The 57,671-nt window shown below is 49.7% G+C and carries 40 protein-coding genes and 2 pseudogenes (2 of these 42 running past the window's edge); 11 read left to right on the top strand and 31 right to left on the bottom strand.

Going from position 1 to position 57,671, the window contains the following annotated elements; all coding sequences use genetic code 11:
• Both xylB and xylA read right to left on the bottom strand, forming a co-directional pair.
• On the bottom strand, positions 1–824 hold the 5' portion of the coding sequence (xylB, locus tag A7K91_RS16955) for a xylulokinase (protein ID WP_068684841.1). Its footprint begins 670 nt before the window's first position; 824 of the gene's 1,494 nt are visible here — the first part of the coding sequence; its start codon is at positions 822–824; the stop codon falls past the left edge of the window.
• A gap of 31 nt (positions 825–855) precedes the next feature.
• Positions 856–2,169 (bottom strand): xylose isomerase, encoded by a 1,314-nt coding sequence (gene xylA, locus A7K91_RS16950; RefSeq protein ID WP_068684839.1) that lies wholly within the window; start codon positions 2,167–2,169, stop codon positions 856–858.
• A 175-nt stretch (positions 2,170–2,344) separates the two neighbouring features.
• Here xylA and A7K91_RS16945 point away from each other — a divergent pair, with 175 nt between their 5' ends.
• Positions 2,345–3,505, top strand: coding sequence for an ROK family protein (locus A7K91_RS16945; RefSeq protein ID WP_068684837.1), 1,161 nt, complete (start codon positions 2,345–2,347; stop codon positions 3,503–3,505).
• A gap of 150 nt (positions 3,506–3,655) precedes the next feature.
• Here the strand turns inward: A7K91_RS16945 and A7K91_RS16940 are convergent, their stop codons facing one another.
• The 6 genes from A7K91_RS16940 to A7K91_RS16915 form a co-directional block, all read right to left on the bottom strand.
• Positions 3,656–9,829, bottom strand: a complete 6,174-nt coding sequence (locus tag A7K91_RS16940; RefSeq protein WP_156739606.1) for a glycoside hydrolase family 78 protein — start codon at positions 9,827–9,829, stop codon at positions 3,656–3,658.
• Between the two features lie 537 nt (positions 9,830–10,366).
• Positions 10,367–11,698 (bottom strand): S-layer homology domain-containing protein, encoded by a 1,332-nt coding sequence (locus A7K91_RS16935; protein WP_068684833.1) that lies wholly within the window; start codon positions 11,696–11,698, stop codon positions 10,367–10,369.
• 521 nt (positions 11,699–12,219) lie between these two features.
• Positions 12,220–13,497: an MFS transporter gene (locus A7K91_RS16930; protein ID WP_068684830.1), complete on the bottom strand. Its 1,278-nt coding sequence runs from the start codon at positions 13,495–13,497 to the stop codon at positions 12,220–12,222.
• 101 nt (positions 13,498–13,598) lie between these two features.
• Positions 13,599–14,756 carry a DUF2087 domain-containing protein gene (locus tag A7K91_RS16925; RefSeq protein ID WP_245697592.1) on the bottom strand — a complete coding sequence of 386 codons (1,158 nt, stop codon included), beginning with the start codon at positions 14,754–14,756 and terminating at the stop codon, positions 13,599–13,601.
• A 324-nt stretch (positions 14,757–15,080) separates the two neighbouring features.
• Entirely contained in the window at positions 15,081–16,286 is a 1,206-nt protein-coding gene (locus tag A7K91_RS16920) for an MFS transporter (protein WP_068685213.1), read from the bottom strand.
• Positions 16,287–16,384: 98 nt separating this feature from the next.
• Positions 16,385–17,482: a lactonase family protein gene (locus A7K91_RS16915; protein WP_169833423.1), complete on the bottom strand. Its 1,098-nt coding sequence runs from the start codon at positions 17,480–17,482 to the stop codon at positions 16,385–16,387.
• Between the two features lie 242 nt (positions 17,483–17,724).
• Here A7K91_RS16915 and A7K91_RS16910 point away from each other — a divergent pair, with 242 nt between their 5' ends.
• Positions 17,725–18,063, top strand: coding sequence for a LytTR family transcriptional regulator DNA-binding domain-containing protein (locus A7K91_RS16910; protein WP_068684827.1), 339 nt, complete (start codon positions 17,725–17,727; stop codon positions 18,061–18,063).
• Positions 18,064–18,204: 141 nt separating this feature from the next.
• Positions 18,205–19,206, top strand: coding sequence for an aldose 1-epimerase (locus tag A7K91_RS16905; RefSeq protein WP_068684825.1), 1,002 nt, complete (start codon positions 18,205–18,207; stop codon positions 19,204–19,206).
• A 473-nt stretch (positions 19,207–19,679) separates the two neighbouring features.
• Here A7K91_RS16905 and A7K91_RS16900 read toward each other — a convergent pair whose 3' ends face one another.
• The 5 genes from A7K91_RS16900 to A7K91_RS16880 form a co-directional block, all read right to left on the bottom strand.
• The gene (locus A7K91_RS16900; protein WP_082967551.1) at positions 19,680–21,479 is read right to left on the bottom strand and encodes an ABC transporter ATP-binding protein; all 1,800 of its coding nucleotides are present in this window, start codon (positions 21,477–21,479) and stop codon (positions 19,680–19,682) included.
• A 233-nt stretch (positions 21,480–21,712) separates the two neighbouring features.
• Positions 21,713–22,660, bottom strand: a complete 948-nt coding sequence (locus tag A7K91_RS16895; protein ID WP_068684822.1) for a response regulator transcription factor — start codon at positions 22,658–22,660, stop codon at positions 21,713–21,715.
• Between the two features lie 131 nt (positions 22,661–22,791).
• Complete coding sequence (locus A7K91_RS16890) at positions 22,792–23,622, bottom strand: carbohydrate ABC transporter permease (protein ID WP_068684820.1); 831 nt, start codon at positions 23,620–23,622, stop codon at positions 22,792–22,794.
• Between the two features lie 3 nt (positions 23,623–23,625).
• A complete protein-coding gene (locus A7K91_RS16885) occupies positions 23,626–24,516 on the bottom strand; it encodes a carbohydrate ABC transporter permease (RefSeq protein ID WP_068684818.1) in 891 nt (296 codons plus the stop codon).
• A gap of 99 nt (positions 24,517–24,615) precedes the next feature.
• Positions 24,616–25,929, bottom strand: a complete 1,314-nt coding sequence (locus A7K91_RS16880; RefSeq protein WP_068684816.1) for an ABC transporter substrate-binding protein — start codon at positions 25,927–25,929, stop codon at positions 24,616–24,618.
• Positions 25,930–26,236: 307 nt separating this feature from the next.
• Between A7K91_RS16880 and A7K91_RS16875 the strand changes: the two are divergent.
• From A7K91_RS16875 to A7K91_RS27115, 5 genes and pseudogenes are all read left to right on the top strand, one after another.
• Positions 26,237–27,214: pseudogene (locus tag A7K91_RS16875) on the top strand (glycoside hydrolase family 113).
• Positions 27,204–28,406: an AGE family epimerase/isomerase gene (locus A7K91_RS16870; protein WP_082967550.1), complete on the top strand. Its 1,203-nt coding sequence runs from the start codon at positions 27,204–27,206 to the stop codon at positions 28,404–28,406. The pseudogene A7K91_RS16875 and the gene A7K91_RS16870 overlap by 11 nt, the downstream one beginning before the upstream one ends.
• Positions 28,407–28,514: 108 nt before the next feature.
• Positions 28,515–29,684 (top strand): glycoside hydrolase family 130 protein, encoded by a 1,170-nt coding sequence (locus A7K91_RS16865; RefSeq protein ID WP_068684813.1) that lies wholly within the window; start codon positions 28,515–28,517, stop codon positions 29,682–29,684.
• Positions 29,685–29,777: 93 nt separating this feature from the next.
• Positions 29,778–30,182: pseudogene (locus A7K91_RS27120) on the top strand (helix-turn-helix domain-containing protein); the annotation flags it as partial.
• A gap of 48 nt (positions 30,183–30,230) precedes the next feature.
• Positions 30,231–30,758: a hypothetical protein gene (locus A7K91_RS27115; protein ID WP_245697621.1), complete on the top strand. Its 528-nt coding sequence runs from the start codon at positions 30,231–30,233 to the stop codon at positions 30,756–30,758.
• Between the two features lie 269 nt (positions 30,759–31,027).
• Here A7K91_RS27115 and A7K91_RS16855 read toward each other — a convergent pair whose 3' ends face one another.
• The 12 genes from A7K91_RS16855 to A7K91_RS16805 form a co-directional block, all read right to left on the bottom strand.
• Positions 31,028–32,113, bottom strand: coding sequence for a LacI family DNA-binding transcriptional regulator (locus A7K91_RS16855; protein WP_068684811.1), 1,086 nt, complete (start codon positions 32,111–32,113; stop codon positions 31,028–31,030).
• Between the two features lie 17 nt (positions 32,114–32,130).
• The gene (locus tag A7K91_RS16850) at positions 32,131–33,411 is read right to left on the bottom strand and encodes an ABC transporter substrate-binding protein (RefSeq protein ID WP_068684808.1); all 1,281 of its coding nucleotides are present in this window, start codon (positions 33,409–33,411) and stop codon (positions 32,131–32,133) included.
• Entirely contained in the window at positions 33,408–35,282 is a 1,875-nt protein-coding gene (locus tag A7K91_RS16845; RefSeq protein ID WP_068684806.1) for a sensor histidine kinase, read from the bottom strand. The genes A7K91_RS16850 and A7K91_RS16845 overlap by 4 nt, the downstream gene beginning before the upstream one ends.
• Positions 35,279–35,410, bottom strand: a complete 132-nt coding sequence (locus tag A7K91_RS27290; protein ID WP_281198640.1) for a hypothetical protein — start codon at positions 35,408–35,410, stop codon at positions 35,279–35,281. The genes A7K91_RS16845 and A7K91_RS27290 overlap by 4 nt, the downstream gene beginning before the upstream one ends.
• Before the next feature lie 584 nt (positions 35,411–35,994).
• Positions 35,995–36,879, bottom strand: coding sequence for an ABC transporter ATP-binding protein (locus A7K91_RS16840; protein WP_068685204.1), 885 nt, complete (start codon positions 36,877–36,879; stop codon positions 35,995–35,997).
• 9 nt (positions 36,880–36,888) lie between these two features.
• The gene (locus tag A7K91_RS16835) at positions 36,889–39,753 is read right to left on the bottom strand and encodes an ABC transporter permease (protein ID WP_068684805.1); all 2,865 of its coding nucleotides are present in this window, start codon (positions 39,751–39,753) and stop codon (positions 36,889–36,891) included.
• Between the two features lie 21 nt (positions 39,754–39,774).
• Complete coding sequence (locus tag A7K91_RS16830) at positions 39,775–40,809, bottom strand: efflux RND transporter periplasmic adaptor subunit (RefSeq protein WP_169833422.1); 1,035 nt, start codon at positions 40,807–40,809, stop codon at positions 39,775–39,777.
• Positions 40,790–41,497 (bottom strand): ABC transporter ATP-binding protein, encoded by a 708-nt coding sequence (locus A7K91_RS16825; RefSeq protein WP_068684801.1) that lies wholly within the window; start codon positions 41,495–41,497, stop codon positions 40,790–40,792. The genes A7K91_RS16830 and A7K91_RS16825 overlap by 20 nt, the downstream gene beginning before the upstream one ends.
• A gap of 161 nt (positions 41,498–41,658) precedes the next feature.
• On the bottom strand, positions 41,659–42,585 hold the full coding sequence (locus A7K91_RS16820) for an AEC family transporter (protein ID WP_068684799.1): 927 nt from the start codon (positions 42,583–42,585) through the stop codon (positions 41,659–41,661).
• 63 nt (positions 42,586–42,648) lie between these two features.
• The gene (locus A7K91_RS16815; RefSeq protein ID WP_068684798.1) at positions 42,649–44,517 is read right to left on the bottom strand and encodes an ABC transporter ATP-binding protein; all 1,869 of its coding nucleotides are present in this window, start codon (positions 44,515–44,517) and stop codon (positions 42,649–42,651) included.
• Entirely contained in the window at positions 44,483–46,264 is a 1,782-nt protein-coding gene (locus A7K91_RS16810) for an ABC transporter ATP-binding protein (RefSeq protein WP_245697590.1), read from the bottom strand. Before A7K91_RS16810 ends, A7K91_RS16815 begins: the two co-directional genes overlap by 35 nt.
• On the bottom strand, positions 46,248–47,012 hold the full coding sequence (locus tag A7K91_RS16805) for a PadR family transcriptional regulator (protein WP_068684794.1): 765 nt from the start codon (positions 47,010–47,012) through the stop codon (positions 46,248–46,250). Before A7K91_RS16805 ends, A7K91_RS16810 begins: the two co-directional genes overlap by 17 nt.
• Positions 47,013–47,464: 452 nt before the next feature.
• Here A7K91_RS16805 and A7K91_RS16800 point away from each other — a divergent pair, with 452 nt between their 5' ends.
• Positions 47,465–48,793, top strand: coding sequence for an ISNCY family transposase (locus A7K91_RS16800; RefSeq protein ID WP_068684792.1), 1,329 nt, complete (start codon positions 47,465–47,467; stop codon positions 48,791–48,793).
• A 529-nt stretch (positions 48,794–49,322) separates the two neighbouring features.
• On the opposite strand, the gene A7K91_RS16795 is transcribed toward A7K91_RS16800, so the two are convergent.
• Both A7K91_RS16795 and A7K91_RS16790 read right to left on the bottom strand, forming a co-directional pair.
• Positions 49,323–50,813, bottom strand: a complete 1,491-nt coding sequence (locus tag A7K91_RS16795) for a methyl-accepting chemotaxis protein (RefSeq protein ID WP_068684790.1) — start codon at positions 50,811–50,813, stop codon at positions 49,323–49,325.
• Positions 50,810–51,382 carry a hypothetical protein gene (locus A7K91_RS16790; protein WP_068684788.1) on the bottom strand — a complete coding sequence of 191 codons (573 nt, stop codon included), beginning with the start codon at positions 51,380–51,382 and terminating at the stop codon, positions 50,810–50,812. The genes A7K91_RS16795 and A7K91_RS16790 overlap by 4 nt, the downstream gene beginning before the upstream one ends.
• 264 nt (positions 51,383–51,646) lie before the next feature.
• On the opposite strand from A7K91_RS16790, the gene A7K91_RS16785 reads away from it, so the two are divergent.
• Both A7K91_RS16785 and A7K91_RS16780 read left to right on the top strand, forming a co-directional pair.
• Positions 51,647–52,576 (top strand): ABC transporter ATP-binding protein, encoded by a 930-nt coding sequence (locus A7K91_RS16785; RefSeq protein WP_068684786.1) that lies wholly within the window; start codon positions 51,647–51,649, stop codon positions 52,574–52,576.
• A gap of 4 nt (positions 52,577–52,580) precedes the next feature.
• Entirely contained in the window at positions 52,581–53,702 is a 1,122-nt protein-coding gene (locus A7K91_RS16780; RefSeq protein ID WP_245697588.1) for an ABC transporter permease, read from the top strand.
• 130 nt (positions 53,703–53,832) lie between these two features.
• Here the strand turns inward: A7K91_RS16780 and A7K91_RS16775 are convergent, their stop codons facing one another.
• The 4 genes from A7K91_RS16775 to A7K91_RS16760 all read right to left on the bottom strand — a co-directional run.
• Positions 53,833–54,201 (bottom strand): ArsR/SmtB family transcription factor, encoded by a 369-nt coding sequence (locus A7K91_RS16775; protein ID WP_068684784.1) that lies wholly within the window; start codon positions 54,199–54,201, stop codon positions 53,833–53,835.
• A 476-nt stretch (positions 54,202–54,677) separates the two neighbouring features.
• Positions 54,678–54,983: a DUF6509 family protein gene (locus A7K91_RS16770; protein WP_068684782.1), complete on the bottom strand. Its 306-nt coding sequence runs from the start codon at positions 54,981–54,983 to the stop codon at positions 54,678–54,680.
• Between the two features lie 192 nt (positions 54,984–55,175).
• The gene (locus A7K91_RS16765; protein ID WP_068684780.1) at positions 55,176–56,108 is read right to left on the bottom strand and encodes a manganese-dependent inorganic pyrophosphatase; all 933 of its coding nucleotides are present in this window, start codon (positions 56,106–56,108) and stop codon (positions 55,176–55,178) included.
• A 349-nt stretch (positions 56,109–56,457) separates the two neighbouring features.
• Positions 56,458–57,671 carry the 3' portion of a methyl-accepting chemotaxis protein gene (locus A7K91_RS16760; RefSeq protein ID WP_068685200.1) on the bottom strand. It continues 505 nt past the right edge of the window, so 1,214 of the gene's 1,719 nt are visible here — the last part of the coding sequence; its start codon lies off the right edge, out of view — the gene reads right to left on this strand; its stop codon occupies positions 56,458–56,460.

The raw sequence follows: 57,671 nt of genomic DNA, 5'->3' as shown, positions 1-57,671 counted from the left end.
TCCTTGGTTTTATCATTTTCATAGGACAAAATAACGCCGGAGGTTCCAATGCTGCACAAAGTCAGCCCTTCCTCCAAAATACCGGAGCCGATAGCTCCGCAAGCATTATCCGCGCCGCCTGCAAATACTTTAACAGAGGCCGGAAGGCCCGTGCGCTCTGCAGCATCCGGCAACAGCGTACCCGTCAAGTCATGCGAATCAACAAGCGGAGGACAAAAGCTTTCCGGCAATTGGAAAGCCTTCAGCAACTCAACGCTCCACACTTTTGCAGCTACATCCAGCATAAGCGTTCCCGCAGCATCGGAGTAATCCATATGAAGATTTCCTGTCAGCTTGTAGCGGACATAATCCTTGGGCAGCACAAAAAGCTCAGCCTCAGCGAATGCTTCCGGCTCATGCTTGCGCACCCATAATATTTTGGGCAGCGTAAAGCCTTCCAGTGCCGGATTGCGTGTAATCGCCAGCAAATCCTCGCCTAATACCGCTTCAATCTCGCGGCATTCAGCCGTCGTTCTTGTATCATTCCACAAAATAGCGTTGCGTACGGGACGGCCTTCTCCATTCAGCAGCACAAGACCGTGCATTTGCCCAGAGAAGCTGATTCCTTCAATCGCCTTTGGGTCAATGCCTTGGGCAGTTGACAGCTCCTTCAGCGCTTCGATCGTCGCTTCAACCCAATCGTCGGGACGTTGCTCGCTCCAGCCGGAATGCTCGTGAAACAGCGGGTAGGCGCGGCTTGCTTCAGCCGCTACCTCTCCGCTTTTAGTAACGAGCAATGCCTTAACCGCGCTTGTCCCCAGATCTATACCTATTACATAGCTCATCCGGGTTTCCTCCGTTTTCCGTTATTAACGCTTAAACGCTGAAAATAACTTCGCTAAGCATCAGACGAATGCGCTCTTGACGGCCGGATTCGTTAACGATCGGATTATTTTGCAATGCGTATTGCTCCAACGATTTCAGCGTGGCTTTGCCGGACACGATGTCGGCGCCAATGCCTTCTTTGAAGCTGCGGTAGCGGTTGTCAACAATGCTATCCAGAATTTTTTCGTCGATCAGCTTGGCAGCGGCTTTCAGACCCCATGCAAAGCTGTCCATTCCCGCGATATGAGCCAGGAACAAATCTTCGGCGTCAAACGAGCCGCGACGAACCTTGGCGTCGAAGTTTACGCCGCCACGGCCGATGCCGCCAGCCTTCAACACTTCAAACATGGTCAGGGTTGTGGAATACAGATCAGTCGGGAACTCGTCGGTATCCCAGCCCAGCAGCAAGTCGCCTTGGTTGGCGTCAAGCGATCCAAGCATGCCGTTAATAGCCGCAGTGCGGATTTCATGCTCAAATGTATGTCCGGCCAATGTAGCATGGTTTGCTTCCAGGTTAAGCTTGAAGTGATCCTTCAGGCCGTATTTTTGCAGGAATGCAATTGTAGTTGCAGCGTCAAAGTCGTATTGGTGCTTGGTAGGCTCTTTTGGCTTAGGCTCGATCAGGAATTGGGCGTCAAAGCCGATTTCCTTCGCATAAGCAATCGCCATATGATACAAGCGGGCCAGATTATCCAGCTCAAAGCCCATATCGGTGTTAAGCAGCGTTTCGTAGCCTTCGCGGCCGCCCCAAAATACATAGTTTTCCGCGCCAAGCTCTTTGCCCACCTCAAGGCCTTTTTTCAGCTGTGCGCCGGCATAGGCGTAAACATCCGCATTGCAGGTTGTGCCTGCGCCATGCACATAACGAGGATTGGAGAACATGTTAACCGTGTTCCACAGCAATTTTTTGCCGGAATGCTGCATTTGCTCCTTCAACAGGGCAACGATGACATCCAGGTTTTTATTGGATTCCTGCAGAGTTGCGCCTTCTGGCGCGATGTCCACGTCGTGGAAGCAGTAGTAAGGGATGTTCAATTTGTTCATAAATTCAAAGTTAGCTTCTACGCGAGCCTTGGAACGGTCAAGACCGTCGTATTTATCCCACTCGCGAACCATTGTGCCTACGCCAAACGGGTCTGTGCCGTTTGCATTGAATGTATGCCAATAAGCAACAGCAAAGCGAAGATGCTCCTCCATCGTTTTGCCCAAAACCACTTGCTTCGGATCATAATGCTTAAACGCTAGCGGATTGTCGGAACCTTTACCTTCGAATTCAATATTGCCAATACCTTTAAAAATGGACATGTAAACTACCTCCCCATAAGGTTGAATGCGTTTTCTTAAAACTTCTCAAACAAAGAATAACACACTTCGACTTAGTTTGTCTATTAAACAAAGTAAGTTTTATGTTATACTGTTTTCAGCTAAAATAACACGAACGGCATATCGCCCATCTAATCTACAAAAAGGAGAATTCACTTTGCCATCGAAACCTACGGGCGACCTTGCGCTTGTCAAAAAATTGAATACCGCAATTGTGCTTGATGCGATTATTGCGCATGCGCCGCTATCGCGCGCAGCCATTTCGGAATTAACCGGACTCAACAAGGCGACCGTATCAAGCCTTGTCCAAGGGTTGATTGACAGCCATTTGGTGCTGGAAATCGGGCCGGGCGAATCCAGCGGCGGACGCAAGCCCTTGATGCTGCTTTTTAATGAAAAAGCGGGTTACGCCGTTGGAGTGGATTTTGGAGTCAACTATATACGCGGCGTATTGGCCGATTTGCAAGGGCAGGTCATTGCCGAAAGCTACAGCCAGCTTGGCAGGAAGCAAGCCGAGCAACCGCTAAATCCGTTAACGGACTGCATTCAGGAGCTGATCGGGCAAGCGCCGGACAGTCCTTATGGTATTGTGGGCATTGGGATTGGAGCCCCCGGCATCGTGGACGCCGAAGGCACCATATTATTTGCCCCTAATTTGAAGCTCAAGCAATTTGAGCTGAGAGCTCAGCTGGAGCTACGCTTTGGTTTGCCGGTTACTGTTGATAATGAAGCCAACGCCGGAGCTCAGGGCGAGCAGCGATACGGCGCAGGACGCAACATCCCCAACCAGATCTATGTAAGCGTCGGGATGGGGATTGGCACAGGCATTATTTTGAACAACAAATTGTTTAAAGGCAGCTCCGGCTTTTCCGGTGAAATGGGCCATCTGTCCATTCAATATGACGGCAAGCCCTGCAGCTGCGGCAATCAGGGGTGCTGGGAGCTGTATGCCTCGGAAAACGCTTTGCTGGAGCAGGCGTCGCCGCTTGGCTTTGAAAGCCTTGAGGAGCTGCTTGCGGCATGCGAAGAAGGCAACTTGGAAGTACAGAAGCTTTTTTCCGTCATTGGAGCGTATATCGGCATCGGCATTGCAGGGATCGTCAACGCATTAAATCCCGATGTTGTCATTTTAGGCAACCGGATGAGCAGAGGCGCCAAGTGGCTCGCACCCGCGCTTGAGGAAGCCGTCCTTAAACGCACCTTGCCGTACAACCGCGAAGGGCTTCAGCTGCTTTTTGCCGAGCTGCAGGAGCATTCCGCCGTACGGGGCGCCGCCTATTACGCTATCAGCCAGTTTTTCTCCAAAATTAAGCGTTAAACTTCCACTATTGAAGGTAAAAGTTCAAATTAACGAAACAACAGCTGACAGCACACATCCAATACGAGATTTACTTAGGATGTGTACTGTCCGTTTTTTTGCCTAGCCAGCAACCAGCCCGCTAATCATTCTTTATATCAACTGCACTTCTTACTGCACTCGATGAACGCCTGCAATCCCGGAGGCATTTCCTTGTATTCTGATTTCGGCTGAGTCGGTTTTGACGATCCCATTGCTATAAAAAACGGTAAAGTCAAACCTGTATTCTCCATTTTTCAGCCCTTTGAAGGAACTATCCCACAGCTCGCCCTGCCAGCTCGATCCTCCGCTTTGAAGACTCTTGAGCTCCGTTTTATACTTTCCGAATGTTACCTCAACCTTTTCGGCTTTTGTATTAGTTCCGGTTGCTGTCGTCGCAGCCTTCAAAATAAACTTTTCTCCGGCCCAAAACACCTCGTAACCTCTTGGTGTTTCAGCGTTGCCGCTTTTCTTTTTATTGTAGTTTTGTCGATGCTCGTTCCAAAGCTCGGTGTGATGGACTGTGCCGGTCAAGCTCAATGGCAAAACCTTAACGATTTTTGAACGGGTAACCGCCTCCGCCTTGCCATCGCTGACTGTCATTTTCATCAGCCAATCACCGATTTGAGCCATTGCAACATTAGGAGCATTGTCAGGATATGCCGTCCCGTTTGGCTGAAAGCTGTAATTATAGGCCGATTTTTTCCCAGCCGGGTCGGTCAGCTCATAAGAAACGCTAAGCGTATCTCGATCCGGATCGGATACGATAGAGCGAAACTGTACCGTATCACCTTCGTAAACCGGCTGCGGTGACCAAGTAAAGTCGGCCGTTGGCGGCTGGTTGGTCTCAATATAGAAGTACCTTACCGTACTCCAATCGCTCCAATCAAACCCGTCATGCACCCGCACTTGCACATACATGTTCGTTTTCTCCGGCAGATCGGCACTGGCCGTCCATGTTTTATCCGCTCCATCCTTACTGCCGGAATCCAGAAGCAGCACGCCGCCGTAGCGGTAAATTTGTACCTGATACCGTGTCTGTGCGTCATTGTCCGCATCGCTGTACGTCCATGTAAACGCTGGCCGCGGCACCGTCACCTTGGTTGGATTGTTTTGATCCGTGCTTGTTGGATACGTCACGTTGGCAACCGGCTTGCGGTTCACAATGCTGATCTCTTGCTCAGCCTGCGCCGTAGCTCCATGCGAATCTGATACCAGCTGCCGGATATTGTACGTCCCCAGCTTATCAAAGCTAATGGTCCAATCGGTACGTGAGCTGCTGCGAATCGCTTCGGCTCCGTTGGCTGTTTTATTACGCACATAATACGTATGCGGCAGCTTCGTCCGATCTCCATCCTCCAAGTCGCTTGCGGTAGAATCAATCGTGACCGTTACACCGCGATACGTGGTCGTATGCGTTTTGGTAAAGCCCGGCGTTGGCGGCGTGTTTGGCGGCGGCAGCTTGTCGATATCCAGCATTCGTACTGTCCAGTTGCTCCATGCTCCGTATTCGTCTTTTACCGCTAGCGCAACCTCATACGTCCCTTTTTCCTGCGGCGTAATTAGCTTCTCCGGCACATAATCGCCGCTTGGCGTAATGTAATAAAACCGCTTCTCAAGGATACCTTTCGTAGCCTTGTAGTCGATGCCGGTTACTTCATCCGAATAATGCGTAGCGGACTCATAACGGTCCGGGTCAACGCTATTATCCGTCCAAAACACTTGTCCATCACTCTCGCGCTGCTGCAGCTCAAAATCGGCAACCGGGCGCCGGTGAACGGTAATCATCCGAACAAACTCATTGGAGTTTTTCCGATAATCATCAAAGGCCATGTCCGGCATAAGATATTTGGGGTTAGGATCATCCCGGCCGCGAAGGGCAACCTTGTAATCGCCTACGTTGTCGAGCTTCAGCTCGCCCTCTGTAATGCTTTTGCCATGTAAGGACGATTGCCCTTGGTTGTTAATGAAACGAACGGTATGGAAAATCGACCAGTCCAGCTCGGCAATCGGGTCCTTCTCCGGATCTTCAAAGATCACGTTGTCCGTCCGGATCGACGCCGCTGCGTCAGCCTCTTCCCAAATGGCATATTGGGTACTCCACACATTGTCGTCCGGCAGCTCCTTGGAGCCGATTTTGTCGAAGTCCACCAGGCCCCTGTCGGAGAACATGCCGAAATAACCATCATCGTATTGCGAATCCGTAACTTCAAAATAAGGCACGCCATCCATGTACACCTTGATAGCTTCCCCCTGCATCAAAATCCGGAAGCTGTAGGCTTTGCCTGGTTGAGCGATAAAGTTTTGCGTACCCAGCACGGTACGATTGCCGCCTGTGTATTTGCTCAAGTATAGCTTCTGGCCGTCTGCTTCCACCGCATAGCGGTTTGTTGGATTCTGCATCCGGAAGGACATGCCCGCCAGCTTACTGTTCACCTTCGGCTGATACAGCGCCATGTTAAAAGCCAGCTCCGCGTTTTTCAGCTTGGTTTTGGATACCCATTGTCCCAATGTAAAAGCATTATAGATCAATGGGTCGGTCGTTGGCGTGCCAACATGCAAAACAGGCACAAAATTGCCGTTGCTGTAGTTGTAAGCGCTGGAGATCGTGATGTACATGCCATCGCCTACATAAAAAGCATGAGTACCCTGATAGAGCCTGGAATTCAGGTTTACATTCAAATCAGATGAAAACTCAGTGCGATACTGATAAGCACCATCTGTAATTTTAGTGTTTTTATCACCTGTGTATCGTGTTTTCCATCCTTCAGCCGTTGTAATATACGGATATTCCGCTCCTCCACCCCCGATGTTTCCATACCAATTTATTCCGATATTTGTCATAGCTGAGGTAAAGGGAACGTAGCCATCTGTACTATAATCACGGACTGCTCCTGTTTTAGTATTGACAAGTTCGTGTTGAATCGTTAAATCCGTCATGTGAGGGTTATACGAATACGAACGTACAAAAATTTCATCTTTCATTTCGTTAATTAGGATGGAAAAATGATGGTTTCGAATATTGCCCATCTTGTAGGTAAAGGATTGCTGGGCATCCCAACTTCGCCCTTTCAATTTGGCTCTCCAAGCGACGGTTAGGTCTTTTTTCCATATTTTCAACAAGCTTAGATAGCCATATTGATAAAATTCATCCTGGGGTGAACTCGTTGCTTCAACAACATACCACGCATCGACGCCCTCAAGCATCCCATCGCTATACCCCGCATCTTTTGCCATACCACTGTTAAACGTCATCGGCTGGCCATACCGATCATTTTGTGTATACGAAGGACGTATAAACCACGGGTACGTTTCAACGATTTTCCCCTGTCGATTTAATTCATAAATCTTACTAGCAGCCCTATCGAATAAAAGCAAGTTATCTCCTTTAGTCGTCAATATTTCAACTTGTTTGCCTTCAAGTGCTCCGGTCGCAAAGGCGCTGGAGATATATTCGCCAGTAAATGCATCGTAGGCGATAATATCTGCCACCCCTTCTTCATAGGAGTATCCGTCACTTGCATAGTAATAGCCGCACAATCGGTAACACGTCCATGTGGCGCTTTGATAAATTGTTTTTTCAGCTACCTTATGACCCCTCACTTGGGCATATTCGAGTGTATTGGTCCTCATAAACTGAGCATTTGTTTTGTCTTTTTTCTGAAATGACCAATAATCCGGATAATAATATTGATCGTAAGTAAGTTTTGGAATCGCTCGAATACTCTCAGGTCCGAGTATAAAATCATAGGGACTGCCATTTGGATAGCTAAATTCCAGGTACATGGCAAATGGGTTGTTATTAGGCATTTGAGTAATGCTGGCATAGCTGCCAACCTTCGATTTATTAAACGCATAGAGCCTTGGATTTTGACTAGCGTAATAATAGTTGCCCCCTCGATCCCTGCCACGATCATTGAAGTAAAAATGGGAGTCATTAGAGCGAATTTCCATAATATTTTCGGCCCAACCTGTATTTGATTTATAAAAATCTGTAGGCTCCCATGATCCTGGCCTTTCACTGTTAAGATAATTATTTATAAGCAAAGGCTGGGTTTTGGCATAATCCAGTCTTTCAATGGCTCGGTATGGACTGAGATTATTGTAGCCAAGCCCCATGTTTTGAAATGGATAAGCCCAATTCTGGTTAACCTGTCCGTGAAAGCCCGTCAGATTTGTTTGGGTCTCGTTCATTTTACCGGTGCTGCCTGCAAGCAGCGTTTTTCCGTTTACATTCCATTTCAACGCGGGCCATTTCATTAAGGTGTTGGAATTGACTTCGTATAGCTTCCATTGGCTCACGATATCCTTCGCATAATAGGGATCAAGCGGCTCCAGATCAGGCTGCTCGTTTTTCCCCTCCATGTCAAACGAAATCGTCGGGGAATCGTTGACCACATCCATGATTAGCAGCTCTTCTTCCTGCCAATCCGTATCTCCCCATTTGCCATAATCCTCGGTTACTTTGACGTAGAAGAGATATTTGCCAACCTTGGTTGGTTTAAAGGGAAGGGCCTTATCGGTTCCTATCAGTAAAGTCACCCACTCGTCATCTTCAAATCCGTTATTTTTGGCATCATATTTGTACTTGTATTCGGTTTTGACGATTTTATCCCCGTCCGGACTATAGGATCGGTTTACAATGTCAGCCGTCTGATTACGCACCGCTAATGATGGTACTTCCAGCTTGGCTACGGGCGGCAAGTCCGGCTCCACGATGAGGGTATGAACACCGGGATCAATGGACTTCAAGCCCTCGCTATCATATACATGCAGCTTGACGTATTCGAAAATGTTGTCTTCGGTTTCGTTAATATATTTGTCCTTTTTGTTTTCCCATTCGTCCCGGGCATGATTGATCTTGCGGCCAACGGGACTGTAGCTCTGGCTGGAGTCAAACAGGTTGTCCGGTACAGGACGGCCCGATTTTACCGTAGCCGGCCCTTTAGCCATCGCAATCGGGTTCTTCGGAATGACCTGAATCCAGGTGGATGCGGTAGACGTCGCTCCCCACTGGTCCCGCATCTGCGCGGACACATGATGATACCCCAGCGTATCCATCGTAATCCGATGATACCCATTCCCATACAAGCTATGCTCGTACTTGGAGGGCAGCTCCCGGATGAACCGGCTTATACTGCCCTCTGTATCGAAGCCCATAAAATAAATATCGTCGCCGTCCGGATCATCCGGCGTTGGAACAGACGAGTCTTCGATGTAAATCAGATTCAGCACCGTACCTTCAACGACCTGGTAAATCGGAATCGTTTGGGCGGCCGGATGCACAAAACCGATCTTGAACCGTGGCGGGCTGTTATCGGTCATGTCGTTCACGGTCAGCGGCTTGGGATTGATCCATCCGGTTTCGCCGCAGCTCGTCTTGATGTTGATGCTGACCGTATGTGTGCCTATTCCGATATTCCACGGATATTTACTGTAGGAGTAGGATGTTTTTTGGTTTTGTCCGCCTGTTTGTGTTTCAGAAACAAACGTTCCTCCGCGCTCGATCTTATATTTATGTGACTGATAAACGCAAGCGTTCATTTGGAAGTTTTTTGGTACAAAGGAAAAGGGTTCACGAAAATTAATAGTGGGAGGAACAATATCGAAGTCGCCTGTAAATGGGGGTGCTTCCTTCTCATACATAAAGGTGACATATGCGTTTGTTTGATTATTCGTTTTTGATAAAGTTACATTGATTGTTAGAGCAGTATTTTGGATGAGCGTACTGCCAAAACCAATATAATTTGTATTGCTGCCTAGTAATTTTCCGTAGTCTCCTGCTTCAACCGGTTCGGAAAATGGCAGCGCCTTATTAAATGGAATTACGCTTTGGGCTGCTGTTGTATAAGAACCAGTTGGTCCAGTACGGACAATGTGCCGGACGTTGATGGTGGATCGCTCTTGCTCAACATCTTCTTTTACCCATTCAACGACCAAATGCTTATCTATATAGCGATAAGTGATCGCTTCTAGCCTAAATTGTAGTGCTGCATACCACCACATCTGACGAGCACCTGGGTTGGCCCAGTCCTTGTAATAACCATTAGCTAAAGAATCGCCGCCGAAGTCTTGTTTGAAGTAGGCGCGTATGCTAGTTTTGCTCAATATATCGTATTTGTTGATGTATTCTGTGGATTTGTCAGCATATCCAATTCCACCATGGATTTCGTTTGTAATTTCTTTAAACCTATCCTTATCAATGCCAACCGGCTTTATTGAATCAAGCACAACCACCTTTTCGTTAACGCTAGGGTTTTCCACATCCCCGTCTATATGGTAATTTCCTTTTTTAGTTAATACCAAGGAGAGAGAATCCTCACCAAAATTTAATGAGTTACAGTTTGGATAAGCTTTTAATTTCCAAGGTTCATCATTTTTTGCTGATGGGCATCCCGCGCTTGTAACGCTTTTCCCATTCCCCATTGTCGCTCTCCAGGTATTACTTCCACCTGATCGGTCCCAATAAAAAATACCGCCATATGATTCAGTATCTGTTGTTCCGACCTTTACGGATGAACCATTCATAATATCCGTCCCAGAAAAGCTTTTTTTTCCTGCCCAATCGCCAGCTGCAGCACGAAGCGATTTTCCATTCACGTCTTCCCAACGCACACTGTTGATGATGTATCCAGGTTTAGCCGGGATCGTGAACGTCGCTTTCCACGTTGCTTGATCACTATAGGTATAAATGTCATCCAACTTTTTTTCTGTGTTTCCCACTTGGGAATAACTTGGCGTAATAATTTGGCTTTCAGCACCAACATTATCAAGCTGCCATAAAGAAAATAAAATCACCGCAAAAAATAAAAGCAGCCCTCGTTTCATTCACACGCCTCCATGTTACTTGCCGTAATGTGTAGTAGAGCCAATAAAAATGTAGTTGCGTATATCGTCATCACCATAGATGGGCTTAATGTAGAATGTAAAGTTTAACCCGCGACTTTTCTTATTTGAGCCACTTGGTTTATACAGAGAAAAGCCCGAATTAGGGATACCCCAAACCGTAATTCCTTTGCCAACTCCAGATTCAGAAGGTTTAATCATATTGATTTGAGTAAACAAAGGATCATTCGTATTTAAACGTGCTGGTTGAGTCAAGGCATCATCTTTACCATTAACGGAAACATAGCTTTGTGTTGTCAGAGATAAATTCCCCCAGTATTGTTTAGGGTTTTTATTTGAAATTGTTTCATATTCGATATACATGGCGTAAGCATCTTCCGGCACTTTACCGATGTTTCCATTAAGAAATCCTAACTTGTTAGTCTGCGGTAGTAGCTTTCGATAAGGGTCCTTCGGATCATCCAGATCAATCAGAATAATCCGCTGAATTTCTGTATGAATCACATTGTTTTTGAAAACAAGGCCCTCAAGATGATATTTCTTTTTCATGCTGGAGCCGTTGGGATCGTCAAATAGATGCGGAGCCATCGTAAATGCATTTGTTTTCAGCCAGAGCAGTTCGGCTTCTGCTGTTGCATATTTGTCAGCAGGAAGTTTCTTACCAGCCTTCAAGCTCAAAATACGTTCAATAACCGTCACGGCCTGCGCCCTGGTTGTTGTCCGCTCCAAGCCAATCACATTGCCGCCAAAACCGTTTAGTATGCCGCGTGCAAATGCCGTATGCGTTAAAAAGCCTTCGTAATAATCCCGCATAAAATCATCCGTTCGTACTACATTGTTTTCAGGAACTTCTGGCCAGCGATATATTTCAACTTCTTTGACGATCCCCGAAGATTCAACCGTCACAAGCGTTTCGTCTGCAGCGCGGGCAGCCAACCAAGCCATATGCTCCCGGCTGATCTCTTTGTTCATATTCCACTCCGCGAAGTCGGAGTCTCCCTGGTAAATAGCCGCTTCCTTCGCCGCTTTAACATAGGTCGTGTACCAGATGCTTCCCTCTGGCCCATGCTCCAATTCCAGCGCGCGAACCAGCATCGTAATAAACTGCGCACGCGTTACCGGGGCATCCGGCTTAAACGTGCCGTTGGGATAACCGGCTACATACCCTTTTGCAACCGCCTCTTCGATCTGCGCTTTTGCCCAGTGGCTGGATACATCTTTAAATACATCAGGACTGGATGCAGCCCCTGCTGTCGATATACCTGATCCACCTATTAGAAATGTCCATGTCATTGTCAAAATGATAAGTTTTTTTGTTATTCTTTTCATATAAATAACTCCTCTTCGGTTTAAATTTCTATCCATTTGTCATTACTCTTCAAAACTATATATTGCCCATCTATCATATTTCTCACAGATTTCCAAATTCATTGTACTCTTTCCACAACCATTTCAATAGATATTTGTTGAAAATTTCTCCAAAAATCTTTCGCCATAACAAGTCGCTGTTAATCTATACATCAAAACAGGGTCACAGCTGTTATCCCTCAATAAATCATAACTCCATATATGCAGAATAAAAGAATTCAGCAGGAGAGCCGGCTTGTAAAATGTTCTTTCAGAGCGGCGCCGTTTTTCAATCACAGCAGCAAAAAAGCACACTACTCCCCTTTTTCAGGAAAATAGCGTGCTTCGCTAAACATCAATATTTAAATTTAATTTTAAATTGGAGACTCTGAACTCAGACTCTACATTCAAACTTTTAATTTACCATTACAATTCAAACAACGATTTAATGCTACTTCAAACTAACGGGATTGTCAATCATTACAAGCAGCTCATTTATCCTCTCAACCTTCAGGAACAGTCTCTAGCTTCGACTGCGGCGGCTGCGGTTGCTGCTGAAACTTATACTTAAACAGCGGGACCAGCAGGAGCATGCCCAGAAGCATGGCAAACCCGGCTGCGCAGTAGATGCCAACAAGCGGATACATCTTTTTAAGATTGCCGGCTACCAATGTCATAATGACCATCATCCCCACAAACATTGGAGTCAAAACGCCATTGACGCGGCCAACGAACTTTTCATCGGTCCATTGGAGAATCATCGTGTTTATGCCAATTTGAATACAAGGGAAACCAAGCCCGCTAATGAATTGCAAGCCTAACGTCAAAGGCACGCTTGTTGATAAACCCACTCCTGCCATCGTCAAGGAGCTGATCAGCATACCGAAGGCTAACATCTTTTGCGGCGGGATTTTTTTGGCCAGCGTCATGACCAAGGCTCCGCCTATCAGCATGGCGACACCGTTTGTCATTAGCATGTATTGAAGGAAACCCTTCTCCTGGCCAAGCCGCTCCGTTACGACAAAAATGCTCAAGACTTGCACAGTGCCAACCGCAATTCCCGCTAATGCGAATGTGCCGCCCAACGATTTTAACACCGGGCTTTTCCATACATAGGATACCCCTGCGGATAACTCGCCCCAGATTTGGCGCACGCTTGCTGCAGGAGCTTTTTCAATCTTCTTATCGCTCGGAATTCGAAACAATACAAGCGCGGAAAGCAGGAACGCAACGCCCATAATGCCAACCGAAACCTCGATGCCAAAACGCTGGTAACAAATAACGCCTAATGACGGCCCCACCACCATAAAAATAGCGCTCATAGACTGGAACACCGCCATAGCAGACTGCATCTGCTCAGGCTTCACATGCTGCTTAAACAGCTTCATAATGGACGGCTGGGAAAACTGTGAAAGCACCGCCGAAATAAAGGTTACAAAATAAACCATATGCCATGATCCAAAAATAATCGTCAGCAATACCGCAAACACTGAGATTGAAGATAAAATATCACACCAGATCATGGTTAACCGGGGCCTCCAGCGGTCTGCAAACGTTCCTCCTATAAACGAAAAAATAAAGATGGGAAGGAACTCCACAAAACCCATCAAGCCTACCGCAACAGGGTCGTCGCCCGTCATATCCGTTACATACATCAATATGGCGAAGTTCCTGATCCAAATGCCGGTTTGAAGCAAAATATTGGACATCAAAATCGTTTGAATAAATGTGTTGCGAAAAAGGCTGGTACCACCCTCCGCGTTCTTTTTTGTTTTTAACATGCGAACGTCCACTCCCTATTTCTAAATACGAGGCAAAAGCTGCCTTTTTTTCGCGGCAGGGCTTCTATCCGCTTCAACACCTCTTTCCATAGCGCCTGTCGCTAATGATAACCTTGCTCGCCGTACGGCTGAAGCTTATCGAGCCATTGCTTCTTTAGCCGGTCCGCTTCCTTTTTGTATTGCCGCACAACGTTTGCCGGATCGATTACCTCTTCACCGGTCACATCTCTATAATCATAACGAATATCGTCCTTTGTCTTAACGGTCTCGAGAATGAGATATGAAAATTGGCCGCCGCCAAATTCATTCCATTCACGCTGCAGCTCCTTGTTTTTATGAGAGCCGTGGTCCAGCGTAAACCGCTCTTTATTCCAAACCCCGCTCAAATTTGTTGAGCTTTCGATAAACACCCGGCCGTTGACATTATTTTTAATTTGATAAACGCCCATTTCGCGCTTGCGCTCCTGATATTGGGCTGTCAGCTGCTTGCGTTCTTCCTTGCTTGGTTTAACTCCGGCCGGAATCGGTTTTCCCGCAATCTCCCCATCGTCCGTTCTTTTTTTAACATCCTTGCTTTGCATTGCCGGTCCTCCTTTATTTTCTTGTCTGACCCAATAGAAGGAGCAGTCCTCCTCGCGGTCCAGATATCCGTATTCAATCAAATAACGCCTGAGCGACACATAATCCTTTTTGTAAAAGACCTTCAGTAAATCATTTACCTCTTTTTCCGGGTAGCGAACGCCGTCTTTAAAAAAGGAGGCGATATGCCTAAGCACCGCGATTTTTCGTTTTTCCTTACGCGGAAATTCGGAAAGCGGCCCCTCCGGCCCTTCTGGAAAATAACGCTTGATCCATTCGGCATATTCCTTTTGCGTCATGTCATAGCGGTCATCCACCTGTGTAGCGGTCTGGTGCACCTCAACAAACGAAAGGTCGGGCGATCCGCCTTGCTCCATCAATTCCACAATGGCAATCAGCATTTTGGCTTGCTTCACCTTTTCCTTAAGCGTAAAGCGGTGATGCCGAATCGTTGACGCGCTTCCTGAACCGCTTTGACGCACGATTTCGGCATCGCTCATGCCGGAAGCAAACTGCCGAATCAAATCCTTTTGTAAATCGGTCAATCCGGTCGCCCTTTTGTCCAGCTTCAGAAGAACCTCCAGCATGGAACCATGGACTTGAGCCAGATGCCAGCTTGCGTACGCCTCTGCATCCAAAAACCGTTCCAATTCGGGAAGCTTAAAAATCTCACCCTTCATAAAAGACTCCCCGCAAACTAAACAACGATATTGCCCTTTTTCCGGCTCAAAGCTAACTCCTTTTTTTAATTCCTCGGGAGCCGCCGTCCACAACAAGTCTTGAGTCTCCACATAAGCACCACCAAACATTTTTGATAATATTCAATAATTTTATAAACAATATATCATTTTGTTTATTTTTTTACAACAACGGATGTTGAGCTTGGGTTAAATTCGCAAAAAAAACAGCGCCTTGTCCGCCCTGATAGAGACGAACTGGCACTGTTTATAAGGCTGTTTTCAAGACTGTTTTTAAGAGATTTGATGATCCTTCCTTACCTCGCCCTATTCCCGTCTATCTTTGGGCAGGAGCATTGCCAACAAACCAATCAGCGGAAGGAAGCTTGCCAGCAGCATTACGTAGGCCATTCCGTGAGCGTCTGCCAGGTTGCCGATTACTACGGAGCCAAGCGCCCCCATGCCAAACGCCAGCCCTGTAATAAGGCCCGATGCCATGCCAACCTTGCCCGGCAGCAGCTCCTGGGCATAAACAACGCTGACGGAAAAACCGGATTGAAGGATAAAGCCCATAACCGCTATAACGGGATATACCCAAAACAAAGGCAAATGCGGAAGCGCGAGTGCAAACGGCACGGCGCCCAGTATGGAAATCAGCATCATCTTTTTACGTCCTATCCGATCCGCCAGCAGACCTCCTGCAAAGGTTCCGGCAACGCCAAAAATCATAAACAGAAACAGCGGAATTTGAGCCGCCTGAATGGACAATCCATAGCTATCTCTTGCATAAAACTGATAAAAGCTGCCGATAGCCGCACCATACCAGGAACGGGCAAACACAACAAGCAGCAAAATGGATATCGCAAACAAAACGACGTTCCAGCTGATTGCCAGGCCTTCTCTTGCAGCTCCGGCGGCATTGGCCGCCCCACTGGCTTGTGCCGCAGTTCCCGGTTTAGCTGCTTTGCGGGGCGCCTGTCCTCCATGCTCGGCCAATCTGGCCGCATACCAAGGCACGACCCGAAACAAAATAGCGATAGCCGCCACTGCAAGCAGCATGCCCCAAGCCGCTCCCCGTTGTCCTAGCGGAACAAATATAGCGGCTGTCATAAGCGGCCCCAACGATTGCCCGAAATTGCCGCCCACCTGATAGATGGATTGGGAAAACGCCCGGCGTCCGCCTGCGGCAAGGTGTACGACACGCGAGCCCTCAGGATGAAACACGGCTGAGCCCAGTCCAACAAAAACAACAGATAGCAGCAGCAAGCCGTAGTTAGGCGCAAAAGCAAGCCCGGCCATACCAATCATGCTGCACAACATGCCAACCGGCAGCATCCAAGGCGTTGGCCTTTTATCCGACCAGATGCCGACTACCGGCTGTAAAACCGATGAGGTCATATTAAGCGTAAAGGCAATCCAGCCAATCTGCGCATAGGAAAGCTTTAACGAATCTTCAAAGATTGGAAATAACGCCGTAACTACCGTTTGCATGGCATCGTTCAACAGGTGAACGGAGCTGATGGCAAACAGCATGGCGTAAACAGTGGCCTTGCGCAGAGCGCTTCCAGTCGTTTGACCGGAGGCCGATGCGGGTGATGACAAGATGCAGGACCTTCCTTTCGTTCCGACGCTTAACGTCCAAAAGTAATGTTGACAGGCGAAGACAATTGTAGGCTTTGGCCGGTTGCTGTCAACCGCCCGCTTTCCTTATGAAGACGAAAAACCGCGATATTGCCGCTTTTCTGATTCGCGGCCAGCAGGAAATCGCCGCCCGGCGTTATGCCGAAATTACGCGGCTGTACGCCTCCGCTGGTATGAAACTGAACAAGCGTCAAACACCCCGTTTCCTCTTCAATAGCAAATACGGCAATGCTGTCATGCCCCCTGTTGGAGCTGTACAAAAACCTGCCATCCGGCGAAATATGAATATCCGCTGAATCGTTGTACCCGTCATACGTTTCCGGAATAGTGGAGACGGTTTGAATAACGGAAAGCAGTCCGCTTTTGCGGTCAACCCGGAGCACCGTTACGCTGGAAGCAAGCTCATTAGTAACGTAAGCAAATGGCTCCTTGGGATGAAATACTAGATGCCGCGGCCCGCTCCCCGGCGCGAGAGGACACTCCCCAATCCGCTCCAGACTGAAAGCCTCCGCTTTATAACGATATATAACAACCCCATCCATGCCTAAATCGGCGACATATACAAACGGCGTGCCCGGCAGAGGCGTGATGCAATGGGCATGTGGCGCCTCCTGGCGATCAGCAACCGGCCCCGGCTTGCACTCATGAACGTAATGAGACGTTTTATGGCCGCCTGCGGGAACGCCGTTTGCCTCAAGGGGATGCAGGGCAATGCTGCCGCCTGAATAGTTGGCGGTAAAAGCAGCCGAACCATCCGCCGCAACGCTGACATAACAGGGATGGGCCCCGAAGGTAGGGTTATCCTCTCCGATTGTCCCCAGCAATCCCGTTTCCGGATCAACCGGCAATGCAATTAGCGCGCCGCCCGGCGTTCCGTTATGCTCCGCCAGCTCCTTCACGGCATACAACATGCCGCCTGATGGATGCAGCGCCAGAAAAGATGCATTTGGCGCGCCGTCCAGCCTCTGAAGCATCTCAATCCCGCCGCTCGACTGATTCAAGCGGCAAACGTGGATCGTGTATTCATCAGCGCTGCCATACGAGCCGACATAAAACAGACCGCTCCAGCTCAATAAATCGCTTATCAATTCAACCCTTCCTCTCCGCACATGTTCTTTATTGTTTTACAACTAAAGTGAACATAGCACAAGCAGTCTGCAGGCACAATGCATTTTTAGCCAGAGACCCGCGACTACATCCAAACGCGGCTGTTCGTTCCCGGATGAAACCGATAGCGGATTCCTCATAAAAAGCACTTCACAATCTAAAATCGGCATGCTATAATGTAAGCGCTAACAATTCATAAGGTATCCTAAAGGGGGAACGATGGATGATTGTAGCACTTCAGGAGCGCAACGATTATGAAAATTTTGATGTGGAGTCGGATGTGCTTTATTTCAAAACCGGCGTTCAGGGGCTCGTTTGTTTTCACGGCAGAAACTACAATAGAACTAAAAAAATGACTGCCGCCGAGCTGAAGCAGCTAGTAAGCACGCCTGGCTTCTATCAGGTAAGCTCCAACTGCTTCGTCAACATTTCCAAAATCAAATCCATTGCCGAAGGCACCATCTACTTCGGTGCCAAGTATTCCGATGCCAAAAAATTGAACGTGAACCGGCGCAAGCAATACGTAATCGAGCAATTATTTACACAGCGGCTAAAGAGCTAAGGGGATAACCTCCGCCTCATTCCGGCTGACGGCAACCGCCTTGTTTCCATACGGGAAACAGGGCGGTTGTTTGTTTGCCGCCACCCTGCTATTCTAGAAAGTGAGCGTTTACTTTTCGGCAGAAAAAAGGAGTAGATTGATATGACCAAGCAAGGACAAGCAAGTCTTGGAACGTTTCATGATGAAGATGCCGTATGGCTCCGCTATGGTAGCAGCGAAGCCGCTATTTTGCCTAAAGTGGGAGCAAACCTGATTGCATTCCGCGATACGGAAAAAGGATATACCTTTTTGCGAGAGCCCTCGGCGGATGAAATGAATACTTTCCGCGCCAATCCCGGCGTACACGGCATTCCCGTGTTATTCCCGCCAAACCGTTACGAGGACGGAACCTTTGATTGGAACGGCAAAACGTATACCTTCCCTGTTAACGAAGCAAAAACGGGCAATCATTTACATGGCTTTTTCCATACAGCTGAATGGAAGGTCGACGACTTCGGAACGGGCAAAACAGAAAGCTATGCCGTTCTGAGCATTACCGTTAATGAAGAGCATCCCATCTATACCTATTTGCCGCATCGCTTTACAATCGCCCTGCGCTACAGCTTGAGTGATTCCGGCCTGCAGCAGCTTGTGTCCGTACATAATGAGGGAGACGAGCCGATGCCTTGCATGATCGCCTTCCATACCGCCATCAACGCGCCGTTTGCGCCGGGCAGCACGACGGAGGACTACCGCTTTACGCTGACGACAGGCAAGCGCTGGGAGCTAAACGAGCGGATGCTGCCAACCGGACGCCATTTGCCGCTGCGCGAGGAAGAAATCCAGATGCAGACGACCGGACTTTCACCGTATTGGGAATCCATGGACAACCACTATACGTCGGAAAGCCGCAACGGCCGCAATGCAATGGAGCTGACGGACACACGTGAAGGCGTTGTTCTGGTATACGATGTCAGCCCTTCCTACAAGCAATGGATGATTTGGAACAACGGCGCTACGCCGGGCTTTTTCTGTCCGGAGCCGCAGTTGAACCTGGTCAATGCTCCAAACGTTGATCTGCCGGCCGAGGAAACAGGACTTGTTTCCCTTGAGCCAGGCGGCATCTGGCAAGCCGCGAGCCGTCTATACCTGCGCAAAGAATAGCCGTGAAAAGCGTGTACTACAAAGTGTTTGGCATCATCTAAATAAGCTTTTCACATTTTAATGAGCTCTGCATTATAATGAGCTTTTTAACTAATGGGCTTTGCCTCTAAGCCGCCTTAATGAAGCTAGTTGAAGTTAACCCCTAAGCAAAGGAGCCTTTAAAATCTGCTTTTAAAGCGATTTTAAAGGCTCCTTTTTATATCCCTGATTACTTCTCCTAATTAATTCTCCTGATAGAAATATTAAGGCTCAACCTAATAATCAGTGCTTGACTGAAAACAGAGCTTAGCGGAGGGACGGAGGGATTCTGGAGAAACGTCAGTGTTCGCCTTTAAAGACCGATTCCCACCATAGTCCTCATAAAAATAAAAGGAATCGGGCTTTAACAGCGATCGGAAGAACCCTCTGTTCCGCAGCGTTTCATCTCGGCCCAAGTCAAGCACTGATTTCTGGTTTGAGCCTTTAATAAGGCTCTATAATTGCAGCTGCTTCAGATTATAAAACTCTCCCTTAAGCTCCATCAGCTCATCAAATGTGCCAACCTCTACTATGCGTCCATGCTTCATAACGACGATCCGGTCGGCATCGCGAATGGTAGACAAGCGGTGGGCGACGATAAACGTCGTGCGTCCTTTGATCAGCTCGCGCATAGCCTGCTGGACATGGAATTCCGATTCATTGTCCAGCGCCGAGGTCGCCTCGTCCAAAATAATGACTTTGGGGTCCCGAATGAGCGCCCGAGCGATGGCAATGCGCTGCCGCTGGCCGCCGGACAGCTTCCCGCCGTGCTCGCCTACATGCGTATGTATGCCTTCCGGAAGCCTGTCAATCAGCTCCGTCAAATTCGCCATTTCGACAACCCTCTGAATTTGCTCGTCCGTAATATCCTTCAGCCCGTATGTGATATTGTCACGGATCGTGCCGGAGAACAAAATATTGGTCTGAGGCACGACAGCAAGATGCTTTCGATACGTCCGCAAGTCCACTTCGCTCAAGTCATGGCCATCCATCAATACGGTTCCGTTTGTGGGATGCAGAAAGCCGATAACCAAATTCAGCACTGTTGATTTACCCGCTCCCGAAGCTCCAACAAAGGCCACGCATTCTCCAGCTTGAACCTCCAGATCAACATGCTGCAGCACATGCTGCTCGCTATCCGGGAACGACAGCTCGACATCGCGGAAAACAAAATGCCCCTCTACCTCTTCCAGCTTCGTTTTCCCCTTGTTATCTTCAATATCGGGAGAAGTCAAAATTTCGCGAATGGAGGTTATGGATTCGAATCCTTTGGCTAACTGGGGATAAACGGTCATCAGCCCTGTCACGGAGCCCAGAATCATGCCAAAAAAGCCCTGATACAACACAATGTCGCCAACCGGTATTTGACCCATATACGCCAAATAAGCGGTAAACAGCAGACACAATACCTGAAAAACCTGAAATGACACCCAGTTGGAGGCGCCAAAATAAGCTTCCACAATATCCAGCCTGTAGCCTTTTCCTTGCAGATTTCGCAGCGTGGAATCGATTCGGGCAATCTCCACCTTTTCCAGGCCATGCGCCTTGGTGACGGGAATCATCTCCACCATCTCCGACACGCGGGAGGACATCTGCTCGATTTCCCTGCGGAACTCCTTGTTGTTATTGCGAATTTTTCGCCGGAACAAGCTAACCAGCAGCACCGACATCGGAATAGTCACGATGAAGAAGGTTGCAATCATCAGGCTATAGGTTGCAGTAATCGTAAACGCAATAATGATGTTCAGCAGAGCCGGCAGCAGCGCCAGCATAATTTGCTTTGACATGGTTTCAATAGCTTCAACGTCTCGCAGCACCTTGGATTGCAGCTTGCCCGCGGGCAGCTCGCGATGCGAATTGATAGAGAGCTGCTGGAGCTTGCGCACCATCGCGCTTCTCAGACCCGCTTCGACATGGCGGATCGCTTTACTCATAAAAGCGATAAAGGCCGCATGAGTAGGAATATTTTGCACGATGACGACCAGAATGACAATAAAGTTGACCCAGATAGCGCTGACCAGATATTGATCCGGCTTTGTTGTAATGTTGATAATATTGGCCGTCACGATAGGCAGCACATAAATCGGCGAGCTTTTGACCACAAGGAATAATAAGGAAATAAATAGATTTGCAAAATTGCCCTTGTACACCGCCAGCAAAAATTTGAGCGGGCTTGCATCCTTTTCGGAGATTGCTTGTTCAAACGTTCTTCGTAATGAGGCCTTGGCAGTCCTTTTCATTGTTGTGCTTGCCATGATCGTCTCCATCCTTCCAAAGCGGAAGTTCTCTGTTTTGTTCGTTACGGCCTTCATCTTACGACCATCCGTCCATTCTGTAAAGGGGAGAATCCATATCCCATAAAAAAACCCCCATGAAACAGTGTCACCGGGACTCGCACCGGCTTGTAGCACAGATTTCATAGAGGCTTTGATTTGGTCTTTGGTTGGGTTTGGATTGGGTGTTTAATTAGTCTTTAATTAATCTTAAATTAGGCTCCGCCTTGCGTTCGGAATTCTCTGGGCGTGACGCCAACGCTTTTTTTAAACAGCTTATTGAAGTAAACGGGATCGCTGTATCCTACAAGCTGAGCAATCTCATAGTTTTTCAAGTGATGATGATCCAGCAAATATTGCTTGGCCTTGTCGATCCGCACAAGGATCAGGTAGTCGGTAATCGTCATTCCCGTTTCCTGCTTGAACAATCTGCTCAAATAGTTGGCGCTCATGTCCGCAAGTTCGGCCAGCATATCCATATCGAGATTTTTATCGTATTCCCGTTCAAGCAGTTGCCGAATTTGCTGGACAGCAGGATGGACCCGCGCCTGATGCGGCGTTTTCCGAATGCGGCCGGAAGGGCCGGAAGACAGCTCCTCGCCATGAATACCTTCGTACGCCCCTCCAGCCTGCTGGATGGCTGCATGTGTTGATGCGGAAACATGCTGATTCTGTCCTTCATCCTCACTTTGACCCGGCGACAATTCGGCGGAGCCCCCGAATCCACCTTGAGGATCGGCGGGATAATGCTCTTCCTGCCGTTGAACTCCCGTCATTAAAAGCGACTCGGCACATCGGGCGGCTTTAATTTTTTGCAGCGCCTCCCGCAGGAGGCTTTTGTCCACCGGCTTGAGCAAATAATCCACCACTCCGCAGCGCAGCGCCCTGCGTGCATACTCGAATTCGCTAAAGCCGCTTAATACAATAAGCGACACCGGCTTGCCCTGCATTTTTTCAGCCAGCTTGAGGCCGTCCATCATCGGCATTTTGATATCGGTGATCAATACATCAAGGCCGCGATCATCCAGCCGCGACAGGCAATTCCAAGCCTCCATGCCATTACCGTAGGAGCCGACCACTTCAATATCCAGCCCCATTTTGCCCAAAATCTTCTCCAGCCCGCGCCTGATCATTTCTTCATCGTCGACGATCATGACCTTCATCTATATCACCCCTTGTTATCCGCCGGCTTTCAGACTTTACTCCAGTTTGCAGCAAGCTGCGGTTTAAACACAACTGCTTTGTTTTCCCGCAGCGCCTATATACACACCTGACGCTTCCTAATTAACCCAAACTACTTGACAGCGCCGCTGGTAACTCCGGCAAAAATATACTTTTGCAGAAACAGGTACAAAATCGCCGTTGGAATCATGATGATCAGAATAGCGGATGAAATCATCTGCCAATCGCCGCTGTTAATACTGAAAAATCGCATCAGCGAGGTCGAGACAACAACATGCTCGGGGCGCGGCAGATAGAGATATGGCACAAACATATCATTATAAATGGAGATGGTTTTCAAAATAACGATTGTTGCGGTTGCCGGTCCCAGCAGCGGGAATATAATCGACCGGAACACGCGGAACAACGAAGCGCCCTCCAGCATCGCGCTTTCATCCAGCTCGTAGGGGATATTCCGGATGAACTGCAGAAAGATGTAGATTTGCAAAATATCCGCCCCAACGTAGAGAAGCACAGGGCCCATCAGATTGTTGGTCAGCCCCAGCATTTGAATCGTTTTGTAATTGACGACCTGCGTTGTGATTTGGGGAATGATCGTTGCAAAAAGAAACAGGCCCACCAGCATCCCCTTGAATTTAAATTGAAACCGGCCAACCGCATAACAAAACGCGGAGCCAATAAGGATGTTTAGAAGGAGCGTAACTCCCACGATAAACAGCGTATTGCCGAAGGCAATCGGCATGTTTGCTTTTTTGAAGGCCTGAATAAAATTGTCGATATGGAGAAAGCTGTCCGGCAGCGCAATCGCTGTTTTGGCAAAAAATTCTTCGGACGTTTTAAAGGCGTTAACAACAATAATGTACGGCGGGAACAAGATGACGAATACAGCTATGGCTATGCTCAAATATTTAACAAAGGACCAAACGCGCGAAGCCTTTCCCATGCCTTAGTCCCCCTTTCGATTCAGCAGGTAACGCTGAATGGACAATACGATAATAACGAACAGCAGCAGCACTACGCTCATCGCCGAGGCCAAGCCGTAATTGTTGAACTGGAATGCCGTTTCGATGATTTTCATAACAAAGGTTTCGCTTGCGCCGCCGGGTCCGCCTTTTGTCAGCACAAAAGGAAGGTCGAACACTTCGAGCGCGCCGGTGACGGTCAGGAATAAATTCAGCTCGATAATTTTGTAGATGTTAGGCATCGTAATGTAGAAAAACTTCTGCCAGCCGTTTGCGCCGTCGATGGACGCGGCCTCGTACAGATCATTCGGAATGGACTGCAGGGCAGCCAAATAAATAACCATGTTAAAACCCATAAATCGCCAGAAGCCGATGGAGGCCAGCGAATAATTAACGATTGACGTATTCCCGAGCCAGCTCGTTTCCGCCAGCTTGTCGAAGCCTAGCTGACCCAGCAAATAGTTAAGCGAGCCGCTGGTTGTATCGAATACATAGCCGAACAAATAGGCCACCGCTACCCCGTTCAAAATATAGGGTAAAAACAGCAGCAGCCGGAAAAATTTTTTCCCCTTCAGCTTGCTGTTCAGCACCACCGCAAAATAGATAGCGACGATGTTTTGCACGATGCCTACGACAAAATAAGCAACGTTGTTGCGGAATACCCCGAATATATCGGGATTGGAGAACACTTCCTTATAGTTGGCCCAGCCGATAAAAGCCTTGTCTGCGCTAATACCGTTCCAATTCGTAAAGCTCAGCCGGATCAGCTCCATTGCCGGATAATAGGCAAAGGTAACCAGCAGCAGCAGAGGTACGGTGACGAATGAAAACAATAGCAGTCTTTTTTGCGACCGCAGGGACATTTTCCCAAGCATCCTGCTTCTCTCCTCTCCTGGATGCGTACCTGTTTTGCCCGGAAGCAGGAACGGGACGGCCGCAACCAGCCTCCCCGTTCCTTAAACCGGACTATTTTTCTACAGCCCCAGATCCTTTTTGGCCTTGGCCCATGATGCGTTTACTTTATCCAGCACCTTCTGAGGTTCCTTCGATAAAACGAATTCCTGAACGACGGCAGCCTGGTCAAGCTGAGCTTTATTCTGAATTTGCGTAGCGGCGTCTACGGGCTGAACCGGCTCGTAGAACGTCGGGTTATAGCCGTTGAATTCAGCCAGCTGCCCAAGCTTTGGCTCCTTCGATTTGAGCGTCGAGATAAAGCCGGAATAATCGTCATAGCCGGATTCCTCAATCAGGAACTTCAGGAATGCTTTGGCCGCGGCGACGTTGCCATCCTTGTTGACGCCATAGAACCAGTCCGGATTAAGCGGCGCTTTTACCTTGCCGGAATTGTCGACAGGGAAAGGGAAAAATCCGATGTCCTCGGAGGCGGCTCCGTTTTCAATGACCTGATTGATAACCCAGTTGCCAAGCAGATACATGGCGAATTTGCCGGACGCTACATCTTTTTTGGATTGCTCCCAGTTTGTGGAGTTAATGTCCTTCTCCAGGAATCCTTTTTCATAAAGCTCCCGCAGCATGCTCCACGATTTGCCGTATTCATTGTCCATCGTATAAGGCGTGTCGGTTCCCGCGCGATTGTTCTGGTGAGCCGTTGTTTCAGCAAACAGCGTTGGCACGTCATAAACCCATGCGTCCAGCGGCCACTTATCCTTGAAGTTGGAGGCTAATGGAATAATGCCCGCATCCTTAAGCTTTTGCGCCGCTTCCAGAAAAGCGTCGTACGTTTGCGGAATTTCCGTAATGCCTGCTTGCTGGAATGCTTTTTTGTTATATACGATGCCTACCGTTGAAGCGCCGGAGGAAACGCCATACATATTGCCTTCATAAGCCTTCAGATCGGCAAAATAGATATCGCCGGAAAACTCGATATCGTTCAGCGGAGCGAAATGCTCCGACAGCTCGTTGTTAGGAATGGTTGGAACCATGACCAGGTCGGGGAACGTCCCGGAGGCCATGCGCACCTTCAAGGTTGCATCGTAGTCGAGGATTCCCTCGAACTTGAGGTCGACATTGGGATACTTCTCTTCAAACCGTTTTTTGTACTCCAGGTATTCGGTGTCCACCATGTCGGTACGGTGAGTCAAAAAAACAACCTCGCCGGAAATATCCGAACCAGCGGCCTCTTCTCCGTCTCCTTGAGTGGAAGCCGTTGGTTCCTTGCTCGCCGCTGGCTCATTACCATTGCTTGTTGAGCCTCCATTGCCGCTGCAAGCAGCAAGTGTTGTTAGCATAACAAAAATCGAAACAATGAGACTTATCCTTTTTTTCACTGCTTTTTTCCCCCTAAAAAATTAGTTTTGGTTCCGTTTTCATTTTTAGTTTACTCCAGTTCACGATTGAGAAAAATGGTTTCTGCTATCATTTCTGGTCCTCAAATGACATGAAATTGAAATCGTTATCATGACGAAAAAGCTCATTTTTTAAACTATTTATTGTGTAAAATATCCTTTTGGTGTCCCCGCTCTATGATCCTTTTGTGAAATAATCCAAAGCTATTGCCAAACCGTTAGCAGTGGTGTTAATTTGTTATATAACAAGACATTTATTATTAATAACAAAATAGGAGGAAACCCAAAAATGATACAGCACTTTCCTTATATCGCCGGCATGACCTGGGGATGGACCGGCGTTCGGGGGACCTGGAGGGGCGAGAAAGCGGAGAAGTCCATGGAGCTTATGGCATCCCGGCTTTCCGTTAACTGGACCGCCATCACCTTTGCCGCGCTTCAGGATCATCCGCAAGCAACCGAAATCCGCTTCCGCGAACATCCTACCGTCACAGACGACGAGGTAATCGCGGCTATCGCCAAAGCGAAGCAGCTGGGGCTTAACGTCTGCTTGAAGCCAGTCGTCAATTGCGCTAACGGCACATAGCGGGCCCATATCAATTTTTTTGACAAGGATGTGCCTTGCGAGCCCAAATGGAGCGACTGGTTCGCCTCCTACACCGCATTTATTCTGCATTATGCCGCCATAGCGGAGCAAAGCGGCTGCGAAATGTTATGTATCGGCTGCGAAATGGTCCAGACCGATCGCAGGGAAAAGGAGTGGCGCGAGCTTATCGCCAAGGTCAGAGCGATCTACGGCGGCATCGTCACTTACAATTGCGACAAGTACCAGGAGGACAATGTTGGCTGGTGGGACGCCGTCGATATGATTGCCTCCAGCGGCTATTACCCGATTCACGACTGGGAACGGCAGCTCGACCGGATTCAGGCGGTGACGGAGAAGTGGAACAAACCATTTTTCTTTATGGAGGCTGGTTGTCCCAGCCGGGAAGGCTCTCCTCTTCTTCCCAATGATTGGGGCTTGATCGGCGGGCCGAGTCAATCGGCGCAGCGGGAATTTTATGAAGCTATGCTGGAGAGCTGCGATAAGCGGGATTGGGTAAGAGGCTTTATGCTATGGGATTGGCCCGCGCAGCTATATGAGGAAAACGAAGCATCCGCCAATGACGACTATTGCATGTTCGGCAAAGAGGCCGAGAGCGTCATTCGGGACTATTATGAGTCCAAGCTGCAAGGGAGGTTGACCGGCCGTGACTCTGCAAAATAAGGATTGGCTGGCCAAAATAGAGGCCGAATTAAAGGATAACATCCTGCAGTTTTGGCTAGAACATACCATCGACGAGGAAAACGGCGGATTTTACGGCTTTATCAGCAGGGATTTGACCGTTAATCGCCAGGCGGACAAAGGCCTAGTGCTGAATACGCGCATCCTGTGGACCTTCTCTTCCGCTTTCCGTCTTTACGGGGATTCGCGGTATCTGGAGATGGCCGACCGGGCATACCGCTACATTACCTCCTATTTTACGGATCCCCAGCATGGAGGACTGTATTGGATGCTGGATTATAAGGGAGCTGTCACATCATCCAAAAAGCAGGTTTACGGGCAGGCCTTCGCCATCTACGCCTTTTCGGAATATTACAGGGCAACCGGCGATGAAGACGCCTTGACCAAGGCAGTGGAGCTGTTCCATGTTCTAGAGCGCCACAGCTATGATCCCGTGGACAAGGGATATATAGAAGCGTCGGCAAGGGATTGGAGCGAAACGAACGAAAACAGCTTGAGCGATAAGGATCTCAACACTAAAAAGTCGATGAATACCCATCTTCATGTGCTGGAGGCGTATACCAATCTGTATCGGGTTTGGCCTGAGCCTGAGCTCCGCGACAAGCTGCGGGAGCTCATTGTCGTTATGCTCCGCCATATCGTCGATAACGAATCCTATCATTTCAAGCTCTTTTTCGATATGGAATGGAACAGCCAGAACAGCCATATTTCCTATGGCCATGATATTGAAGGCAGCTGGCTGATTCATGAAGCCGCAGAGGTATTGGGCGAACCGGAGCTGCTGGAGGAAAGCGTTGCTGTAGCCATTGCCATGGCAGAAGTCACATTGCGCGAAGGCGTTGACGAGGACGGGGGATTGTTCAACGAAGCGGAGCCTGGAAAGCTGCTGGACTCGGACAAGGATTGGTGGCCGCAAGCGGAAGCGGTGGTTGGCTTTTACAATGCTTATCAATTATCCGGGACCCTCTCCTATTTGGAGGCCGCCCGCAAATCCTGGCATTTTATTGAGTCGAAATTGGTAGATACGGAATACGGCGAATGGCTCTGGAGCGTCAAGAGGGACGGTTCGCCAAGCGGCAATATCGAAAAAGTCAGTCCATGGAAATGTCCATATCATAACAGCCGCGCCTGCTTCGAAATGATTGGCCGCCTGCGCGGCGGCAGCGCTCATTGAAGTCCGCCATTCGCTCTAACAAGCAAGAGAATAAATAAGCAAAAGCATCTGGAAAGATGGCGCTATTACTCTGAAAATTACACACCACACACTCGGGAGGTTGTAAGCATGACGATTTTCGAACAACGCAAGGAGCAATTAACGGAGCAATATGAAGCGCTTGTCGCCCGCCCCAATACCGCCGAGCGCCTTGGCAACGGCATTTATGAACGATACGAACATCCCGTATTAACAGCGGCTCATGCTCCCCTGCATTGGAAATACGATTTTAACCCGGCAACCAATCCTTACTTTATGGAGCGGCTTGGCGTCAATTGCGTGTTTAATCCGGGCGCTATTTATTTGAACGGCAGCTTTTATCTGGTCGCCCGCGTCGAAGGCAATGACCGCAAATCGTTTTTTGCCATTGCCGAAAGCAAAAATGGAACAGAAGGATTCCGTTTCTGGGATCGCCCAGTCGTTTTGCCGGAAACGGAAGAGCCAGACGTCAATGTATACGACATGCGTCTCGTTCAGCATGAGGACGGCTGGATTTATGGCCTTTTCTGCACAGAGCGCAAGGACCCTGACGCGCCTCGCGGCGACTTGTCCAGCGCGGTTGCGCAATGCGGCATCGCGCGAACGAAGGATTTGAAGCAATGGGAGCGTCTTGCCGACCTGAAAACAGCCTCCAACCAGCAGCGCAATGTCGTGTTGCATCCGGAATTTATTGACGGCAAATACGCTTTTTATACGCGCCCCCAAGACGGCTTTATCGATACAGGATCGGGCGGAGGCATCGGCTGGGGCTTGTCGGACACCATCGAAAATGCGGTCATTAAACAAGAAATCATCATTGACGAGCGTTATTACCACACCATCAAGGAAGTGAAAAACGGCCAGGGCCCGGCTCCCATCAAAACGGACAAAGGCTGGCTGCACATCGCTCACGGCGTTCGCAATACAGCAGCAGGCCTGCGGTATGTGCTCTACGCATTCCTGACCGATTTGAACGAGCCGCAAAAGGTTATCGCCAGTCCAGGCGGCCACCTGATCGCCCCGGAAGGCGAAGAGCGTATCGGCGATGTATCCAATGTCGTATTCTGCAACGGAGCCGTTGCGCTGGAAAACGGCGAGGTTTACATCTATTATGCTTCCTCCGATACCCGCTGCCATGTCGCAACAAGCACGGTCGACAGATTGCTTGATTATGTACTCGGCACGCCGTCCGACCCGCTCCGCTCCTATCTCTGCGTCCAGCAGCGCATAGAGCTGATCAACCGCAATCTGGGGCTGTAAAGAGCCGTTTCGTTCAAAATACTGCTGATATGTGGCCAAGGCCGCCTCTCCGATTAAAGATGGAAGGGCGGCCTTGGCTGTTTTATCGGACGAATGCAACTCATCCAGCTGAACTTATCTTTAAAAGCAAGATCGATCAAATTTCCTTATATACCGGTATTGTATACTAAATTTAACCGAAAGGAGGTTGCACATCTGTATTACGATGTTATCCACAAAAGCATTGAATTTATTGAGAATCATTTGGATAAGCCCTTAAGCTTGGAGTACGTTTCGAAAGAAGCGGGGTTTTCCAAGTTTCATTTCCACCGAATATTCAAGAAATACGTCGGAAAAAGCTTGATTGATTACATTCGTTACCGAAGAATCAGCTCATCCGCCCAAATGCTTCTTTATACGAATGAACGTATCCTGGACATCGCGCTATACTTCAATTTTGAAAGCCAGGAAGCCTTCACTAGAGCCTTTAAAAGCATATACGCTCTGCCGCCCGCGCAATATCGCGCCCAAATGAAAAATTTATTAAAAGAAAGCGAGGACATCAACATGTCTGAAATTAACGGCTGGATGATCACAGGCACAAATCCCGACTTCTATCAAGCAACTCTGGATACGCGAGTTTATCACAAAGGCCAGAAATCCGCCCGCTTTGAAAGCAAAGAGGAAACGGCGGGACAAGCAGGCCAATTCGGCACTTTCATGCAGCAATTTCGTTCCGAAAGCTTTGCAGGAAAACGCATGCGCTTTTCCGGATTCGTAAAAAGTGAAAACGTCGCTGGATGGGCAGGACTCTGGATGAGGGTTGATGATCATCAACAAAATATGCTGGCATTCGACAATATGCAGGACAGAGCCATTAAAGGAACGACAGATTGGAATTATTACGCCTGCGTGCTTGACGTGCCGAAGGAGGCGGAAATCATCTGCATTGGCATTCTGATGACAGGGACAGGCACGGTATGGATAGATGATTGCCAATTTGAAGAGGTCGGCACGGACATCCCCGTCACAGGGAACTTTCAGGAAAACGACAATTTGCCTTCAGAACCACAAAATCTGCAATTCGAGGTTTGATGTAAATATAAAGGGGGCTGTCCGAAAAGTCACGTGAAACGAATAAATATTCAGCAGAGAGGACCGGAGGGGAAAGGGTGTCTTGAGGGCGAGTTTTTTTGTCGGTTTTTATCCACTGCAAAATAGGATCAAAATAAAGCCGACAAAAATGTTTGAGCTTCCAAGACACCCTTTTCCTGCAGGTGCCGGTTTTGCTGAATATTTATTCACCGAAGTAGACTTTTCGGACAGCCCCTCACTTCCCTCCATTGCGCTAAAGGGCAACGAATTCAATCCTTCGCCCGCGCTGTTGTGCCGCGGTAGAGCAGCTCGCTGGCGAGCAATATTTTTTCCAGCGGCGCATCCTTGGCTTCAATTCTTTCCAAAAGCCTCTGCACGGCCCGCCGCCCCAGGTTTTCCTTGGGTACATGAACCGTTGTAAGCGCGGGCTTGTAGCGGTACGCATCATCTATGTTGTCGAATCCGGTAAGGGATATATCGTCGGGAACGGCCAAACCAAGGCTCTCCATGGCCAAAGCAGCTCCGATTGCTATCGTATCGTTGGCGCAAACCAGCGCGGTAGGCAGAGATCCCTTTAGCTGCAGCTCCTTCGCCCATTTTAACACCCGCTCCTGAAATTGCCCCTGCTCCAGTCCTTGCGCTTCCAGAAGCTGCTCCTTCATGGATTGCCCGCTGCCGGGAACAGCTCCATTCCACAGCCCAGCCTCTTCCATCGCGCAGCGAAACCCCAAAAAGCGGTCGTAGAAGCTACGGGAATACCGGGTATCGCCAATAAACGCCAGCGCTTTGTGCCCGATGCCGATTAAATGTTTGGTCAAACGGTACATGCTTTCATGGTTGTTGGCAAAAATCGTATCGCTTGGAATCAGGTGATCCTCATGATCCACGAGCACCATCGGCATGCCGATCCGGTGAACCTCAAGCAGAAGCGGCGTAGAAATTTCACCCACCCCGATCAGCCCCAATATGCCGTTTGGATTCAGGAAATGAACCAAATGCTCCACGCTTTGCTCCGAAACGATCACCATCCCGTAACCGTCTTCCTCCAGCCGTGAAGTGATACCATCCAAAATACGGCCCCAATAAAGCGAATCCTTCGTCTGAAAACGGATGTTGGGCATCAGGACCAGCACGGACTGGCGCTTCGCTTTAGGCACCTTGGGCAACGCCTCCAGCTTGAGCGATTTCATATAGGCATTTTTTTGCGTAAAATAACCCAGCTGTGACGCCGCTTGTATGACTCGCTCTCTTGTCGCCTCGCTTACGCCGTCTTTGCCGGACAACGCTTTGGACACAACGAATTTTGAAACGCCAAGCGAATCAGCGATTTGCTGCATCGTTACTTTTTTGGACATAAGCCTTCTCTACTCCTCTAGCTTTCGCTCAAATGGCGCGCTTCCTTCCAGCGCCTGTTATATTCATCAAAAACCTTATCCAGCTCCGGCTCCGCCAGCCACTCCTGAATATATTCGCCCGACCAGAGCGAGATTTGCGCCGAAGCCGCAATCTCCAGCAATTTGTCGCTAGGCACGCTCTTTTCGAGAAATATAGGCCGAAACGACAGAAATTGCTCCAGCTGCGGCAGCGATGACTGCTTGCTCTCCTCAACGGGCAAAAAGCCTGAATCATCGACATAACCGGAATCATGCACAAAAAATTGCACCCATTCCGCCGCCAGCTCTTTTTCACTGCTGAACCGGCTGATGCCGACAAACCAATCCGGGCTAAGCGGAGCATGGCGGACAGGCTCATTGTCATACGGAAACGGGAAAAATCCGATATCCTGGGAATCCGCTCCCGCGGCGAGGACCTGGTTAATGACCCAGTTGCCCATCAGATACATGCCCGCACGTCCAGCGGCCAGCTCGGTTTTGCTAATCTCCCACTGATTGGACATCAGCGATTCTTCGACATAGCCTTGCTCAATCAATGTCCGTACGATCATAATAGCTTCGCCCCAGGCATTGTCAAGGCTCCAGGGCTCGTCGCTAAAGGCCATTTTGTTCAAATACTCCGGGTCGCCCGACATATAGCTGACCAGGTCTTCGCCCCAAATCATCAGCGGCCATTGCGCGCCGTAATTGAGATAAACCGGCACAATACCGGCTTCCTTCAGACGTCTGCACGCTTCAAAAAACTGATCCAGCGTGGTTGGCGCTTCCCGTATGCCAGCATCGGCAAACGCCTTTTTATTATAAACGATGCCCGTTGTAGACGCCCCTGCCGCAATGCCGTAGCGCAAACCATCATGCGCTTTAAAATCCGCAAACCGCACGTCGTAAAAAATGTCCTCCTGCAGCGGTTCAAAATAGCGGGATAAATCCTCGTTTTTCAAATTATTGGGCAGCAGCAGCACATCGCCTTGCGTCCGCGTCGAAAGCCGCAGCATGATATCGCTGGTATAGTTGACCAAGCCCTCAAACTGGACGGTTACCCCGGGATGCAATTCCTCAAAACGCCGGGCGTATTGTCCAAAAACCCCGTTATCGATCAAATCGACGCGATTGGTCAACACGACCAGCTGCCGTTCCTTGCCGCCACCATCGCCGGCGGGAGGTGCGGACGGAGCTTCGGCATTCGGCGGAGAAAGACATCCCCCCAGTAGCGCCAACATTGCGGCAATTAACAAACCGATTATCCACTTGCTCCTCACGCCTTGTCCTCCTCTTCCCCAACACCATCATACAACGGCAGCCTCAGAGTAATAACCGTGCCTTCACCGGGACGGCTGTTTATAGCCATCTCATAATATCCTCTCTCATAATGCAGCTTCAACCGCTCGTTGACATTGCGAAGGCCGATGCCACCGCTGCCCCAGCCTTCCGGAGACCGCTCCCCCTGCAAACCTGTTTTTAACGCATCCAGCCGTTCCCGCTCCATTCCGATGCCGTCGTCGCTCATAGTCAACACGACCACTTGTCCGTCACGGCGTCCGTCAATTCCTATAATCATGATTGGCTTTTCTGGGTCCATTCCGTGGTAAACCGCATTTTCCACAATGGGTTGAAGCACCAGCTTGATGACCGGGTAATGGAGCAGCTCCGGGGGGATGTCAATCGTCAGGCGGAACCGTCCGGGATATCTGTAGTTCAAGAGCTGCACGTAATTGCGTACATGGTGAACTTCGTCGCCCAGCGTAACCTCTTCATGCAAATCGCTAATGCCATACCTCAGCAGCTTTCCCAAAATTTCCAGCATATCCGCAGCGTCCTGATCATCGTTGACCTCCGCGGTCATTCGGATCGATTCCAGCGTATTGTACATAAAATGCGGATTAATCTGATTTTGCAGCGCCTGCAGCTCCGCTTCTTTCTTTTTGGTCTCCATATGGTAAATGTCCCGGATTAATTGACCAATATGTCCGATCATCCGGTTAAACTGATTGCCCAGCTGTCCAATTTCATCACGGTATTTCACCTGAAATTGCACGTCCAGATCGCCTTCACGCACGCTCTTCATCAGGCGCATCAGCTTGCGCAGCGGATTGGTCAGCGCATAGGCCATAAAAAAGGAAATGAGCATGGCAACAAGCAGCGTTACGATCATTGCGGCCCAGGTCACATTGCGCACCAGCACCGCATCGCGGGTCAGCTCGCTTACGGGAATGGATGTAATGACCTTCCACTTCGTGTTGGGCGAGGTAGAATACATATACAATCGTTTGACACCATCCTTCTCCCCGTAAAAGCTGCCTTTTTCCCCTGCCGCCATCCTGAAGGCATAATCCTGCGACATGCTGGTAGCCATAATGGCAGAGTTGCTGTCGTATACAACCATCCCTTCTTCGTCTACGATAAAAGAGCTGCCTTTGGTGACGGCGTCCAATTCCCTTATGCCGTCTTCAATGACGCTCATATTGGCGTCAACCGCAATCAGTCCGATGGGCCGCAGCGATTTATCGAAAATTTTGCGCACGACGGTAAACGCATGCTTTTCGCTTTGCAAATTGCTGATGTACCGCTGAGTGCTGATCAGCCTGGCTTCGCCGCTGGAATCCTCCGCGCTATCCAGCCAAAGGCGATAGCTGTCCTTCAGATTAAGCCGGACGCCGACGCTTGAGGCCGCGTAATAAACATTGCCGTATTGGTCAAAAATGTAAACGGAGTTGGCTCCCCGCTTGATCCCATTAATAAACGAAATATTACCTTCGATGCCGCGTTGAATCGACAGGAGCAAATTAAACTCGTCCGGTATGGACTCGCTGCCGGATTGGCCGTCCGACATCCCACGCTGCTCGTAATAGCGGTTGGAACGCATCAGGTTTTGCCTGATTTCATCCTGATAGGCCGGTACGGAGGAGATACGCACCATATCCTCGATGTAATCGTCTATCCGAATCATCATGCTGTCCAGCATATTGGTGGAAAACAGAATCGTTTTTTCCTCCAGCGAGCGGGAATAGTTGTTGTAGGTTATATAACCGATAAAGGTTAGCGGGAGCGCCGTTAGCAGCAGAAAAACTAGAAACAGCTTGCGCTCCATTCTGAGATTTCCAAAAAAAGCACCCGCAGCTTTCAGACTCATGGCGTATCGGATGCAAAAAGAGCGGCAACGTAAGCGCCGCAGCTTCCCAGCGTGCGCGACATCACTCTGCCCAAATCTCCGGTTGCTCCCGTAATTAGCGCCGTTTTCCCCGAAAGGTCGATATTCAATGCGATCTCTCCCGTAAAATTAGTTTTGTTATATTTTTTATTATTCGTTATGCTACCAGAATGTCAACTGTTTTCTGCAGCTATATAATAATAAACGAGTTTTAGCGAAGGGGCCGCCGTGTGAAAAGCTCTTCCGATCGCTGTTGTTCCCAGATTTCCCTGAATGATAGGTTCAAATGGTGGAATCCGGGAACAAAGGCGAACGCTTGAAACGTTCTGGAAGAACGCTGCTTCGTAAGCATAGGCTTTTCTCCAGAACCATTCACACTCTGGCTTATCGCTTGTTTTTGTTTTCTATTTATACAACACGCCAAACATGATAACAAAGAAACTTGCGGGAACAGCGAAAAAAGCCCTCCGTCGCTTTGCTTATCCCTGTTTTTCACAGGAGTCAAGCAGCGGAAAGCTTTTTGGGGCTTTGATTATGCAGGAACCAGCTTACAGCAGATTATGGCAGAGAAGGGGGGGATCGTTCATAGAGCCGATTTGTTCATCTGGCAGGTTACCATGCCTAATCCTAATCATCTAATCAACAAATCATCTAATCAAGTGCCGCCTGATCGCCCAGCGGTCAGCGCTGCCCCTTACTCTTCCTCCGCTTCTTCGGGAGGAAGCAGAACGATACGTCCGTCGCCTAGCTCCACTCTAAGCTTGTTGCTTTTTTTGACTCCGATTTTTTCCAAATAATCCGATGGCACCTGAAGACGACCCGCTTTATCCAGGATGGCATATTCTACATGGGTTCCATCGCTTTCAAGCTCCTCCAGCTCCGCCATTTCCTCCGCATAGGAAACGCGGCGAAGCATCTCGGAGGAAATTTTGCCGTCGCGGATTGCGGCAACCCGGTCTACCTTTTTGGCCAGCTCCGGGTCATGCGTTACAATTACGATTGTGATGCCCATCGTTCGGTTCAGCTCCCGGAACAAATCCAGGATTTGCTCCGACATCTTGGCGTCTACCGATCCTGTAGGTTCATCCGCCAGCAGCAGTCTGGGCTGATTTGCCAGCGCGATGGCGATGGCAACCCGCTGCTGCTCGCCTCCTGACAGCTGGTACAGCTTGTTATGCGCACGGTGTCCCAGTCCTACGGCATCCAGCAGCTCCTTGGCGCGCCAGCGCTTGCGCCTGCCCGTCAGCAGCACGGGAAGCTCTACATTTTCCAGCGCCGTCAAATAGGGGATGAGATTACGCGCATTATTTTGCCAGACAAAACCAACGCTTTCCCGCTTGTAGCGGACCAGCTCGCGTTCCTTCATTTTCAGCAGGTCCTTGCCGTCCACCATCAGCTTTCCCGCCGTTGGTTTGTCCAGTCCCCCCAGCATGTTAAGCAGCGTTGATTTGCCGCTTCCGCTGTTGCCGATAATCGCCATCAGCTCGCCTTGCTGAATTTGCAGATCGAGGCCTTGCAGCGCAAAAACCTCCAGATCCGCCGTTTTGTATATTTTGACCAATCCTTCGCAATGGATCATTGCCATAACCTAATCCTCCCCCAGCTTGAGCGCTTGATGAATGCGCAGCCTGGACAGCATAAAGCCTAATATCGCCAGCCCGGCAACAAGCATAAAGCCCGTCAGCGTATAGATGCGCAGCATGTCTCCCGCCTGAAACTGAACGATAAACGGCGGTACCAGGCTGCTGGGATTAAAGGCAATTTGAAAGCTTGGCACAAACAGCCTGCTGGCCGTATGGCCTACGCCGATGCCAATTGCCACCGCTACGCCGGAGGTCAGCAGTTGCTCCGCGGCAAGCATGCCGATCAGGCTTTTGAGCGACAGCCCGATAGCGCGCAGGATGCCGTTTTGCAGCATGCGGCCTTTTAACGACAGCACCCAATAAAGCAGGAAGCCGATAAAGCTGACAATAATGGATAATACAAATCCCAGCGTCAATACGCCGTTTAGCGCCAGCAGGAAAGGATCGTTTTTGGCGCGGACAAGACTGTCTCTTGTATTTGCGACCTTTATTACCGCCTGGCCGCTTTCCGCGATGCCATCGTAAAGCTCCTGAACCGAGGCTCCGTCCTCCAGCTTCAGCCATACCTTGTACGGCTCAATCGCCAGCTGAAGCTGAATTCGCGACAGATGGCCAACGATCAACATAGGCGCGGAGCTGCCGCCCCCGGCGGTTGGGGGGTTGGGGTTAAAGGTCGGGAAATAATCTATGATGCCATAGACGGTGAACGGCTGCTGCGTTACCTCGGCCCAGCCGACCCAGATGGCATCTCCTGCCTTCAGCCCTTTTTGCTCCGCAAGACTGCGGGAAATCAGCACGCCTTTAGTATCGGCGGCCAACAAATTCAAATAGTCATAAAAATGATGGTCCAGCAAGCCATCCCTGAACCATGCCGTTTTGCCAAATTCGTCAGTATCAATTCCCATCAGCACAGCGGACCCGGATTCATTGCCGGCGAAAAAATCCGCTTTGGGCTGCACAAATACCTTGGCTGCGCTCTCAACCCCGGGAAGCTTGCGGAACGGCTCAAACGGCGGCTCTAAATAATTGACCTTTCCGGTGGAGGTTACAGGTTTAACGGATGGAGGAGCGCTGCCGGGCATCATCGGCGGCGGGGCGTCATTCACCCAGCTGACGTCCAGAATGATATCCGCACCCGCCGCATAGCTGATGCGATCCTCCGTATTTTCGTTAATCGTTCTGGCGGCCGATGCGCTGAAAACCCCCGTTGCAATCGTCATAACAAGGAAGATCATCAGAAATTGGTATTGGCTGCTGGATCGCCCCACCTGGATCAGCGTGGCATACAGGGAAGGCGGCCACCATTTGCGCCCAATCCAATAAACAAGACGCAGCAGCCACGGATACAGACGCAGCAGCAGCAAACCTCCCCCCATAATAAACAAGGCGGGAATAACAAATTGCAGCGGATCGATGCTGAGATCGTCCGCCCCAAGTCCCAGCGCCTGCAAATCCGCCTGACGCTTGCGGAAATTGTACAGGCCATACAACGACAAGCCCAGAGCGATACCATCCAGAAACAGCTTATGCCACAGCGGCGTTTTGAGCAATCGGGCCAGCTGCTGCTTGTGTCCTACGATAGAAATGCGCGTGGCGGCAATGACGGGAATCATCATAATAAGCAAGCAGGCTCCCGCCGTAATGGCGGCGTATTCCCAAGCCTCCTCGGTAATGCGCACCGGCAGCCTTACCCGCTGGACAAATTCCAAAAAGCCGCTGGACGCGCCCAAAACATTGGTAAGCACGCTTCCCAAAAAAGGACCTGCGGCAAAAGCCATTCCGCACAGCAGAACCCCCTCCACAAAATAGGAGGCAATGATTTGCCATCTTGCGGCCCCGCGGCTTCGCAAAACGGCAATTTCGGTTTTTTGCCGCTCCGTGATCAGGTTGGCAACCATAAACATATAAAAAGCAAGCATGATCAATAAAGGAATATTAAGCGCCCACATAAGCGTCTGAAGCTGCTCGGCCCGCTCCGTATATTGAGACAGCGTGGACAATGCGCGCGACTCCAGCCCCATCTGATACAAATATACCTTTTTGTTCAGCTCCAGCTTGATGGCGTTGAAGCTGCTTTGAAATCGGGCGATGCTGTCCAGCTCCATCTTGCTGTAATCCATGACCAGATGCCAGCCCGTGCCGCCGATCGGCAGCGACTGCTGCTCCAGCAGAAGCTCCTTGGCGGATTCATAGGGCAGCATAAAGCTGTTGCTCATATCGCTTAAATTGCCGTAGCGGAAATACACGTCATTTTCTGCGGCTTTCCGAAACACGCCTACGACCTTCAGCTTCACTGGCCTATCCAGCTTTTCGTCCTCCAACGAAAATTCCGTATTCAGCACCGTTTTAAAATGGTTAAGCGCACGCTCGGTCACCATTACCTCATAAACGCCGTCCACCGGAAGCGGAGAGGGCAAGCGCCCATCCTTCAGCTCCACGTGCTTCTCCAGGTTTTGGTACGATTTGATGGTCACCCGCTGCATATTGGATTCGGAAAGCGGATTGGGATCATCAGCCCGCTTCATCTTGAGCGAAAGCGCGTAAAGCTCATTGTTAAGCTCTAGCACGGGCAGCCCAAAGCCCGCCGCCCCTTCCCCGCGTATGTAATCGTCCATCCGCTGAAACTTGCTTCTAATTTGCTCCGGCTTTTCGTCGGAGTAAAACATATGGCCGTACAGGGCGCCGGGGTATTGCCCCGTGTCCCCCTGCAGCCGCTCCAGATCCTTGACCAGCATTCGCGTAAGCACGGCCTGGGAATAAATCGGCATGCTGCTGACCAGCGCTACGGAGATGGATATGCCAAGAAACAAGCTGCAGACGAGCCACTTGTTTTGCATCATTTTGCGAAAAATCATAATTAATAATGCCATGAGCCAACCAACCTCCGTATATTATGGCAGCACGACCAGCATGCCCTCTTCCAGTCCCGCCGTAATTTCCACCTCGGTTGAGCCTGTAATGCCCGCCTCCACATCCACTTCGCGGATATTGTCGCCTTCCTCCAGCACGCGGACAAAATTGCGTCCCAGATAGCTGCGCAGGCCGCTGCGGGGAATAACAAGCGTGTCGCGGCTTTCCTGAAGCAAAATCCGGATATTGACGGAGCCGCCGATTTCCGCGCTCTCCGGCAGCTCGGCATCCATATAGATCATTTTGGAATTCCTATCTCTGATGACGGGATCATCGGAAAATGGAGCGGACGCCGGCGTTTGCGTTACTTTGCCCTCCACAACGCTATTATCCTTGAATTGCAGCTCCACCCGCTGCCCTACGGAAACTAAATTGACATCTCCCGACGTGCTGCCCTGAAAAGCAACCCGCAGCTTGGAAGGGTCCGACAGCATAACAAGCGTTTCATGCGGAGCTACGCCCTGGCCTTCCTCCAGCTCCGCCAAATAGGTAACCTGGCCATCGATGCCCGCCGTCAATTGCTTGCTGTTGTAGGTCTCCTGCAGGCGCTCGTATTTGATCCGGTCAAGTTCATATTGCAGCTGGGCAATCGTAATATTGTCGGCGTCATCCGAAAGCTTGGCGGCTTTCAGAGCCGTTCGTGACTTTACCATATTAAGCTCAAATTGCTTGAGGTTAATGTCCATATCTCCCACATCAAGCTGGATCAGCACGTCTCCCGCTTTAACCTGGTCGCCCTGCTTGACCATCACTTCCTTAACCCGTCCGCCCTCATCCGTAAATTTGGCCGCATCGGAGGAATAGGATTCCAGCGTCGCGCTTCCTTTGATCTCTTTGGCGATATCGCCGCGCTTCACTTCCACCGTTCTGTAGCTTTCCTGCGGCGGCTTTACGAGAGGCGGCAAAAGCGCCTCTTCTTCGGCAGGCAGAAGCGAGCAGCCCGACATCAGCAGCGCCGCCCCAAGCGCCGTGGCAATCAGTTGGATCTTGAAGGCTTTAGTGCGTGGAAACAACAATTCTACCATCCTCCAGTTCATACACATGATCAACGATCTCCATTATGGCAGGGTCATGCGTTGTCATTATAATGGTCATGCCGGTGGATTCCACCAGTCCGCGGAAAACCCTCATAATTTGCAGGCCTGTGCGGCTGTCCAGCTCAGCCGTCGGCTCGTCCGCCAGCAGCAGCTTGGGTCTGTGGGCGATGGCCCGGGCAATTGCCGTGCGCTGCTGCTCGCCGCCCGACAGCTCGAAGGGCCGGTGATGCATGCGCCCTTTTAAGCCAACCTGCTCCAGCGCAGCTTCGGCAGCCGCCTTCCGCTCACTGGCAGGCACGCCGGCAACACGAAGCACAAATTCAATATTTTCATAGGCCGACATCAACGGAATCAGGGCAAAGGATTGAAAGATCAGTCCCATTTCCTTGCGGCGGATATGATCCCGTTCCTTATCCCCCAGCGCAGACAGCTTCCTGCCCTGAAAAATGATTTCCCCTTCGCTTGGCCTGTCCAGTGCGCTGAGCAGGTTGATTAACGTTGTTTTGCCGGAGCCGGAACGGCCCTTAAAAGCAATCAGCTTGCCCTGTCCAATTGATAGATCAACGCCCTTAAGTACATGCACAGCGCCTGTCCCCCGTCCAAAAGACCGCTTGACAGCGTTTGCAACAATAATAGGGGCAGTGGTTGCGGCTTGCTCCAAAACCATTCCTCCATCCCGCTATGTATCCGGTTTCATTTATCATCTTTTCCCATTTTAACCTCTTAGGTACAGCAGCACAATAGTTTTATCGAGGCAAAAAAAGAGAAGCCCCATCTATCTCGGCGACAAAAAAGAGCTCCCCTTCGTTATTCCATTCTTATCTCTCCTTACAGCTGCAAAAAGAAGATAACCGCCGTAACGGTCAATACGCTCAGCACCGTAGATACAAAGACCGACTGAGAAGCAAATTCCGCTTCGTTGTCGAACTCCACCGCCAGCAAAACGCTGCTCAGCGAAGTCGGGACGGCTGAGGAAACAATTAAAGCGGCCGCTGTCAGCTTGTCAAAGCCCAGCAGAATAACGATCAGCCATGCCGCAAGCGGCCCTCCAATCAGCCTTAGAAAAGCGGAGATGGATACATCCAATGCCATCGTTTTTTTGACAACCCATTTCATATTCCCGAGCTGAACGCCAAGCGTAATCAACGCCGTGCCGATAAAGGCGCCTGACAAATAGGCAATCGGCGTTGCGATAGGCTGCGGGACAGGAATTTGCAGCCCCCTCATCATAAAGGCAACGGGAATGACATAAATAATCGGCATGCTAAAAATCGTCCGCCATACCTTCCGCATATCCGCTTTATGCGCATTTACGTTATAAACGCCATACGTATTGGGCAGCAGCGCCTGCATCATCATGATGATGACCTGAATGGCCATCGTTTCCTTCAGCCCATGAAACGCAAGCTGATTCAGCGGTATGCCGTAGTTGGCGCTATTGTAAAACAATACACTGTTGCGCATGGCGCTTTTCATGCCAGGGGAATAACACCGCAGCCGGATCACAATCTCTACCATGATATATTGCAGGACAGCCAGCATCACAAAAAACAACAATACTTTTCCGATCAGGCCGTATGAAATCTCGGTTTCGTACAGCAATTTGAACATAATAGCCGGAGAAAATAAATAAAAGTTCAGTTTGGTCAACGTCTTGATATCCAGCTTGAAGCAGCGCTGCAGCACGATCCCAAGGCCAATGACAATGCTCATGGGCAATACGTTGGTTAACAAAATATGAAAAAATATAGGCATTGCCGTCTCTTCTTTCCGTTCATCCGCTCATGATGATTAATGGAAGCCTCTCGCATACTATCATTAGTTTATAGCATCTGCCTTTTCTGTCAATGATTCATACAGAGCGGAATCGCCTCCTCCTTGCGAATGCGAATAAAGCTTGGCGTAATAGCCTCCCCGAGCCAGCAGCTCCCGGTGTTTGCCTTGCTCTACAACCTTGCCTTTGTCCATGACCAAAATCCGGTCCGCTCCCATTATGGTGGATAACCTGTGAGCGATGACAAGTGTGGTCCTTCCTGCCGAAACCAGATTTAGCGCCCGCTGAATCAGTTCCTCGCTATAGGAATCCAGATTAGCCGTCGCTTCGTCCAGAATGAGAATGGGCGGCTGGAAAACGATAATGCGGGCAAAAGAGAGCAGCTGCCGCTCGCCCGCGGAAAGCCCGCTCCCCCGCTCCGATAGCCGTGTATCGTAGCCGTTGCTCAATCTCTCCACGACGCTTTCAGCTCCGACGAACCGGCAGGCCGCAATGACATCCTCGCGGCTTATGCTGTCATCGAACAGGGTTATATTTTCGATAATCGTGCCGGAATACAGATACGGCTCCTGCTGCACCAGTCCAACCATCCGATGCAGACTACGCTGGGGAATGTCGCGGATATCGGTTCCGTCTATTCTGATACTGCCCCGATCCACATCATAAAAGCGGCATAGCAGGCTGATTAGAGAGCTTTTGCCAGCGCCTGTCGCCCCTACGATTCCAATTAATTCTCCGGGCTTGATGACCAGGTTCAAATTCGTTATAACGGGATGACCCTCGCGATAGGAAAACGTCACGTCGTCGAACCGGATTTCCCCTTTCACCCGATTTAATTCAACCTCGGCCATCCCTTCCTCGCTGTCATTAACGGCGGGCTTGCTGTCCAGCACGGACCATATCCGCGATACCGCAACCGTAGCGGACTGAAGCGTATTCCATTGCTGGGTGATAGTGTTGATGGGATTAAAAAACTGGCGGATATACGTAATAAACGCGTACAGCACGCCAAACTCCATCTGCTTGCCCAGCACCGCCCAGCCGCCAATCCAGGTAACAAAAGCGATGCACAGCGTGCTTAATATATCAAAGGTCCTGCCAAACAGCACATGCGTCCGGACTTCCCGGATATTGGCTTTAAAGTATACGCCGTTCCGTTCCTGAAACTGCCTCTCCTGCTCCTTTTGCTGATGAAACACCTGAATCAGATTCATTCCCGCCAGATTTTCCGCAACAAACGCAATCAAACGTGAAAGCCTCGTCCTGGCCTGCTGGTACGTCTCCCTCATATAGGAGCGGAACAAAACCGCTATCACGAAAATAACCGGCAATATAAACAAGCAATACGTAGCCAGCCCGGCATCCAGCTGAAACATCATGACAATAATAAAGACGAGGGTTAACCCGTCCCGGAACAGGCTAAGCAGAACCTGGCTAAAAAACTGGTTCAAGGCCTCCGTATCGCTGGATACATGAGTAATCAGGCTTCCCCCGGACATGCGGTCAAAATAAGACATCGACTGCTTTAAAATATGGCTGAACAGCCGCTTGCGGACAGCGGCGACAATGCTTTGCCCGATTCGCTGCAGCAAATTGTTTTGTAAATAAGTGAAAAAAAAGCTGCTTGCCGAAAAAGCAAAATAAACGATGCAGATAAGAAGCAAGCCCTTGTAATCGTTGACGCCTGCCAGCAAATTATCGTCAATGGCAATCTTCATCAGATAAGGCTGAAGCAAATCCGATAAAATTGCGATCAACGTACACCCAAAAACGGCGGCAAATCCGAGAGCATGCTCCCGTATATAGCCTGATAACGCGCGGAAGGCGGATACGTATTGCGGCTTCGGCTTTTTTTCTCCTTCATGACCCTGCTCCTCGTTACGTTTCCCGCCACTCGCCCATCTGGGACCCATGCCTCATTCCCCCCTCCTGTATGGCGTAAAGCTCGCGGTAAAAGCCGTCCTTGCTCAGCAGCTCGTCATGAGTCCCTTGCTGCACAATAGCTCCTTCGTCCAGCACGATGATCAAATCGGCATGTTTGACCGCGCTGATCCGGTGGGCGATGATAATGGTGGTTTTGCCCTTGCGCTCTTTGGCAATGGAGGACAAAATTTTACGTTCCGTTACGGCATCCACCGCGCTAACGCTATCATCCAGAATCATGATGGGCGCTTTTTTGATCAATCCCCGCGCGAGGCTGGTCCGTTGCCTCTGTCCGCCGGAAAGCGTCAAGCCGCGTTCTCCCAGCTTGCTCTGGAAGCGGTCGGGCAGCTCCGCAATCTGCTGAAAAATGCTGGCCTGGCGTGCTGCCTCCTCCACTCGCCCGCTCTCCGCATCCCGGCGGTAAAATGCGATATTTTCGCCGATGGTGGTACTGAACAGGAAGCCGTCCTGGGGCACATAGGCGATTCCTTCGCGCAAATTTTCCAGCGCCATATCCCTTACATCAACTCCCCCGTAAGCGATCGAGCCGGGAGGAGGATCGTAGGTGCGAAGCAGCAGCTTCATCAGAGTTGTTTTGCCGCTTCCCGTTTTCCCGACAATTCCCAGCGTAGTGCCAGCGGCAACGCTCAGCTGGATATTTTTCAATACGGGGCGGCCCTCCGGCTGATAAGCAAAGGTTAGATGGTTGAGCGTGATGTCCGCTTTTGCCAAATCGACAGTTACGGCTCCTTCCGTCTCGACAATGTCCGGGCTTTGCGACAACAGCTCGTTGAGACGCTGCAGAGAAGCGCGGGAGCGCTGAATGGAATTGACAACGTTGCCGATTTGCTGAAGCGGATTCATCAGCATACGCACATATAGGGTCAGCGCAACAAAGCTTCCAAGCGACAGCCCTCCATTAATGGCCAGGTATCCGCCCAGCGCAAGCGCAATAACAAGCGCCAATGTGCCAAGAAGCGGAATTAAAGCGTGAAAAAAGGAGGACACCTTGACGAGCCTGAGCTGATTGGCTGTAATTTGATCCACCGCGCGTCCGAAGCGCCCCTTCATAATTGGCTCCACCGCAAACTTTTTGGTAACCCGGATGCCGCCGAACTGCTCCTCCGCCATATCCGTCATTGCTCCCAGAGACTCCTGCACCTCGCGGGAGCGCGTCCGGATAACGGGGCCAAGCTTAACGACGATAAACGGAATAAGAAGCATCGGCGCAATACAGGCCGCAATCAGATATAGAGGTATGCCGCTTGTGATCATCATGACCAAAGCCGCGGCAAACAGCATGACCGCATTGGATGTAGCGTTAAACCCCATCGCAATAGATTCCCGCACCGCCGAAACGTCGTTCATAAAATAGCTAAGCAGCTTGCCTACGCCATTGCTGGAATAAAACCTCTCGCTCATACCGGTAAAATGCCGGAATAGCTTGCCGCGCAAAATCGACTCAAATCGCCGGCCCACATACATGACCAGATACATGGCCGTTCCGCTGAACACTACATGGCCAATACCGATCAATAACAGCAGCAGGCTATAATCCAATACGAGCGAACGGGTTAACTCTCCAAGCTGCAGCATGTCGGCAAATTGTCCAAGCACTCTGGGATAATATACATGAATCAGGTTTGCAATAAAATGCAGCGACAAGGACAGCGCATAAACCGGCCATGCCTGCCGAAAAAAATGAACCAGCAGTCGCGGGTTATTTTCCAAATTCACGTTTCCCCCTTCCTTCCGGCTCGGTATCGCTTCCTTCTATTAAAAGGGCTAATGACTTCTTCAATTGCTGCAAAATAACTCTTAGCTCCTCCGCCTTCCCGGCATCGCCGATCGCGGAACGTTCAGCCGCCTTCAGCAGATGAAGGAGCTCCTTGCCTTTAGGCGTTAATCTGCGGTTTCTTTTTCTGCCCCCGCGCTCCCCATCTCCTTCAGCCATCCTTGCGGATTGCTCTTCTCCAGCCTCTTCGGCATCTAAGGCATCTGCTGTATCTGCGTTATCTCCGGCATACCGGTTATCTGAGGCATCTGTAGTATCTGCGATATCTCCAGCATATCGGGTATCTCCGACGTCTCCTGCATCTCCGGTATTTCTATTGCGCGTTTTGCACTCCCTCTCGCACAGGGATGCCGTCTCCGACTTCTCATTCTCCTCGCGCAAATAAATCCGCCCTTCGGCAGTTATTTGAAAAACCTGTTTGCCGTCCTTCTTGCTGGATTCCACAAAACCTTGATCGCGCAGCATTTGCAAAGTAGGATAAATAGAACCCGCGCTGGGCTGATACGTTCCGCCGGACTGCTCCTCAAGCGCTTTCATCATCTGATAGCCGTGCATATTTTCCTCCTCCAGCAGTTCGAGCAGCGCAAACTTCACTCCCCCTCGGCTGAAATAACGCCTGCCCGATCCTCCCGTTTCCCTTTCTCCTCCAAGATGCAGAAATAGACGATCTTCCTCGCCCCACTCTTTCATATCTATGCCCCTTCATTTAACGATATATCGTAATAAAGTAAATACTATACGATATATCGTTAGCTGACAATACGTTTTGACTTTGGCAGCAAATCTCATTCGGTCCAGGCAAACAACAAGAAGACTTTGTATGATAATTCACTCAAAATACCATTTCGTGCACCACAGCAAATACAACTTGTACGATTTATCGTACAAAATAACAACTTATTCCCTCCGAATGGGTAATATTGTACGATTTATCATACAAAATAACGACTTATCCCCTCTGAACGGGTATTATTGTACGATTTATTGTACAAAACGACCCTAATGGCATTCAGAATCTCAACTTTTATACGAAAATCCATACAAAAGTCAACTCCTATGAAGATTCAGTGTCATTGTGCTGTGATAATGTCACCGTATAACTGTTCTGAGATAATGTCACTATGGAACAGGAGACATTGACATTGAGCAGAGCAGAGTTGAAGAAGGTCGTCGTGGTGGAAAAGATCATTAGCGGGCATATGACGAATGCGGAAGGAGCGGCATCACTCGGATTAACGTGCAGACAGGTGATTCGGTTGAAGAAGAAGTATAGGACGGAGGGAGGCGCAGCGGCGCTTATTCATCGCAATCGTGGCAAGAAGCCCGCTCATGCACTTACAGATGAAATGAAAGAACGCGTGGCCGCCCTTTACAGGCAGCAGTATGCGGGAAGTAACAACTGCCACTTTGCGGAACTACTCACCGAACGCGATCAGTTGGAGTTAAGCCCTTCTAGCGTACGCCGGATCTTAATCGCTAAGGGCATAAAACAAATCAAGCAGCGCCGCCGCAGTAAAGCCCATCAGCCACGCGAGCGCCGTTCTCAAGCTGGTGCGCTCTGGCAGATCGATGCCACGCCTTATGCATGGCTCGAAGACCGCGCGCTCGGCTTCGCCCTTCACGCAGCTATCGACGATGCGACAGGCACCATTGTTGGCGCCATCTTCAGACCAAACGAGTCTCGCGAAGGCTATTCGCTTGTGATGCAGCAAGGTTTGAAAAAATACGGTATCCCGCTCGGGCTCTACAGTGACCGCCATACGATCTTCCGTTCACCAAACGAGACGTTGACCATCGAGCAGGAACTGGCTGGTGAAACGAAGCCGCTATCCGAATTTGGCAAGGCTATGGACGAACTCTGCATCACGCACATCAAGGCACTTACACCGCAGGCCAAAGGACGCATTGAACGCCTCTGGGGAACACTCCAGGATCGCCTGGTCATCGAGTTGCGCCTCCTGGGTGTGAATACGATGGAAGAGGCAAACAAGGCCTTGCCGGCGCTTGTGCTCAAGCACAACCGCAAGTTCGCCGTGAAGCCGAAAAAGGACGAGAGCGCCTACATGAAGCTCGACTCCACCACTCGACTTGAGTATGTCTTCACTACCCGTGAAAAGCGGACGCTTGGTCATGGCCATACCTTGTCCTACGCCAACAAGCTGTATACATTTGCTAAGCCGACAGCCTGTCGCTTCGATGCCAAAACCGTCGTAGAGGTTCGTCAGACCCTTACGGGTGAAGTCGTCGTGTGGCACGATGGGACTACCATTACGCTTGTAGAGGTTGAGAAACCCGTCAAGCCCAAGCAACAAAAGAAAAAGGCGAGTTCTGCGTCGCCACGCAAAACCGCCTCTACCTATTCGTGGAAAGCCACGATGAAACCTCAACGAATCAAGCGTAGCACAAATAAGAACCAATTCCAAGAAGCCATGTATTCTCAGCATAACAGCTATGCCGATGTGACCTGGTGAGTCGCATCGGCAACATTTAGAAGTGACATTTTCTCAGATCAGTTAGGGTGACATTATCTCAGACGTTTGACACTCCTATGAAGATTCAGTAGAAAGAACCATTACACGAGTATGGATGCAGTACGCAAGTACGAATGCAGTACGCAAGTACGAATGCAGTACGCAAGTACGGATGCAGTATGTGAGTACTGATGCAGCACGCAAGTGCAGATGAAGTACGTGAATTCGGATGAAGTACCTCAGTACTGATGCATTCCACTCACCTGCCTCAATACGAGTGCCAGGCATCCTTAAGTCGAGCAATGTTTCCTATTTTGAGCTGCATTTTTCATATGTAGTGAAAAAAAGACCCGCGCTATCTGCTCCCTTGGGAAATGATAGAACGGGCCCTTCTCTTTTTTATAAAAGCTGTGCTTCCCACAGAGCTTTTGAACATGCTTTTTGCGAACTCATTTTGAGAACTCATTTTGAGAATACATTTGCTAATACTTTTGCTAATACTTTTGATAATGCTTTTTAAACACGCTTTTTAAGCGCCTGTTTTTTGCTCTGAAAGATTTTTCAATTCCGAAACGAGACTATCCAGCTTGGCGTATTCCTCAACCATAACCGCGATCTTCTGGTTTTGGGATTCCATGCTCGCCTGTACTTCCTCCACCGAAGCCATGTTCTGCTGCGTCGTTGCGGCAATGCTGTCCAGTTCGGCAGCCAGTTCTCCGTATCTTTGGTACAAACGGGTGGAGCCTTCGCCTAGCTGCCTTGAATGCTCCTTGGTCTGATGGGCATTTCCATTAATGTCCTGAAACAGCTCAACCGACTTGCGCGTAACCTCGCCGCTTTGTCTGACCGCCTCCTGGCCCTTCGTAACACCGGCATAAGCTTCGTCAATTTGCGCCCGAATCTCGGTTAGTATACTTCCGATTTCCTCCGTCGATTTGCGGGAATGATCCGCCAGCTTGCGTACCTCGCCAGATACGACGGCAAAGCCGCGGCCATGCTCACCAGCCCGCGCCGCTTCAATCGCGGCATTAAGGGCAAGCAGATTGGTCTGCTCCGAAATGTCGCTTATCGTATCTACGATCGCCGTCACTTGCTCATTATGACGCTGCAGCACTTCCATGCCTGCAACCGTATTTGACATAATGGCGCCCAAAGCTGCCATTTCGCTTGCAAGCTTCTCAAGCTCCGCGCTGTTTTGCTCCGTCATACTAACGTTTTGCTCAGCATATTGTTGAAGGCTGGATGCTCCCTCCCGCAGCTTGCCCATAAACTCTTCCATTTCCTGGGCCGACTCGTTAATGGAAACTACGCTGCCCGTTTGTTTTTCGATCGCTGCCGTCATTTCACTAAAGGTCCCCGTTACTTCGCGCGAAATCGTTCCCGTGGAATGAACGTGCTGCTGCTGCTCGCGGCTAAACGTTGTCAAAATGCCAATAGAATCTTTTAATTGACCCAAAATACGCTCGGACAACTGCTGCGCTTTAAGCGCTTCACTCTGCCGCTCCGTAACCTCCTTTTGCAGCTTTGCACTAAAACCGGCCGCTATTGCCATAGCCGTTGTAGCAAAAGCCAGGTACAAGAACAGCAAAGCCAAGGACTCCCCTGGAAACAGCTTTTCCTGATAGAAGGGATCGAGAAACAGATAGGTGCTCAACCCAGCCCCAAGTACACCGGTCAAAATAATCGGTTTATAGTCTGAGTAGAGGGACACAATCGCCAGATTAACGTAGACGAGAAAATAAGTGCTGACGATTGGATTGGGGTCGGACAAAATTAACAGCGATACAATGATTGTCAAGTTGCATGGGACAACATATTTGACAAATCGGCTGCCGATTCTCAGATAGGCCATTGCGGCAGCAATGCCACCTGTAACAGCTCCTACGCCGGCAAGCAGCAAAATGACTTTAAGTTCCAGTCCTATTGCAAAGTCGGTCAAAATTCCCAGTGCCAGCAAGCCCCAAATAATGTTGACTTGCAAGCGATTTCGTTTGTCTAGTACCGTCAAGTTTTGTTTCATCTGATATCCACCTGTTCTATTATGCGATTTGGCTTGTAGTCCATCAGCCATTCATAATGCTGCTTGTTGCGATACATGGCCTCCATATCAAATATAACGGGAACAACAAAATCTCCTTTGTAATAGAGCCGGTCGCCAATTCGCTCCAGCGGAATTTTGAAGGTGATTCTTAACGCCCGTAAAAAAACAGGCTCCAGCAAGGAAACAAAATAGCGGATATTTCGATTTTCCGCACAGTGTACCGCCGATGACAGCAAAGCGGACAAATAGTTTCCTTTGCTTCTATACGAGCTGAGCAATGCAATTTTGTCGATTTCAGCAACCCTAGCTTCTTCCCCGATGAGTTTTGGATGCAAGTGGAATGGAGCCGTTTTGTTGATCTCGCTGGTTTGTACATCATAAGGCTTAATCTCGGAAGTGCCAATGCAGTGTCCCTCATCCGTCAAAACAATATACCGGTCGAGGACTGTATTCGAAAATTCCAGCTCATATCCCTTCTCCATCCATACTGTTGTCCAAATTCCGTTAAACAGCGCTAATTCCAGCTCACTCTCCACTGTCTTGAACATGAATTCCTCACTATCTCCCCATTCATTTCTATATTTTTCTTTATAATTTTTTCATAAATTATTTATTTGACAAAAATGTTAAGAATCCTTCTTTTACATTATTAAATAACTATGAACAATTAACTAATATGTCCCCCCAGTTCAGTCTCAGGACCTAGTCACTTTGCAGCCGAGGACGGAGCATACAGGAAAAGTGCTAGTTTATAATGGGTATAGAGAACAAGAACCATGCAAAAAAAAGGAAACAGGAGGAGTGAAGCAGAAATGCCGGTATTGAAAGTTAGCGGGTTAAAAAAATCATTTGGAACCGTCCATGCCGTCCGCGATATCAGCTTTGCTGTGGAGGGAGGGGAAATCTTTACGATTATCGGACCCAACGGAGCTGGCAAAACAACAACGCTGGAGATGATTGAAGGGCTCCTTCCGCCTGACTCCGGTGAAATCGCCTTCGGTGATCTTAAATGGGGGCGCAACACGGAGCAAATCAAAATGGAGATCGGTGTTCAGCCGCAATCAAGCGCATTATTTGATCTGCTAACCGTAGAGGAAACGCTGAAGCTGTTTGCTACCTTTTTTACCCGGACAAAGCCGGTAGACGAGGTGCTGGAAATGGTCAATCTGACAGAGCAGCGAAATCGCCATGTGCGAAAGCTGTCGGGGGGTCAGAAGCAGCGGCTGGCCATTGGTCTTGCAATGATCAATGATCCTGGCATTATTTTTCTGGATGAACCTACAACGGGTCTTGATCCTCAAGCGCGGCGCAACATTTGGGACATTATTCTGAAGCTGAAGGAAATCGGCAAAACGACTATTTTAACGACACATTATATGGAGGAGGCCGAAAAGCTCAGCGACCGGGTATGCATTGTGGATCAAGGACGCGTCATAACGCTGGATACGCCAGCCGCGCTGATTGATCGGCTTACCAGCGAACGAGAGGTTCGCTTGACGCTTACGGACGGAGAAGCAGCCGCATTGGCGACGGAGCAGACTGCATCGGAATTGGACACCGTGACCAAAATCATCCGCGAAGGCAGCTCCTTGCAGGTTTGGACTACGCATCCCGAGAATACGCTTTATTCGTTATTCGGCTTTACCAAGGAAAACGGCTACCGCGTCGAGCAAATCTCCATCCGCGAGATGAGCCTGGAGGATGTGTTTATTGCGTTTACAGGAAAGGAATGGAGGGATTAGCAAGATGGCGTTTAAGCAATTTTCCAGTATGTTTTCCGCTCAGGTCAAAATGATGTTTCGGGAAAAGCAGGTTTGGTTCTGGAATATCTTTTTCCCCGTTATTTTGATGGTCCTGTTTATGATTATTTTTGGAGGAGGCATGTCAAGCGACGGCTTCCAGGCCAAAATAGCCGTTGTTGACGAGAAGCCCAACGCTTCCTCAGCCATGCTGATGGAGAGCCTTAAAGGCGTTCCGCTCTTAACGCTGAAGGATGAAGCTCCCGTAACTCTTGAGCAAGGAGAGGAATGGGTCAAGGAAAAGGATATTGATGCGTTGATCGTTCTTCCTGCGCAGGAAGGCGCGGCGGAAATCGGACTTCTTATTAATATGGAGCGGGAAGGCGGGGCTACAACCCAGGCGGTGGCCGGCATTCTGGACCAAGTGGTGCAGGGGATGAACTTTGCCGTTCTGGGAGCTGAGCCTCAATACAGCGTTGCCATGAAATCCATTACGTCAGCCTCTGACGACATCAGCTATCAGGACTTTCTGCTTACGGGCATGATTGGGCTTGCCATTGCCCAAGGCGGTTTGTTCGGCATGGTGGATCAGGTGGATATGCGGAAGCGCGGCTTGCTCAAGCGGCTGCATATGACTCCTGCCAGAATGGATCTGTTTGGTTTATCCGGCATGATCGTCCGCCTCATGCTTGGCATCGTCCAAATTGTGCTGCTGACGCTAGTAGGCGTCATTGGATTCGGCGCTAATTTACACATCAATCCGCTAACGCTGCTCATTGCCTTTTTTGGCGGGGCGCTAGTGTTTAACGCCATGGGCTACCTCATTTCCTCCTTCAGCAAAACAATGGAGGCTTACATGGGCATCGCCAACATCATAAGCATGCTGATGATGTTTCTGAGCGGCGTATTTTTCCCTGTGGAGACGCTGCCGGAATGGCTGCAGGTCGTGCCAAAAGTGCTCCCGCTTACCTACTTTGTGGAAGGCATGCGCGACGGCATGATTTATGCCACCGATATTTTCTCCGCCGACTTCTGGATCGGAATCGGCCTGATGGCCATCTGGGGTATTGCAAGCTTTGTGCTTGCCGCCCAGCTCTACAAAAGCAAATCTATTTCGTCTGTCCGCTAAGACATGAAACAAGCCGCGAAGCAATCCTGAAACGGACTCCTTCGCGGCTTGTTTTTGCAATAGCCAAGGAATGGCTAAAGCGCCTATTCGGCTTCCCTTAATGTTCAGCCGGCCGTATCTATTGCCATCCTCAGCCATGCTTCAGATGCTGAAGCGTGAGTACAATCAATTGCTCTACATGATCGTCATCCAGCGAATAAAAAACGGTTTTGCCTACCTTGCGCCGCTTGACGATTCTCATATTGCGCAGCAGCCTGAGCTGATGGGAAATAGCAGATTGGCCCATCCCAAGCACTTGGGTCAGGTCATGCACGCAAAGCTCCGACTGCAAAAGAGCATGAATGATTCGAATTCGCGTCGGGTCGCCAAGCGCCTTGAAAAGATCCGCCAGCTCCGTCGCGGTTGTATCATCCACCAGCTTTTCCTTTACGCTAAGCACATCGGCATTTGTGCCCGCACAGGCATCATCGCATGAAGCCGATAACGTTTCGTTTGTCATCAGGCACCCCCCGTTTTTGTGGCGCATCATTATTAATGCCCATTATAGCATTACCGGATAAGCCCCGCTACCCGGATTCAAAAAGGCCGGGACCCAAAAGATAAGTCAACATCGGGAAATTAAAAGGCGTGCTCCCGATAAACAGCGTTTCCTCAAGGGCACAGTTCCACTATAATAAAGGAGAGCTATAAAGGAGGGCTATTGCCAGCCTGGGATAAGGGGGAACAACTATTTTTACATTAAAAGAAAAAATATATTTGCTGAAGGCCTTGAAGGCAATGCAGCGCTGGAGCTTCAAAAAAAAGGACCCGTTGCACGAATCCCTCGTAGAAAAGCTGGAGCAAATGATTCGGAACGAGCAGGTTAATAAAGAACATTTGTAATGCACAAAGCCAGCAGGCATTATGAATAACCTTGCGGCATTGATTGCTTCAGCATTTTCTAGCGTTTTCTGAAGGACAATGCCGCTGCGCCAGTTACTCTGATGATCCCTCTGACTCTGATACATGCAACCGGCAAAACTGGGAAACAGCCTCAAGCTCATCCTCTTCCATTTCCATATCAATGTAGCTGCCGGAGGTTGTTGCTTGGAATTCATATTTTACAATTTCCTGCCTATCCCCGTCTTTGACATATATGACGCGCAGCGAAACCCCTTCTTCATGATAAAGCTCGTCGTCCTCCTCGACCTCCAAACCCAGCAGAAGCTCATACCGCTCCCCCGTTAAAATGCCGAAAGGGTCCTTCATTTTCTCCACACTGTATTCCGTAATGTTAAACATAGAGCTGTCCCTCCAGAAACGGCAAAAGCAGCCCGAAATCCTTCTTGCGAAGCTCCGGACTGCTTCAACCAGTTATTTGTTTTTTTAACCGTAATATAAGCTGAACATAAGAAAAGTATTGCGATCAGAAGAACTTTTCACAAGCCGTCACGCACCGCTGAACCTTTTTGCTCAACATATATATTGCATGCCTTACAGGGCGCTGAACGTCTCCGTCAGCACAGGCACGATCTGCGATTTGCGAGACACAACGCCTTTCAGCAGAGCCGTATTGTTTTGCAGCTTCACGTTGTACGCTTTTTCTACAGCTTCAGCTTTGGCGCCAAGCGCCAGACCGATGGAATCGTTATTGAGAATATCCGTCACAACAAGCAGGAACAGGTCCAGCCCTTTTTCGGCAATAATGCCGTTAAGCGCCGCTTCTACTTCAGCCTGGCGGCCAAGCACGTCGTTAGTGTCAACAGCGTTAACTTGAGCAATTTCCACTTTGTAGCTGCCCATGGAGAATTCTTTTGCATCCAGGGAAATTAGCTGTTGAATGGTTTTGTCGCTCAGATCGGCGCCGGCTTTAAGCATGTCCAATCCATAGGATTCGGCATCCACGCCAGCGATTGCAGCAAGCTCGCGCGCCGCAGCAACGTCCTGCTCCGTGCAGGTTGGCGATTTGAACAGCAGGGAGTCCGAAATAATCGCGGACAGCATCAAGCCTGCCATATTTTTCGAAATTTCAACGCCGTTTTCCTTGTACAGCTTGTTCAAAATAGTAGCCGTACAGCCAACAGGCTCAGCGCGGAAATACAGTGGTCCTGCCGTTTCGAAGTTGGCGATGCGGTGGTGGTCGATTACTTCCACTACGCGGACTTTGTCGATATCGTTGGCGCTTTGCTGGCGCTCGTTGTGGTCAACCAGAATAACTTCCTTGGCTTCGTCAGCTACGTTTTCGACGAAGCGAGGCGCTTCCACGCCAAAGTAGCTCAGAGCGTATTGCGTTTCGCCGTTGACTTCGCCCAGGCGAACGGCTTCAACATTGGCGCCAAGCTTGCTTTTCAGGTCCGCATAAACAATAGCGGAAGTAATCGTGTCGGTATCGGGATTTTTGTGGCCGAAAATAAGTGTTTTGGACATGGTATAGGCTCCTTGTTCATTATTGGTCCGTATCAGCTCTCTTTGCTGGTATGGACCTATGTCTTTATTTGCAGCAATCCTGCTTGTACATGCTTGAAAAAATACTTTAAAAAGCTTCCTACTTGAATTATACCTCTAAGTTCAATGTATTCCTATACCCATACCATGATTTTCACAGGAAAATCATTAGGGCGTGTCTGAAAACCCGCTTGTGGTCATCTTGCACCGCCTTTTCGCCCCCTGCTGCGTCAGTTTTGCTTGACTTACCCCCGGTAAGCCTTCACAAAACTTCCTTGCATGGGACGAAAATTCGGCACAATCTGTTCCTCTCGGAGTATTCAGACACGCCCTAGACGACAAAACGTTTGTTCAGCTCGGTCAATTCTCCGGACATCTCTTTAAGTCCCACTGCGGAGGCAGCCACTTCGTTCATAGAAGCCAGCTGCACTGCAGAATTATCCGCAATGCTCTGGAAGTGTTGCGCGGCGCGGCGGGCAATCTTCTCCATCTCTTCGACGGAAGCCGCAACCTCCTGCGATTCCGCCGAAATATTCTGGGAAGCCGCTGTTACTTCCCTAAGCTGCGCATTCAGCTGCTCCAAGCCGTCGATAATGGACTCAAAGGCCGTGCCGGCTTCTTTAACCCTTTCCACGCCAAAGCTGACGTTTTCGAGACTTTCTGCCATTTCACGGGATACTGCAAGCGTCTGTTCCTGCGTACGAGAAACCAGCCCGGCTATTTGGACGCTGAACATTCTGGACTGGTTGGCCAGCTTACGCACCTGCTCCGCCACAACCGCAAAACCTCGCCCGTTGTCGCCGGCATGCGCGGCCTCGATTGCGGCATTTAACGCCAGCAGATCGGTTTGAGACGCTATATCCGACATAATCGTCGTAATTTCGCCGATTTCCTGGCTTCTCTGCTTCAGCTCTTCCATATCCCCGCTCATTTTGATTGTTATCCCCTGCGCTCGCTCCATGCCCTCGATAGCCTGTCTGATAGTATCCCCGCCTTGTTGGCCAAGATCTGCTGTCCCTTCCGCGATATCCGAAACAATTGAAGTTGATTCCGTAATACGCCCCATGCCACCCGCCATGTTTTCGACAGCGCCGGCCATATCCACTGTGCGAGTCGCCTGAATTTCCGCTCCGCTGGAGGCGTCTTGTATGCTTTCCGCAATGAGGCGGCTGGCCTCCGAGGTGCTTCCCGCATGCCTCGCCATTTCCTCCGATGCGTTCAGGAGCTTGTCCGAGCTGCTCTTGATGCTTGTAATGACCGTCCGCGTATTGTCAACCAGCTGAGCGAACGTTTCTGCCAGATGGCCGATTTCATCCTTGCGCCCCGCTGCAATATGCACCGTCATGTCTCCTTCCCTCACCCTTGCTACCTGCGCGGTCAGCTTTTTGAGCGGGGAGGTCAAATAACGCGCAAGCAAATAAACCAGCACAATGCCCGCTGCGATGGCCGAAATGGCTACAATGATTGTGGTTGACGTATTTTTTTTCATCAGCTCGTACACCTTTGTAGCATCAAAATCGGCGCCAATGACGCCCAGCATGACGC

The sequence above is a fragment of the Paenibacillus oryzae genome (assembly GCF_001675045.1).
Lineage (GTDB): Bacteria > Bacillota > Bacilli > Paenibacillales > Paenibacillaceae > Pristimantibacillus > Pristimantibacillus oryzae.
This window is presented reverse-complemented; position numbering and strand designations above follow the sequence as displayed.

Excerpts from the sequence above, each read along its gene's own strand:
- xylA (WP_068684839.1), bottom strand. The coding sequence starts at position 2,169 with ATGTCCATTTTTAAAGGTATTGGCAATATTGAATTCGAAGGTAAAGGT.
- A7K91_RS16935 (WP_068684833.1), bottom strand. The coding sequence starts at position 11,698 with ATGAAAAGAATAACAAAAAAACTTATCATTTTGACAATGACATGGACA.
- A7K91_RS16930 (WP_068684830.1), bottom strand. The coding sequence starts at position 13,497 with ATGTTAAAAACAAAAAAGAACGCGGAGGGTGGTACCAGCCTTTTTCGC.
- A7K91_RS16925 (WP_245697592.1), bottom strand. The coding sequence starts at position 14,756 with ATGAAGGGTGAGATTTTTAAGCTTCCCGAATTGGAACGGTTTTTGGAT.
- A7K91_RS16920 (WP_068685213.1), bottom strand. The coding sequence starts at position 16,286 with ATGCTGTTTGCCATCAGCTCCGTTCACCTGTTGAACGATGCCATGCAA.
- A7K91_RS16910 (WP_068684827.1), top strand. The coding sequence starts at position 17,725 with ATGATTGTAGCACTTCAGGAGCGCAACGATTATGAAAATTTTGATGTG.
- A7K91_RS16905 (WP_068684825.1), top strand. The coding sequence starts at position 18,205 with ATGACCAAGCAAGGACAAGCAAGTCTTGGAACGTTTCATGATGAAGAT.
- A7K91_RS16900 (WP_082967551.1), bottom strand. The coding sequence starts at position 21,479 with ATGGCAAGCACAACAATGAAAAGGACTGCCAAGGCCTCATTACGAAGA.
- A7K91_RS16895 (WP_068684822.1), bottom strand. The coding sequence starts at position 22,660 with ATGAAGGTCATGATCGTCGACGATGAAGAAATGATCAGGCGCGGGCTG.
- A7K91_RS16890 (WP_068684820.1), bottom strand. The coding sequence starts at position 23,622 with ATGGGAAAGGCTTCGCGCGTTTGGTCCTTTGTTAAATATTTGAGCATA.
- A7K91_RS16885 (WP_068684818.1), bottom strand. The coding sequence starts at position 24,516 with ATGCTTGGGAAAATGTCCCTGCGGTCGCAAAAAAGACTGCTATTGTTT.
- A7K91_RS16865 (WP_068684813.1), top strand. The coding sequence starts at position 28,515 with ATGACGATTTTCGAACAACGCAAGGAGCAATTAACGGAGCAATATGAA.
- A7K91_RS27115 (WP_245697621.1), top strand. The coding sequence starts at position 30,231 with ATGTCTGAAATTAACGGCTGGATGATCACAGGCACAAATCCCGACTTC.
- A7K91_RS16855 (WP_068684811.1), bottom strand. The coding sequence starts at position 32,113 with ATGTCCAAAAAAGTAACGATGCAGCAAATCGCTGATTCGCTTGGCGTT.
- A7K91_RS16845 (WP_068684806.1), bottom strand. The coding sequence starts at position 35,282 with ATGAGTCTGAAAGCTGCGGGTGCTTTTTTTGGAAATCTCAGAATGGAG.
- A7K91_RS16840 (WP_068685204.1), bottom strand. The coding sequence starts at position 36,879 with ATGATCCATTGCGAAGGATTGGTCAAAATATACAAAACGGCGGATCTG.
- A7K91_RS16835 (WP_068684805.1), bottom strand. The coding sequence starts at position 39,753 with ATGGCATTATTAATTATGATTTTTCGCAAAATGATGCAAAACAAGTGG.
- A7K91_RS16825 (WP_068684801.1), bottom strand. The coding sequence starts at position 41,497 with ATGGTTTTGGAGCAAGCCGCAACCACTGCCCCTATTATTGTTGCAAAC.
- A7K91_RS16820 (WP_068684799.1), bottom strand. The coding sequence starts at position 42,585 with ATGCCTATATTTTTTCATATTTTGTTAACCAACGTATTGCCCATGAGC.
- A7K91_RS16815 (WP_068684798.1), bottom strand. The coding sequence starts at position 44,517 with ATGGGTCCCAGATGGGCGAGTGGCGGGAAACGTAACGAGGAGCAGGGT.
- A7K91_RS16805 (WP_068684794.1), bottom strand. The coding sequence starts at position 47,012 with ATGAAAGAGTGGGGCGAGGAAGATCGTCTATTTCTGCATCTTGGAGGA.
- A7K91_RS16795 (WP_068684790.1), bottom strand. The coding sequence starts at position 50,813 with ATGAAACAAAACTTGACGGTACTAGACAAACGAAATCGCTTGCAAGTC.
- A7K91_RS16790 (WP_068684788.1), bottom strand. The coding sequence starts at position 51,382 with ATGTTCAAGACAGTGGAGAGTGAGCTGGAATTAGCGCTGTTTAACGGA.
- A7K91_RS16785 (WP_068684786.1), top strand. The coding sequence starts at position 51,647 with ATGCCGGTATTGAAAGTTAGCGGGTTAAAAAAATCATTTGGAACCGTC.
- A7K91_RS16780 (WP_245697588.1), top strand. The coding sequence starts at position 52,581 with ATGGCGTTTAAGCAATTTTCCAGTATGTTTTCCGCTCAGGTCAAAATG.
- A7K91_RS16775 (WP_068684784.1), bottom strand. The coding sequence starts at position 54,201 with ATGACAAACGAAACGTTATCGGCTTCATGCGATGATGCCTGTGCGGGC.
- A7K91_RS16770 (WP_068684782.1), bottom strand. The coding sequence starts at position 54,983 with ATGTTTAACATTACGGAATACAGTGTGGAGAAAATGAAGGACCCTTTC.
- A7K91_RS16765 (WP_068684780.1), bottom strand. The coding sequence starts at position 56,108 with ATGTCCAAAACACTTATTTTCGGCCACAAAAATCCCGATACCGACACG.